At 46.1% G+C, this 57671-nt stretch carries 52 protein-coding genes and 1 pseudogene (1 of these 53 only partly in view); 24 read left to right on the forward strand and 29 right to left on the reverse strand.

Features of this window, described 5'->3' with window-relative positions; all coding sequences use genetic code 11:
• The 5 genes from QUA02_RS01060 to nadD all read right to left on the reverse strand — a co-directional run.
• Positions 1-1214 (reverse strand): sulfotransferase (locus tag QUA02_RS01060; RefSeq protein WP_333024591.1); only part of this gene is annotated, 1214 nt, incomplete at its 3' end.
• A gap of 117 nt (positions 1215-1331) precedes the next feature.
• Positions 1332-1601: a DUF5678 domain-containing protein gene (locus QUA02_RS01065; protein ID WP_333024593.1), complete on the reverse strand. Its 270-nt coding sequence runs from the start codon at positions 1599-1601 to the stop codon at positions 1332-1334.
• Between the two features lie 22 nt (positions 1602-1623).
• Entirely contained in the window at positions 1624-2577 is a 954-nt protein-coding gene (locus QUA02_RS01070; RefSeq protein WP_333024595.1) for a GDP-mannose 4,6-dehydratase, read from the reverse strand.
• A gap of 450 nt (positions 2578-3027) precedes the next feature.
• The gene (locus QUA02_RS01075) at positions 3028-4047 is read right to left on the reverse strand and encodes a type I glyceraldehyde-3-phosphate dehydrogenase (RefSeq protein WP_333024596.1); all 1020 of its coding nucleotides are present in this window, start codon (positions 4045-4047) and stop codon (positions 3028-3030) included.
• A gap of 191 nt (positions 4048-4238) precedes the next feature.
• A complete protein-coding gene (gene nadD, locus QUA02_RS01080; RefSeq protein WP_333024597.1) occupies positions 4239-4955 on the reverse strand; it encodes a nicotinate (nicotinamide) nucleotide adenylyltransferase in 717 nt (238 codons plus the stop codon).
• A gap of 851 nt (positions 4956-5806) precedes the next feature.
• Between nadD and murC the strand changes: the two genes are divergently transcribed.
• The 4 genes from murC (at position 5807) to QUA02_RS01100 (ending at position 9662) form a co-directional block, all read left to right on the forward strand.
• Positions 5807-7360, forward strand: a complete 1554-nt coding sequence (gene murC, locus QUA02_RS01085; protein ID WP_333024599.1) for a UDP-N-acetylmuramate--L-alanine ligase — start codon at positions 5807-5809, stop codon at positions 7358-7360.
• Between the two features lie 156 nt (positions 7361-7516).
• Positions 7517-8473 (forward strand): UDP-N-acetylmuramate dehydrogenase, encoded by a 957-nt coding sequence (gene murB / locus QUA02_RS01090; protein ID WP_333024601.1) that lies wholly within the window; start codon positions 7517-7519, stop codon positions 8471-8473.
• A 62-nt stretch (positions 8474-8535) separates the two neighbouring features.
• Entirely contained in the window at positions 8536-8886 is a 351-nt protein-coding gene (locus tag QUA02_RS01095; RefSeq protein ID WP_006634273.1) for a YbaB/EbfC family nucleoid-associated protein, read from the forward strand.
• Positions 8887-9173: 287 nt separating this feature from the next.
• The gene (locus tag QUA02_RS01100) at positions 9174-9662 is read left to right on the forward strand and encodes a low molecular weight protein-tyrosine-phosphatase (RefSeq protein WP_333024602.1); all 489 of its coding nucleotides are present in this window, start codon (positions 9174-9176) and stop codon (positions 9660-9662) included.
• Between the two features lie 10 nt (positions 9663-9672).
• On the opposite strand, the gene QUA02_RS01105 is transcribed toward QUA02_RS01100, so the two are convergent.
• On the reverse strand, positions 9673-10389 hold the full coding sequence (locus tag QUA02_RS01105; RefSeq protein ID WP_333024603.1) for a response regulator transcription factor: 717 nt from the start codon (positions 10387-10389) through the stop codon (positions 9673-9675).
• 456 nt (positions 10390-10845) lie between these two features.
• Complete coding sequence (locus QUA02_RS01110; protein WP_333024605.1) at positions 10846-12438, reverse strand: glucose-6-phosphate isomerase; 1593 nt, start codon at positions 12436-12438, stop codon at positions 10846-10848.
• A 222-nt stretch (positions 12439-12660) separates the two neighbouring features.
• Between QUA02_RS01110 and dusB the strand changes: the two genes are divergently transcribed.
• The 3 genes from dusB to QUA02_RS01125 all read left to right on the forward strand — a co-directional run bounded on the left by dusB (position 12661) and on the right by QUA02_RS01125 (position 15486).
• Positions 12661-13674 carry a tRNA dihydrouridine synthase DusB gene (dusB, locus tag QUA02_RS01115; protein WP_333024606.1) on the forward strand — a complete coding sequence of 338 codons (1014 nt, stop codon included), beginning with the start codon at positions 12661-12663 and terminating at the stop codon, positions 13672-13674.
• Positions 13675-13755: 81 nt separating this feature from the next.
• Positions 13756-14676: an ornithine carbamoyltransferase gene (argF, locus tag QUA02_RS01120; protein WP_333024607.1), complete on the forward strand. Its 921-nt coding sequence runs from the start codon at positions 13756-13758 to the stop codon at positions 14674-14676.
• A 159-nt stretch (positions 14677-14835) separates the two neighbouring features.
• The gene (locus QUA02_RS01125; RefSeq protein WP_333024608.1) at positions 14836-15486 is read left to right on the forward strand and encodes an NAD(P)H-dependent oxidoreductase; all 651 of its coding nucleotides are present in this window, start codon (positions 14836-14838) and stop codon (positions 15484-15486) included.
• A 332-nt stretch (positions 15487-15818) separates the two neighbouring features.
• On the opposite strand, the gene QUA02_RS01130 is transcribed toward QUA02_RS01125, so the two are convergent.
• Entirely contained in the window at positions 15819-17432 is a 1614-nt protein-coding gene (locus tag QUA02_RS01130) for a family 10 glycosylhydrolase (protein ID WP_333024609.1), read from the reverse strand.
• A 124-nt stretch (positions 17433-17556) separates the two neighbouring features.
• Here QUA02_RS01130 and QUA02_RS01135 point away from each other — a divergent pair, with 124 nt between their 5' ends.
• The gene (locus QUA02_RS01135) at positions 17557-18738 is read left to right on the forward strand and encodes a hypothetical protein (RefSeq protein ID WP_333024610.1); all 1182 of its coding nucleotides are present in this window, start codon (positions 17557-17559) and stop codon (positions 18736-18738) included.
• On the opposite strand, the gene QUA02_RS01140 is transcribed toward QUA02_RS01135, so the two are convergent.
• Entirely contained in the window at positions 18735-19919 is a 1185-nt protein-coding gene (locus QUA02_RS01140; RefSeq protein WP_333024612.1) for a DNA cytosine methyltransferase, read from the reverse strand. The genes QUA02_RS01135 and QUA02_RS01140 overlap by 4 nt on opposite strands.
• Before the next feature lie 125 nt (positions 19920-20044).
• Here QUA02_RS01140 and QUA02_RS01145 point away from each other — a divergent pair, with 125 nt between their 5' ends.
• The 3 genes from QUA02_RS01145 to QUA02_RS01155 all read left to right on the forward strand — a co-directional run bounded on the left by QUA02_RS01145 (position 20045) and on the right by QUA02_RS01155 (position 24102).
• Positions 20045-22051 (forward strand): Eco57I restriction-modification methylase domain-containing protein, encoded by a 2007-nt coding sequence (locus QUA02_RS01145; protein WP_333024613.1) that lies wholly within the window; start codon positions 20045-20047, stop codon positions 22049-22051.
• A 33-nt stretch (positions 22052-22084) separates the two neighbouring features.
• The gene (locus tag QUA02_RS01150; RefSeq protein ID WP_333024615.1) at positions 22085-22609 is read left to right on the forward strand and encodes a BsuBI/PstI family type II restriction endonuclease; all 525 of its coding nucleotides are present in this window, start codon (positions 22085-22087) and stop codon (positions 22607-22609) included.
• Between the two features lie 128 nt (positions 22610-22737).
• A complete protein-coding gene (locus tag QUA02_RS01155) occupies positions 22738-24102 on the forward strand; it encodes an MFS transporter (protein WP_333024616.1) in 1365 nt (454 codons plus the stop codon).
• Positions 24103-24192: 90 nt separating this feature from the next.
• Here QUA02_RS01155 and QUA02_RS01160 read toward each other — a convergent pair whose 3' ends face one another.
• Together QUA02_RS01160 and QUA02_RS01165 are read right to left on the reverse strand one after the other, a co-directional pair.
• Complete coding sequence (locus QUA02_RS01160; RefSeq protein WP_333024618.1) at positions 24193-25551, reverse strand: Tle-like phospholipase domain-containing protein; 1359 nt, start codon at positions 25549-25551, stop codon at positions 24193-24195.
• Positions 25552-25766: 215 nt separating this feature from the next.
• The gene (locus QUA02_RS01165) at positions 25767-27128 is read right to left on the reverse strand and encodes an alpha/beta hydrolase family protein (protein ID WP_333024620.1); all 1362 of its coding nucleotides are present in this window, start codon (positions 27126-27128) and stop codon (positions 25767-25769) included.
• Between the two features lie 135 nt (positions 27129-27263).
• On the opposite strand from QUA02_RS01165, the gene QUA02_RS01170 reads away from it, so the two are divergent.
• From QUA02_RS01170 to QUA02_RS01190, 5 genes are all read left to right on the forward strand, one after another.
• Positions 27264-27467 (forward strand): DUF8624 family small hydrophobic protein, encoded by a 204-nt coding sequence (locus QUA02_RS01170; RefSeq protein ID WP_333024622.1) that lies wholly within the window; start codon positions 27264-27266, stop codon positions 27465-27467.
• A gap of 4 nt (positions 27468-27471) precedes the next feature.
• Positions 27472-28008, forward strand: a complete 537-nt coding sequence (locus tag QUA02_RS01175; protein WP_333024623.1) for a GNAT family N-acetyltransferase — start codon at positions 27472-27474, stop codon at positions 28006-28008.
• Between the two features lie 148 nt (positions 28009-28156).
• On the forward strand, positions 28157-28300 hold the full coding sequence (locus QUA02_RS01180; protein ID WP_333024625.1) for a hypothetical protein: 144 nt from the start codon (positions 28157-28159) through the stop codon (positions 28298-28300).
• Positions 28301-28329: 29 nt separating this feature from the next.
• On the forward strand, positions 28330-29076 hold the full coding sequence (locus tag QUA02_RS01185) for a HEAT repeat domain-containing protein (protein WP_333024627.1): 747 nt from the start codon (positions 28330-28332) through the stop codon (positions 29074-29076).
• 40 nt (positions 29077-29116) lie between these two features.
• Positions 29117-30049 carry an Rpn family recombination-promoting nuclease/putative transposase gene (locus QUA02_RS01190; protein WP_333024631.1) on the forward strand — a complete coding sequence of 311 codons (933 nt, stop codon included), beginning with the start codon at positions 29117-29119 and terminating at the stop codon, positions 30047-30049.
• Positions 30050-30084: 35 nt separating this feature from the next.
• Here QUA02_RS01190 and QUA02_RS01195 read toward each other — a convergent pair whose 3' ends face one another.
• The 7 genes from QUA02_RS01195 to QUA02_RS01225 all read right to left on the reverse strand — a co-directional run bounded on the left by QUA02_RS01195 (position 30085) and on the right by QUA02_RS01225 (position 35055).
• Positions 30085-30858, reverse strand: coding sequence for a class II aldolase/adducin family protein (locus QUA02_RS01195; protein WP_333024633.1), 774 nt, complete (start codon positions 30856-30858; stop codon positions 30085-30087).
• Between the two features lie 62 nt (positions 30859-30920).
• Positions 30921-31613, reverse strand: a complete 693-nt coding sequence (locus QUA02_RS01200; RefSeq protein WP_333024634.1) for a hypothetical protein — start codon at positions 31611-31613, stop codon at positions 30921-30923.
• Between the two features lie 171 nt (positions 31614-31784).
• The gene (locus QUA02_RS01205; RefSeq protein ID WP_333024637.1) at positions 31785-33044 is read right to left on the reverse strand and encodes a BaiN/RdsA family NAD(P)/FAD-dependent oxidoreductase; all 1260 of its coding nucleotides are present in this window, start codon (positions 33042-33044) and stop codon (positions 31785-31787) included.
• Positions 33045-33056: 12 nt separating this feature from the next.
• The gene (gene rd / locus QUA02_RS01210; protein ID WP_333024639.1) at positions 33057-33215 is read right to left on the reverse strand and encodes a rubredoxin; all 159 of its coding nucleotides are present in this window, start codon (positions 33213-33215) and stop codon (positions 33057-33059) included.
• Between the two features lie 238 nt (positions 33216-33453).
• Entirely contained in the window at positions 33454-34221 is a 768-nt protein-coding gene (locus QUA02_RS01215) for a ChaB family protein (RefSeq protein ID WP_333024641.1), read from the reverse strand.
• A 172-nt stretch (positions 34222-34393) separates the two neighbouring features.
• The gene (locus tag QUA02_RS01220; protein WP_333024644.1) at positions 34394-34765 is read right to left on the reverse strand and encodes a DUF5615 family PIN-like protein; all 372 of its coding nucleotides are present in this window, start codon (positions 34763-34765) and stop codon (positions 34394-34396) included.
• On the reverse strand, positions 34765-35055 hold the full coding sequence (locus tag QUA02_RS01225) for a DUF433 domain-containing protein (RefSeq protein ID WP_333024646.1): 291 nt from the start codon (positions 35053-35055) through the stop codon (positions 34765-34767). Before QUA02_RS01225 ends, QUA02_RS01220 begins: the two co-directional genes overlap by 1 nt.
• Positions 35056-35134: 79 nt before the next feature.
• On the opposite strand from QUA02_RS01225, the gene QUA02_RS01230 reads away from it, so the two are divergent.
• From QUA02_RS01230 to QUA02_RS01240, 3 genes are all read left to right on the forward strand, one after another.
• Positions 35135-35824 (forward strand): polysaccharide deacetylase family protein, encoded by a 690-nt coding sequence (locus tag QUA02_RS01230; RefSeq protein WP_333024648.1) that lies wholly within the window; start codon positions 35135-35137, stop codon positions 35822-35824.
• A gap of 4 nt (positions 35825-35828) precedes the next feature.
• Positions 35829-36818 carry a DUF6263 family protein gene (locus tag QUA02_RS01235; protein WP_333024650.1) on the forward strand — a complete coding sequence of 330 codons (990 nt, stop codon included), beginning with the start codon at positions 35829-35831 and terminating at the stop codon, positions 36816-36818.
• An 85-nt stretch (positions 36819-36903) separates the two neighbouring features.
• A complete protein-coding gene (locus QUA02_RS01240) occupies positions 36904-38385 on the forward strand; it encodes an S-layer homology domain-containing protein (RefSeq protein ID WP_333024652.1) in 1482 nt (493 codons plus the stop codon).
• Positions 38386-38464: 79 nt separating this feature from the next.
• On the opposite strand, the gene QUA02_RS01245 is transcribed toward QUA02_RS01240, so the two are convergent.
• The 3 genes from QUA02_RS01245 to QUA02_RS01255 form a co-directional block, all read right to left on the reverse strand.
• The gene (locus QUA02_RS01245) at positions 38465-39715 is read right to left on the reverse strand and encodes a sulfotransferase family protein (RefSeq protein WP_333024654.1); all 1251 of its coding nucleotides are present in this window, start codon (positions 39713-39715) and stop codon (positions 38465-38467) included.
• Positions 39712-40563, reverse strand: a complete 852-nt coding sequence (locus QUA02_RS01250; protein ID WP_333024656.1) for a hypothetical protein — start codon at positions 40561-40563, stop codon at positions 39712-39714. Before QUA02_RS01250 ends, QUA02_RS01245 begins: the two co-directional genes overlap by 4 nt.
• A 257-nt stretch (positions 40564-40820) precedes the next feature.
• Positions 40821-41483 (reverse strand): glycerol-3-phosphate ABC transporter substrate-binding protein, encoded by a 663-nt coding sequence (locus QUA02_RS01255; protein WP_333024657.1) that lies wholly within the window; start codon positions 41481-41483, stop codon positions 40821-40823.
• A 217-nt stretch (positions 41484-41700) separates the two neighbouring features.
• Here QUA02_RS01255 and QUA02_RS01260 point away from each other — a divergent pair, with 217 nt between their 5' ends.
• Positions 41701-42375: an acetoacetate decarboxylase family protein gene (locus tag QUA02_RS01260; protein WP_333024660.1), complete on the forward strand. Its 675-nt coding sequence runs from the start codon at positions 41701-41703 to the stop codon at positions 42373-42375.
• 225 nt (positions 42376-42600) lie between these two features.
• Here the strand turns inward: QUA02_RS01260 and QUA02_RS01265 are convergent, their stop codons facing one another.
• Positions 42601-43080, reverse strand: coding sequence for an orange carotenoid protein N-terminal domain-containing protein (locus QUA02_RS01265; RefSeq protein ID WP_333024661.1), 480 nt, complete (start codon positions 43078-43080; stop codon positions 42601-42603).
• 284 nt (positions 43081-43364) lie between these two features.
• Between QUA02_RS01265 and QUA02_RS01270 the strand changes: the two genes are divergently transcribed.
• Positions 43365-43958 (forward strand): Uma2 family endonuclease, encoded by a 594-nt coding sequence (locus QUA02_RS01270; RefSeq protein WP_333024663.1) that lies wholly within the window; start codon positions 43365-43367, stop codon positions 43956-43958.
• 215 nt (positions 43959-44173) lie between these two features.
• On the opposite strand, the gene QUA02_RS01275 is transcribed toward QUA02_RS01270, so the two are convergent.
• Complete coding sequence (locus tag QUA02_RS01275) at positions 44174-47305, reverse strand: MFS transporter (protein WP_333024665.1); 3132 nt, start codon at positions 47303-47305, stop codon at positions 44174-44176.
• A 506-nt stretch (positions 47306-47811) separates the two neighbouring features.
• Positions 47812-48117, reverse strand: coding sequence for a hypothetical protein (locus tag QUA02_RS01280; protein WP_333024667.1), 306 nt, complete (start codon positions 48115-48117; stop codon positions 47812-47814).
• Between the two features lie 86 nt (positions 48118-48203).
• Here QUA02_RS01280 and proS point away from each other — a divergent pair, with 86 nt between their 5' ends.
• Complete coding sequence (gene proS / locus QUA02_RS01285; protein WP_333024669.1) at positions 48204-50009, forward strand: proline--tRNA ligase; 1806 nt, start codon at positions 48204-48206, stop codon at positions 50007-50009.
• 93 nt (positions 50010-50102) lie between these two features.
• Positions 50103-50717: pseudogene (locus QUA02_RS01290) on the forward strand (PAS domain-containing protein); the annotation flags it as partial.
• A 539-nt stretch (positions 50718-51256) separates the two neighbouring features.
• On the opposite strand, the gene rpmB reads toward QUA02_RS01290, so the two are convergent.
• The 5 genes from rpmB to rppA all read right to left on the reverse strand — a co-directional run bounded on the left by rpmB (position 51257) and on the right by rppA (position 56503).
• Positions 51257-51493: a 50S ribosomal protein L28 gene (gene rpmB / locus QUA02_RS01300; protein ID WP_332978372.1), complete on the reverse strand. Its 237-nt coding sequence runs from the start codon at positions 51491-51493 to the stop codon at positions 51257-51259.
• A 202-nt stretch (positions 51494-51695) separates the two neighbouring features.
• The gene (gene htpG, locus QUA02_RS01305; protein ID WP_333024670.1) at positions 51696-53684 is read right to left on the reverse strand and encodes a molecular chaperone HtpG; all 1989 of its coding nucleotides are present in this window, start codon (positions 53682-53684) and stop codon (positions 51696-51698) included.
• A 251-nt stretch (positions 53685-53935) separates the two neighbouring features.
• Complete coding sequence (rppB, locus tag QUA02_RS01310; RefSeq protein ID WP_333024671.1) at positions 53936-55267, reverse strand: two-component system sensor histidine kinase RppB; 1332 nt, start codon at positions 55265-55267, stop codon at positions 53936-53938.
• A 285-nt stretch (positions 55268-55552) separates the two neighbouring features.
• Complete coding sequence (locus QUA02_RS01315) at positions 55553-55732, reverse strand: hypothetical protein (protein ID WP_333024673.1); 180 nt, start codon at positions 55730-55732, stop codon at positions 55553-55555.
• A gap of 81 nt (positions 55733-55813) precedes the next feature.
• A complete protein-coding gene (gene rppA / locus QUA02_RS01320) occupies positions 55814-56503 on the reverse strand; it encodes a two-component system response regulator RppA (protein ID WP_333024675.1) in 690 nt (229 codons plus the stop codon).
• 208 nt (positions 56504-56711) lie between these two features.
• On the opposite strand from rppA, the gene QUA02_RS01325 reads away from it, so the two are divergent.
• Positions 56712-57671 carry the 5' portion of a multicopper oxidase domain-containing protein gene (locus tag QUA02_RS01325; protein WP_333024676.1) on the forward strand. It continues 45 nt past the right edge of the window, so the window shows 960 of its 1005 coding nt (coding positions 1-960); it begins with the start codon at positions 56712-56714; the stop codon falls past the right edge of the window.

Genomic DNA, 57671 nt, shown 5'->3' on the forward strand with positions numbered 1-57671 from the left:
TGTTCCAATTCCCCCTGAGTTTGATGCAGTTGAGACTGAGACTGTTCCAATTCCCCCTGAGTTTGATGCAGTTGAGACTGGGACTGTTCTAATTCTGTCTGCAACTTTTGCGACTCCTTATGTACTCTTGTCAAAGACTCTTGATACTGCGCTTCTTGTTGTTTTGGCAAACCATATAAAGCGTCTCCTGCCTCTTTTTTCGCCCCTATCCATCCCCCTAAACTTTTTTGAGTCAATTGTATAAAATGGCTAACTTCACTCCTTGATGATAATGCCTCTTCACAATAAAATTCCAGTGGCAAAGTATCTTTTAATTGTTCTATCGTGGGAACTTCTTGATTTAATGTTGACCATAATTCTTGATAAGAATAACCCAATTTTTCTATGGTTTCCTCTCCCAATATTTGCAAATAATCACTTGCCAGCCGCCATATCTGCGGCTGCTTTATATCTTCTAACCATTTATTTAAGTTGCTTGAATCTGGTTTAGTATTTTGATATAACTTCACTTGATCTCCATAGAGCCACGCCGGAGAAGTGTTACTTACACCATACTCAGCCACTTCTGGTCTAAACGAAATCCCTAAAAAGTCACAGACTCTAGCAATTTCTTCATCTGAACTCATCAATAACCACTCATAATGAATTACTAAGCACTGTTTTCCTAAATTAGTCACGCCTTCCAGTAATTTTTGAGGAGCCATGAACAAGTCATTTTTAAATTCTTTGAGCCTAGACAAGTTATCTTTAGCCCAACTTGTGACAATAGAACACAAAACTGACAAAGGATTCCTGAACAAAAATACAAATCGTGCTTCGGGAAAAGTTCTGTATAGTTCATTAATTATATAGAAATATCTAGGAGTTTTGTCTAAAAAGTAACGCTTCCCAGATTCTTCTCTCGCTTTTTCATATAAATAGGAATACATTCGACGCAAGCCTTGAACGTAATCTTCTTCTCCTTGAGAAAGACTACCTATAAAACTGGAAACTGCTACTTGAGCCAAAGCTTGATCGTAATCAGCATTATAACCAATAGTTGAATGCCAAGCTGTTAATGGAGGCAACATCAACCAAGGTTCAGACACAGTATGAATATCAGGATGACCCCCCAAAATCCGTTGTGTTAGTGTAGAACCAGCGCGTGGCTGAGATATTAAAAATATTAAGTTACTACCCTTGAGCGAACCGTCTTGACTTTCTGTTGGTTTCATGATCGTACCTAATTGAACTAACATAACTTAATATTACGATAACACAAAAGTGATCGCACCCCTGTGCCATTGACTCACAGCCCAACTTGTGAATTAGAGTTCACTGCGCTCACCACTTCATCTGGGCTGCCAATCGTGAGCTTTTAAGACCCTCATTCTAACAGGATAAAACCTAACTGGTTCAACAAATTCGCTTTCATATATACGACCGATGACATAACTTAAGTTGGGTATATCAGCCGGAATCCCGTCCTTCATTTTTCGATAATCCCGATCGCCACTAATAACACCTTCGTTAGTATAAGCTATCCACTGACCCCGATATTTCTTCAACTCCCGGCGATTGGCCTTATACCACTCATTAACTGTCGCATATTCTGCTGCCATATTTTCACCCAATAATTTTACCTCAAATCTGCCTCGCTTCCACCATCATCCGCACCACATCGGGCATTTTGTATTTTGCCTCCCAGCCCAATTTTTCTTTTGCCTTACCCGGATTTCCCCTCCCAACTGCAATCTCCGTCGGTCTGTAAAGACTCGCATCGGTTACTAAATGTTCCTGCCAATCCAAACCCGCAGCAACAAACGCTGTCTGCACAAACTCCTCCAAAGGATAGCTTACACCCGTTGCAATTACATAATCATCCGGTTCTTCCTGCTGCAAAATCAAATACATCGCTTCCACATATTCCGGCGCCCAACCCCAGTCCCGCTGCACTGAAATATTACCTAAAAGCAGTTTTTCCGAACTACCCGCAGCAATCCGACACACAACAGATACAATTTTTTGGGTGACGAACCTCTCCGGCCGCAGCGGCGACTCGTGATTGAACAGAATACCAGAACACGCAAACAAATTGTAAGCTTCCCGATAATTCGCTACTTCCCAAAATGCCGTTGCTTTCGCTACCGCGTAAGGACTTCTGGGGCGAAAAGGCGTATTTTCATCCGCTGCACTGCCTCCGGTATCCCCAAAACATTCGCTGGAACTGGCATTGTAAAGTTTGATTTTTCCGCCTGTAAACCGAATTGCTTCTAACAGATTCAATGTGCCTGTGGCAATGCTTTCGAGGGTTTCTACGGGCTGTTCAAAAGACAGGCCGACGGAACTTTGGCCTGCTAGATTGTACACTTCGTCGGGATCAATTTTCGCTAGTACCTGCAAGACGCTGCGAAAATCGTTGAGAGACATGGATTCTAGTTTTACTCTGTCTCGGATGCCCAAACGTGCCAGGTTTCCGAAACTAGACATTTGGGCGTCCCTGGAGGTGCCGCAGACTTCATAACCTCGATCGAGCAAAAGTTTAGCTAAATAAGCTCCATCCTGACCTGATATACCACAAATTAACGCTTTTTTCATATAAATTATTTAACTTGATGATTCGGCGGTTGAAACCGCTCCTAAACAAACGAAGTCTGCGGAGGCAGACTAAGAGTTCAAGACAGTTAAGTCATTTCCAGGCAGAGTTCATTGGTGACAACTTAAGCAGACTGTCCGCCACTCCGTAGTCCGCCAGGGAATGAATTCCCTGTCTAGTCTAATAGCTAAAGTCCTCGCTATGAGGACTAATGAGTTTAAAAGTCTTCTTCTGAGTCCTTTTAAGAAGACTAATACAGCAGATTGCAGGTTTATGAGGCACGTTCAATATCCCCGTAGGGACACGGCATTGCCGTGTCCCTACCTCTGCTATGTACCTCACATACCGGAAAAGTAAGTTTAAAAGTCTTCTTCTGAGTCCTCATAGCGAGGACTTTAGCTTTGAGGCAGGGGTTTCAACCCCTGCCCGACTGCCGGAAAGAAGTCAGGATTCTAACCTTCCCACCTTTGGGCGACCAATTCAGCCAAGTCTACCACCCGCTGACTGTAGCCCCACTCATTGTCGTACCAAGCCAACAGCTTCACCATATCGCCGTCCATAACTAGCGTCAAGCTAGAATCCAAGATTGAAGAAGAATCGTTTCCGCGATAGTCGCAAGAAACCAAAGGCAAATCGTTGTACTCCAAAATTCCCTTCAGTGGGCCTTCGGCCGCTTCTTTGAAGACTTGATTTACTTGCTCGGCAAAAGTCTTTTTCTCTACCTGAGCCACAAAATCAACTACCGACACATTAGGAGTCGGTACGCGCATGGCGATGCCATTTAACTTACCCTTCAATTCTGGAATCACCAAAGCCACAGCTTGGGCCGCTCCGGTAGAAGTCGGCACAATATTCATCGCAGCAGCCCGCGCGCGCCGCAAATCCCGGTGGCTGGCATCCAGCAAGCGCTGGTCGCCCGTATAGCTGTGGGTAGTGGTCATCATGCCTTTGACGATGCCAAAATTTTCGTGCAGCACTTTCAGTACGGGAGCCAGACAGTTAGTAGTACAGCTAGCATTGCTGATGACAGTGTAGTCACTGTGCTTGTAGTTGTGGTGGTTGACTCCCATCACATAAGTGCCGACTTCAGGCCCCTTGCCGGGAGCGGTAATTAGCACTTTTTTAGCGCCGGCAGTGATATGCTTCGATGCACCAGCTTGGTCAACGAAGACGCCGGTCGCTTCAATAATCAGATCAATACCCCAATCTTTCCAAGGCAGGTTGAGCGGATTACGATCGCTCACGCATTTAACTGTCTTGCCATTTAGAGTAATGGAATTTTCATCCGTACTGATGTCCACACCCTTCAACGTTCCCATCATGGAATCGTATCTCAGCAAGTGAGCATTAGTTTTCGGATCGGAAGTGTCATTAATAGCCACCAGCTCAAGCTGGCTGTTTTCTCTGCCCAGCCAGCAGCGCGCAAAACTGCGGCCGATACGTCCAAAACCATTGATCGCGACTCGAATCACTTTAGTACCTCCTAACGATGGCAGCCCTTAGCTTAGGCTTAAATTTTGGAAAAATTTAAGAATTGAGTTATGAGACAAGATCATATCGCAAAGGTCGATCCTTTCTAACTTTTTGTCTTTATCAAAAAAGCTTGAACTTTTCTAGAAGGCTGAAATCGCAAGGCAGAAGGCATTAGGCTTTCTGCCGCTGGTTACTGGTAAAGCTGATGGGCTGCAATATAAGTTCGGACAACTTCGGGGACTAAGTAGCGGAGGTCGATCCTTTCGGCGCAGCAGCGGCGGATGTGACTCGACGAAATCTCGATCGCAGGCATGGACAGCACCTCCCAGCGAATTTCCACGTCCAAAAGAGCCATTTGTTCGGCAACTCGCCGGCCAACAGCATTTGTCTGAACCTGCATCCTGTCCCCGCCGGAATCGATGGGCTTTCCACCCGGACAATCTCCCCACTCGGACACTCCCCCAATCTCCCCGCTTTCTCCTGTTTCCCCATCTCCCTGACTCGGACGCGGGCCCACCAACCAGTCGCACAACCCGCCAATTTCGCCGCACCGGTGCCATTTGGGGAGAGTAAGGAATGCGTCGCTACCTATAATCCAGTACCAGCGATCGTCGCCTGGATACAATTTTTTCAAATACAGCAGGGTGTCGATCGCAAAAGAACTGCCTCTGGGATTTGCCTCCGGCGGCGAAATTACGAAGTCCTTGCGATCGGCGATCGCCAGAGCGAGCATTTCCCGCCGCCGCTCAAAACTTGCCAAATCCGGGCGCCACTTGTGAGGAGGAGCGCGATCGGGTACCCAAATGATTCGATCGAGATTAAATTGACTCGCCGCCGTCTCGGCCACCAACAGATGGCCCCAGTGAACCGGGTCAAAAGTCCCCCCAAAAATCGCTATTTTCGCCATATTTCCCAAAAATCAGGATTATTAATCGAGATATCGCCCAAATTTTATGTTTGTACGCTTTTAGCCATCAGCTCGATCGCTTTTCGCCTATTTCGACTAACTGCCTAACACATTGTATATATACAACTAAGTGAGAATAGATAGTATATTTGCGATCGTGTCATATCGTTTCCGGTGGCATCGGTATTGTTCAAATGTCCAAACAGTCAACAGTCAACAGTCAACAATCATGTCGCTCGTGCAACCGGAATTGATATCAATCTCTGACAAGCGAATTTCTTGATGGTACCCGCCACGTGATTTATCCGTGGAATCAATCCAAAATCTAAAATCTAAAATCCTCAAGCCCCCGACTCGATCCGTGGGGTCAATCCAAAATCCAAAATCTAAAATCTAAAATCGAATGACCTTCGGGAAAAAATGACCGTACAAGTAGAGAAATGACTAGAAAATGAGCGAAGTTTGACCATACGTGGTAGTGTTTGTAAATCCTTATGGGTTTTACCCTCAATCTTGGTAAAAAGGTTGTGGGGCTTTTGCTGCCGTATCCCAGCACCGCAGACGGATAGAAACAGAAGAATGCAGGAGATATGCAACCGCCCAAAATTCGTCTGTTGGCCCAGACCCAGACCCCATTCTCTCTGACCTGCAATTTTCGAGCTGTGACTGTTCCGGAAAACTACTCGGTACTAAGTCATATAGGATACAAGACAAACATCTCTACAAGTCCCGCAAATCAAGGGACGCGCAGAGAATTTTGTACAAAATCTCTAGCGAACTGTATCCTGAAAAAACAATTCTTGATATGATATCGCGTGTTATTGGCGTGGTGTGGTGTGTGAGGAGCGAAGATGCCGAGTTCTGTTGATTTCAGCGGTAGACCATTCCATTTCATCGGCATTGGTGGGATTGGGATGTCAGCCCTTGCCTATATTCTAGCTAAACGCAAGTTGCCTGTGTACGGCTCCGACATTAAATCGAGTCACATAACCGAGCGCTTGCAAGGAATGGGAGCTCACATTTTTTGGCGTCAAGAAGCCAGCAATTTTGAAGTATTTCAAACGGCCCTCAACGGTAGCAGTCCCGACCGCGGGCCGCAAGGGGCCGTATCCTCGGCAGTCGCTGGCACGGTAGGGACTTCCGTCGCGACAGCCGAAGCTCTCAAATTGAACGGTAACGCTTGTGCCGCCGAAGCAATTGGGGGATTGCCTCAAGTAGTATGTTCTACGGCAATTCACCCGGCAAATGCCGAATATCGAGCTGCTTTAGATTTGGGCTGTCCGATTTTTCATCGATCGGATGTGTTGGCAGCCTTAATTCAAGATTATCAAAGTATCGCCGTAGCCGGGACTCACGGCAAAACTACTACTAGCAGCTTAATCGGCTTCATGCTGATGGCTGCGGGTCTAGACCCGACAATTGTGGTAGGAGGCGAGGTAAATGCTTGGGAAGGCAATGCCCGTTTGGGGGAAGGCCCTTACTTAGTTGCCGAGGCTGATGAATCCGACGGTTCTCTCGTGAAGCTGGTAGCCAAAATTGGCATAGTGACGAATGTGGAACTGGATCATCCAGACCATTACGATACCCTCGACCAGGTAATAGACACATTTAAGGTGTTTGCCCAAAACTGTCAAACCTTGGTGGGCTGCATTGACGACCAAATCGTCAAAGACTGCCTTGGGCCTCATGTCAGTTATAGCTTGCAGCCCGACAGCGGTGCTGACTACACGGCTTCGGACGTGGAGTACGGAGCCGAAAGCACCAAGGCTGGCATTTGGGAGCGAGGAGCTTTCCTGGGGGAAATGGAGTTGAAGTTGCTAGGCAAACACAATCTCAGCAATGCACTAGCTGCGGTAGCGGTGGGTCGATTGTTGGGGTTAGAGTTTTCGGCGATTGCGAAAGCGATTGCTGGCTTTGAAGGAGCTCGCCGCCGTTTTGAGGTGCGGGGTTTTCACAATGACATCCTGTTTGTGGACGACTACGCCCACCATCCTAGCGAAATTCGCGTTACCTTGGCGGCGGCTCGCTTGCGCATCGAAGGTAGCGAAAAAAATCCCAAATCCCGAAGAGTGGTTGCCATTTTTCAACCCCACCGTTACAGCCGGACTCTGACATTTTTGCCAGAATTTGCTCAATCTTTTGGGGATGCTGATTTGGTTGTGGCTTGCGATATTTATAGTGCTGGGGAACGGAATTTAGGAGAGATTAGCGGGCAGCAGGTTGCTGATTTGATTGCTAAAGAAGGTCGAGAGGTTGAGTTTCGGGCTTCCCTGGAGTCGGTAAGTAAGTTTTTAACCGAAAATCTGCAACCGGGGGATTTGGCTCTGTTTTTGGGAGCTGGCAATCTGAATCAGATTATTCCAGAGGTTATGGCTTTTTATCAACAAGCCGATCGCCCTGATTAGCTCGCTCGCCCAGAAGAGTCGATCGACAGCCCCCGGCGGTGCAGGTTGTACCGACACTGCTGAAAGAGCGGCTCGCAGGGAGGGGCGGCATAACCACCCGTAAATAGAAATTTCAACCACGTCTTCTCTTCGCAGGTATTTTTAAGGATTTTCAAGATGGTGACTATCTCGAATGACTCCTCTGTTAAGGAAAATCGGCGAGTGTATTCTCCTATTTCTTTGCGGGGAACTGATTGCAAGATTAACTCCCAAGTTTCGCTGGCGGGCCTGACTTCCTTCCGAGTCGGCGGCCCTGCCGAGTGGTACATTGCTCCTCGCAGCATGGAGGCTTTGCAAGCGAGTTTTGCCTGGGCACACGATGAAGGGGTGCCGGTGACTCTGCTGGGTGCGGGTTCTAATTTGTTGGTGAGCGATCGGGGTTTGTCCGGTTTGGTCGTCGGCACTCGCTACCTGAAACAGGTGAACTTTAATCCAGAAACAGGTCAAGTTACAGCGGGGGCGGGGGAGTCAATTCCGCGCCTCGCTTGGTTAGCGGCTAAACGGGGCTGGAAAGGCCTCGAATGGGCAGTTGGCATACCGGGCACCGTGGGAGGGGCTGTGGTGATGAATGCAGGCGCTCACAGGGGCTGTACTGCTGATATTCTGGTAAATGCTCGCGTCCTATCCCCAGGTGGCAAGGTGGAAATTCTGACTCCCCAAAAGTTGGAGTACCGCTACCGGACTTCGGGGCTGCAAGGGGGCGATCGGCTGGTGACTGAAGCGACTTTCCAGTTGCAGCCGGGATTCGACCGATCGCAAGTAATGGCAGAAACTAATGCCCATTTCAGCCAGCGGCGGACAACTCAACCTTACCACTTACCGAGCTGTGGCTCAGTCTTCCGCAACCCCGGCCCGAAGACTGCCGGTTGGTTCATCGAACAAGCGGGACTCAAGGGATACCAGATCGGCGGGGCACAAGTAGCTCAGCGCCATGCTAATTTTATTCTTAACTGCGGGTCGGCAACGGCCAATGATATTTTTCAAGTGATCCGCCACGTTCAACAGCAAGTCGAGCAGCGGTGGTCGCTGTTGTTGGAGCCAGAAGTTAGAATACTGGGAGAGTTTCCCTTCTAGGGCATTATTAAAGTAATAAGGAAACGGCAGACTGCCAGCCCACACACAATCGCAAAGTAGCTATGACAAAATCAGGACAGGGATTTGGCTTCGGCCTGGGCAAAATGAAAGAACTGACTGAAGCTTTCAAAAAAGCTCAGCAGGTTCAAGAAGGAGCTAAAAAGCTCCAAGAAGAGTTGGATGTAATGGAAATTGAGGGAACTGCCGGCGGCGGCTTGGTCAAGGTTTTTCTCAGCGGCAACCAAGAACCCCGTCGCGTGGAAATCTCCCCTGATGCCCTTGGTGAAGGTGCTGATGTGGTTTCTGAACTCGTCACGGTGGCGATGCAGGATGCCTACGCTAAGTCTACGATGACGATGCGGGAGAAAATGGAAGAACTCACCGGCGGACTGAATCTCCCCGGTTTCGGTTAGTCATTAGTCATCAGTCATCAGTCAATTGTTGACTGTTGACTGTTGACTGTTGACTGTTGACTGATTAAACTTTCTGGAAAACCGCAGTCAATTGTTGACTGTTGACTGATTAAACTTTCTGGAAAACCGCTATAGTAAGGTGCGTCGCTGCTCCATGTTCGATGGAAGTTGCAGATTGACTCTGAAAGCGACGAACCCTACAAATTAGCACTGTTGACTGTTGACTGACTAATAACTAATAACTAATAACTAATAACTAATAACTAATAACTAATAACTAATGACTAATGACTAAATTATTGTTTGTCTGCCTCGGAAACATCTGCCGATCGCCCTCAGCAGAAAATATTATGAATCACTTAATAGAAAAAGCCGGTTTGAGCGATCGCATCACCTGCGATTCTGCCGGAACTGGTGGCTATCACATTGGCAGCCCTCCTGACAGGCGGATGGCATTGGCGGCGAGGAAGCGAGAAATTGAATTGTTAGGAGAAGCGCGCCAATTTACCAGGAAAGATTTTGAGAATTTTGATTTGATTCTGGCGATGGATCGGGAGAATTATCGGAATATTCTTGCCCTCGATAATTTGGGAAAATATAAAGATAAAGTGCGGTTGATGTGCGATTTTTGCCAGATATACGACCTTAAAGAAGTGCCCGACCCTTACTACGGCGGCCCGGAGGGTTTCGATCGAGTAATTGATTTGCTGCTGGACGCTTCCGAGGGTTTGTTGCAGTATGTTATCAGTCAGGAACAATTAACAATTAACAATTAACAGTTACCAATTACCAATTACCGACTAAATGGTGTTCCATCGCAAAGCGAACCAGTTCTGCTCGGTTGTTGCTTTCGGTTTTTCTGAACAAGCTGCTGACGTGCTTTTCGACAGTTCGAGGACTGAGGTGGAGCCTGGAGCCTATTTGAATATTAGAAAGACCTTCTGTCAGCAAATCTAGCACTTCTTGCTCTCGCTGGGTCAAACTCGGAGCATTAAGGCTTGGAGAGGCGCGATCGCCCGTTTCTGATTTTTGGTTTAAAAAATCTAATTCTCCCTTGCTCTTGACTCTGTTGCGCCCCTCTGTTGGCATCGGTTCAGGTTCGGGGGAGCGAGAGGGCGCCTGGGCGATCAGAGCGTAGCGATCGAGCAAAGAGCGAATTACTACCCCCAATTCCTGGAGTTCAAAAGGCTTAGCAAGATAATTGTCGCAGCCCATCTGATAGCCCCGAATCCGTTCCTCCGTGCTCGTCCGTTCCGTCAAAAAAATCACCGGCAGCAAGCGGAAAGCCGGACGAGTCCGAACTCGCCGCACGAATTCGTAGCCATCCATTTCGGGCATTGTAATGTCGGTAACAATCAAGTGGGGCTGAAATTCCTCTACCAAGCCCAAAGCTTCTTTGCCGTTCTCAGCAGCGATTACAGAGTATCCGGTAATTTCCAGATAATCGGTAATCGACAAGCGAGTCGCAAAATCGTCGTCAGCAACCAGAATTGTCAAGGGCATGGGGGGAATTAATTATTAATTCTACTGGTGAAGTACCCCACCGCATGGCGGATGGGGCTTCCTGTCTCATTGGCAGATGCCACGTTAGGAACTTACATTAGTTGCAAGTCCGACACTCAAGTCGGTGATGGTCTTACTCTCCCTCTCTACTGTTTCCAGCTTTATCTTCTAATGAGGAACCCAGGCAGCCGCCCTGCTTCCCAAGGCAGTTTGATTGTTTTCCGTACATCGCAGTTTGGTGTCTTTCTTACCGCCTATGGGCGTGCCAGTGACTGCAATCTTTCCCCCTTTCTCACGCTAGTTACCCGTGGTAAGCATATTACTGCTAGTGTGACCTTTGTTGACAGCCGTGTGGGTGGGTCGCAACCATTTATATACTAACTCGGAGGAGCTTTCGTTGTCGTCCGGCTATCCATCCCCACCCTGTAAGAGGGATGGGGAATTGGGCCGAATTAGTTAACCTTCTTGATAACTTGTAGTCAAAGTAGCCGGCTGTCCCAAATTTCCCTCCAAAGCTACGCCGCGCCCGTTGGCTGCCAAATGCCGCAGAGTTTTGTAAATTGTCTCGATTTGCTCTGGTCTTCCTGCTTTTTTGGCTATTTCTGCTACAGACAAAGGTGTTTCAGCGTCTTTGATCACTTGCAGTACCTGTTTTTGCAAATCCAACACAGCAGCGGCCGCTTTTTTGCCTGCTTCCACGCCCGGTTGGTGATAGGCATTGACATTCACTAAGGAACCGTAAAAACCTACTGCTCTTTCGTAGAGGGCGATTAATGCTCCTACCGTCCCAGGGTTTACTTGCGGTATTGTCAGAGTAATTGAATCTCGGTGATTTTCGTACAAAGCTTGTCGTGTTCCCTGCAACAAACCAGACAAATAATCTCCTGAAGTAACGCCAATTTCTACTTCTGGGGAAATGCCTTGCCTGTCTTCTAAAACTTCGATAAATGTTAGGAAGAAATTCGGCACGCCGTCTCGCAGTTGCTGGACGTAGGCGTGTTGGTCGGTGGTGCCTTTGTTGCCGTAAACTGCAATTCCTTGATGAACTGTGTTGCCATCTAAATCTTGCTCTTTGCCGATCGATTCCATGACTAATTGCTGCAAGTAGCGGCTGAACAATAGCAGTGAATCTTTATAAGGCAAAACTACCATATCTTTTTCTCCGCGTCCGTTGCAGGCAAAGTACCAACTCATGGCTAACAGGGCGGCAGGATTGTTTTTAATTTCGGGAATTCTGGTCGCTTCGTCCATGACTTTAGCGCCGTCGAGCATGGCCTGGATGTCGATGCCTTGCAAAGCTGCTGGCAAAAGTCCGACTGCTGACAATTCGGAAGTGCGTCCTCCCACCCAATCGGCCATTGGAACAGTGGTAATCCAGCCTTCAGATTTGGCTAATTTGTCTAGTTGGCTGTCAACTCCGGTGATGGCAATTGCTTGTTTGGCAAAATCCAGTTTTTCGGCGGCGAAGGCTTTTTGAACTTCGATCATACCGTTGCGGGGTTCGGGGGTGCCGCCGGATTTGGAGATAGTAATTACTAGGGTGCTGGCTAGTTTGTCTTTGATTTTGTTGAGGATGCGATCGATCCCAGCCGGATCTGTGTTGTCAATAAAATGAATTGCTAGGGGCGGAATGTCTGGGGATAAAGCTTCGGAGACAAATTGGGGGCCGAGGGCGGAACCGCCGATGCCGATCGAGATTATATCGGTAAATTGCGGAGCGAATGGCGGTTTGATGTCGCGGCTTTGAACTTTCTTGACAAATGTTTCGATTTGTTGTATTGTCTCGACTATTTCTTGTTTGAGTTCTGAGGTAGGGGCGATATCGGGGTTTCGCAGCCAGTAGTGGCCTACCATGCGGTGTTCGTCTGGATTGGCGATCGCACCTGCTTCCAATGCTGCCATGTCTTTGAAAGCTTTGTCAAATTTGGGTTTCATTGCGGCGACAAAAGCGTCGTCGAACCCCATGCGGCTGATATCGAGGTAAAGTCCCAATCCAGAGTGATAGTAAAGCCAGTCTTGGTAGCGTTGCCAGAGTGCTGCGGCGTCCATAGGAATTCTCTACAATTTTTTTAATGTTCGATCGGCGTCATCGGGAATCCACCAATTGTAGTTGAAAACTCACATTTTGCACCATTCTTGCTTAGCAGGCTTTCCGGCCTGTTCCACAAAGAATGAATTTTTTGTGGGGCTTGTATTCAGTTTTTACTTTTTCAAGCATAAATACTTAATGTTGTATAATATACAGATATTAGAATTAAAGTGCGATCGACTATGCTTGCTCTCTCTCCCGAATTAAAAGAAAGATTAGCAACTCCGCTGAAAATCGGCGATTTTGAAGTGAACAGCCGCGTGCTGCAATCGCCCTTATCCGGCGTTACAGATTTGGTATTTCGCCGCCTGGTGCGCCGCTACGCGCCGGATTCGATGATGTACACCGAAATGGTAAATGCTACGGGTTTACACTACGTGAAGCAACTGCCGAGAATTATGGAAGTTGACCCGAACGAGCGCCCGATTAGCATTCAATTGTTTGACTGCCGGCCGGATTTCTTGGCAGAAGCGGCGCAGAAGGCAGTGGCAGAAGGAGCGGATACTGTTGATATTAATATGGGCTGTCCGGTTAACAAAATTACTAAAAATGGTGGCGGTTCTTCCTTGCTGCGAGCTCCCGAAACTGCCGAGGCAATTGTGCGGAGTGTTGTGCAAGCTGTAGATGTTCCTGTCACTGTCAAAACTCGCATCGGTTGGACGGATGGTGAAATTAATATTTTGGATTTTGCTAAGCGGATGCAGGATGCGGGTGCACAAATGATTACCGTACACGGCCGGACTCGATCGCAAGGTTACAACGGTCCGGCAAAATGGGAGTGGATTCGCCGCGTTAAGGAAGTTTTATCGATTCCTGTAATTGCCAATGGAGACATTTTTTCAGTGGAAGCAGCGGTGCGGTGTCTCGAAGAAACCGGCGCCGATGGAGTGATGTGCTCGCGGGGAACTTTGGGCTATCCTTTCTTGGTGGGAGAAGTCGATTATTTCCTAAAAACAGGTTTAGAAAAGATAACTCCGACACCAATTGAACGTCTCGAATGTGCTAAAGAACATTTGCGGGCTTTGTGGGAATATAAAGGTGAAAGCGGTGTTTGCCAAGCGCGCAAGCACTTAACCTGGTATGCTAAGGGTTTCCCCGGCGCTGGGGAATTGCGGGGTTTGTTGGCTGTGGTAGAAACGGTTGAACAAGGTTGCGATTCGATCGATCGCGCGATCGAGCAATTGCCCGCAAGTTAAAACAAGCGAGCACGCAAACAAAACCCGCCTCTGCGGGCTAAGATTTAAGACAAAGTTAAAAATTTGTGTGTGGGGGAAAGCATGGATTCCTTAAAAGGGCGAGATTTATTAAGTCTGGCAGATTTAAGCATTGACGAATTAAATTATTTGCTAGATCTAGCAGCCAGTTTAAAATCGGGAATGGTAAAGCTGAAACGCAATAAAGTTCTCGGCTTGTTATTTTCCAAAGCTTCAACGCGAACGCGGGTAAGTTTTACAGTGGCAATGTACAAATTGGGAGGGCAAGTAATCGACCTCAATCCCAACGTTACTCAAGTCAGCCGCGGCGAACCTTTGGTAGATACAGCCAGGGTTTTAGACAGATATTTGGACATTTTGGCGATTCGGACTTTCGAGCAAAAAGATTTAGCAACTTTTGCCAATTATGCTACAATTCCTGTGATTAATGCCCTAACAGATGACGAACACCCCTGTCAAGTGCTGGCGGATTTGCTGACAGTTAAAGAGTGTTTTGGCAAGCTGGAAGGAGTAACCTTAGCTTATTTTGGCGACGGCAACAATATGGCAAATTCGCTGATGTTGGGCTGTGCAATGACGGGGATGAACGTAAGAATTGCTTGCCCTCAATATTTTATGCCCAATCCTGAGATTGTGGAAAAAGCGAAGGCAATTGCTAGCGGAAACACCGAAGTTACTGTGACTGCTGATGCGGCAGCCGCTGTGAAAAACGCTCAAGTGATTTATACCGATGTTTGGGCGAGTATGGGACAGGAAGAGGAAGCGAAAAGCAGGATTCCTTTGTTTGAGCCTTTTCAAGTCAACGAACAACTGGTAGAATTGGCAGATAAGAATGCAATTGTACTGCACTGTTTGCCGGCACACCGCGATGAAGAGATTACGGATGCGGTAATTGAAGGAAGTCGATCGCGCGTTTGGGATCAGGCCGAAAATCGGATGCACGTTCAGCAAGCTTTGCTGGCGGGTATTCTCGAAAGCGATTAGGAATTAGCTAAAAATTAGTCTGTCGGGGATCAAATCGACCTGCTCGCTACTTTTTGCAGACCGCTTCCGTTATCATTTCATTTGAACCAGGATTATTTGCAACCAGCCTGTAATTATCCGTTTCAACCATGATTAATTGCAATCTCTTAAGTAAAAGAAATGAATCACATCACTACGACAGACTTACTCGAAAATCTCAAATGGCGATATGCCACCAAACAGTTCGATCCAGCCAAAACAATTGCTCCAGAAATCTGGACAGCTTTAGAAGATGCGTTAGTGTTAACACCATCTTCTTATGGGCTTCAACCTTGGAAATTTCTGATTATTACCAGCTCGGAACTTAGAGAACAGCTCAAGCCCCTCTCCTGGAATCAGTCACAGGTTACTGATTGCTCTCATTATGTCGTGTTCGCGATTAAAAAGAATCTCACTGCCGAGGATGTCGATCGCTTTATGGCTCGCACTGTCGAGCTGCGGGGCGGGACTGTAGAGGCAATGGCAGGATATCGGAGTCTAATCGTCAGTGACTTGGTTGATGGTGGCCGCAGTTTTAATATCAATGACTGGTCAACGCGCCAAACTTATATTGCACTGGGCAACTTTATGACCAGTGCTGCATTACTTGGTGTTGACACCTGTCCAATGGAAGGAATTGAACCTGTCAATTACGATCGCCTGTTGGGTCTTTCTGCAAAAGGCTTTACTACCGTCGTAGCTTGTGCGGCTGGCTATCGTTCTGAAGCAGATAAGTATGCTTCACTCGCAAAAGTAAGATTCCCTAAGTCAGAAATCTTAGAAACTTTATAGAACCCATTTGGTATCTTCTTGAGCGAACTATATGGTTTTGAGGGGATCGTTTTACCAGAGGATTTAATACCAGAGTCAGGACTTTAAGCTAACAGGCATCAAACCAGATACAACCTAGATACCTCAAAGGCTTGTGAGACGACAACAAAAAGATCCTAAATGGGTTCTATAAACCCGGGATACGCTGTAAGTCGATCGCAATATAGCAATCCTAAATGATTTGAAAAATAGTACGCGAGCAAGATGCTCGCACTACAAGGATTCTAATCTCGATCGATTTTGCGACTGATTTAGGACTGCTATAGCGCACCTCGGCGCACCCTAAAAAGATATTAAGAGGCTCCGAAATTCACTTTTGTGACTTCACCTGCGACAACATTAACAGTTTGTTGAATTTGACTTCCGTCAACTTTCAACTGATAAGTTCCCGGAGAAAGCTCGATCGCCCCAAACCATCCTTTACCATCCGCCCGCAGTTGGCGCACTTGGCCAGTAGCATCGATCGGCTGCAATGTCAAGTTCGCGCCGTCGCAAGTTCGCTCGCACTTCTGCAAATTTCCGGCGATCGCACCTGTAGTCGGCCGCGACTTCCAAGGCATATCGGGAACCGCTGCTGCTGTCGCCCACACAGGCTGAGTTTGAACGGTTTTGCCCGTCGCAGCGTCAACGTATTGACTCGGCACAGAAAGCGCGGTGTAAAACAAATCGTTGCTTTGGGGAACGTATTTCCAAGGCTGGCGGGGCAAATCTCCGCTGCCGCCCGATCGCAGTTCGACATTCGTGTACACGTTGCTGCTAGCGTAGGAATACAGCACCGTACCGGCTACGTGATTTCCTTTCGCAGAGGGCTGTTCGGCGCGCCGAATCTGGGCTAGGGTGTCTTCGATGTAGTTGAGGTAATTGCCGGGGCCGATCGCAATTTGGCGGTTGTATTGGTGGTCTTTAGCGTACTCGATCCAGTGGTCAAAACCCAGCTTCTGCTGCGGCTTGTACTCGCGCTGGTACGTCATCGGCATCGCCATATCGATAATGCCTTCTTCCAGCCAAGCGCGCCAATCCTGCAAAACTTCTCTGTAGGGCTGCGTTTGAGTCCAAGCCTCATCGTTTTTCGGGCCGTCGCCCCAGGCAATTGTTGCCGCCGTCACTTTGACTTGCGGTTTAATCGCCAGGGCTTCTACATAAAGCTTCCGCACTAAATTTGTCACCTGATCGCGCCGCCACTGCATCCACGCGGGATCGCTGGGTGCGGGTGTACCCGTGCGGCCTGTTTGCTGATTGAAACGGGCGATCGCAGTTGGATTGTAGCCCCAATTCGGCCCGCCGTAGCGCACGTAATCGAGCTGTACGCCGTCCACATCGTAGCGCTTCAGCAAATCCAAAAACACCGAAACGGTATAATCTAAGGCGTCTGGATGGCCGGGATCGAGATAACCTGGGGCTTCCCCGCTGTAAGTCAGCATCGCCCAATTATCGCGGCCGGGGGCCGAAGGCCCGTGTTGTTGCCAAACGTGATTGGCGGGAAGTTTGTTGCCCGAAACCACTGGCATTGTAACCATCCAAGCGTGCACTTCAATGCCTGCGGCGTGGGCTTTGTCAATCAAATCTTGGAGGGGATCGAAACCGGCGGGAACGTTGGGATCGAGGGTGCGGGGTTCGATCGCACTCGTGTAAAAGGCATCGCCGCGGCGGCGGACTTGGGCGACGATCGCGTTGGCATTTGCCCGCTGCGCGTCTGCGATCAATTTTGTGACTTCTTGAGGGGTTTTGAAGCCGGGGTTGAAGGCGTCCACCCAGAAGGCGCGAAATTCGGCGGTTTGGGTTTGCGGAGGCATAAGTGCGATCGCCCGGGATGGGAAGTTTGAGAACCAACCAGGAGTCAGCAGAAAACTAATTGTTAAGCCAATCAGGAACAAGCTTGACAAAAAGAATGTTTTGGTATTTCGCATCAGAAATGTGTGAGAGAGCGTTTAACAGTCCTTTACGGACTTTTGGTTTGAGCGTCCGCTTGACATTTTCGCACATCTTTGCGTTAAAGCAACTTATGGGGCCAAGCTGTGTTCTGGAATAGCGATGGCTTATACTGAACTCTGGTATTTTGTATACGATCGCTCTATTTTTTCAATGTACGAACGCACTGATAGTGAGATAGAAGCAATTCAAGAACTTCTTTCGCCACACTTTGGGACTGGCTTTGAGCCTGACGAAGTAGCAAATAGCGAACAGATAATAATCCAACAGGTATTGGAATACGTAGGTAGCCGATTTACCCGGATGAAGTATATCCTCGGTCTTGCCCTTGATTTTGCGATCGTCGCACAGCGTCTATCTAATGTTGATGACTCTGCCAAAGAATTAAGAGAGCAGCTTACAATTGAAGAATTATTTAAACGTTACCAAGTTGTCACTGAACGGGGAGAACAACAGGCAAATACACTAACTTTAAAATTTGCTCAATCTACTCAAGTAGGTATCCGACGTATAGAAGAGTCAATTGTTCAATTTTTTCACAGTCTAAATCGTTCTAAATATCCTAGTGCTTATGTTTACAATACAGGTCAATGGCAAAAGTTTCAAGACCTGCTGATTCTCTGTTTTCGTCTGTCCGAGTCTGGACGCTTTCAATTATGCCAAAAACTTATTGATTTTGGTCTTGAACGATTGCAAAAGAACATATTTGTTACTAGAGAATCGTTACGAGTTCGTTTATTTCCAGAGATAATAAACAATTACCCGCGCAGCGATCCAGATGAGAATGGGGGTTTAGTTTTTCAAGCCATTGCTTGCGGTTATTTCAAAGCCGATCGGCCTCATCTCAGCTTTGTCGTTGATAAGGTACGAACAGGGTCGTCCAGACAGCGCCGTTTTGGAGATATTGACTGTTATTACGGTCTGGATCTAGAAATATCAATAGAAGTAAAAGACTGCCACATTTCGCTTAAAAACCTCAAGCAACAATTGGGAAGTTTCCAGAAACAAGTAACAGGCAATCAAATTCTTGGCGTGGCTTTTGTACTTTCCATAAACAGCGAAGCGCGTTCTCTACTTAGCGACGACGGCATCATTCCGTTCGCACAAGACGAGCTAATTAGATCCGTGAGGATCTGGGATTGGCAAAAGCAGGATGCAGCCGTGCATGAAATGCTTCACTATCTTGCTCATGTTGAACAGAATCCTAGTGCTGTTGGCAGGCTGCTGGCATTTATTGGCGATCGAGATCCCCAACACAACTCTCTTACTTATTATCAAAGTTAAACTGTGATTTCAAGAGCAAGCTGAATCGGAAAAATTAACTCTGAATTGAGTGGCTTTATTTTTTGCGATCGGGCTCTAACAATTTCATCTTCTGAATGGCTTTGATAAGCCTTGACAACTTCCTTGCCTACCGCCAATCCTAGTAGTGGCGGTACGGCATTTCCGACTTGAAGGTACTGTGATGTTCTCGAACCAATAACCTCAAAATCATCATCAAAAGATTGCAGCCTCAATCCTTCGCGGACAGTCAATCCTCGATGCTGACTAGGATGAGTAGCTCGTGCAGACGAAGGTTTTCTCATGTTAGATGTTACAGCAATAGCTGGTTTATCACTAGCTAGTCGAGCATAGCTATTGTGAAAACCGCTGGCTGGTTGAAGGCGATCGGGAATAGACTTTCGGTTTCCACCATCTGGGATATACTTCAGAATTTCAATTAACTTTTGTGAATGATTGGCCGCCTCGTGATGTAGCAGTATGTTGGCGGTCTTGCGCCTAGCTATTTGATAGTCAGTTTGTGGCATACTCTTGTAAGATTTACATATTTCTCCAGCATTTAATGGGGGTAGATCTGAAATTGCATCAGCTACAGTCACATAATAGTGAGAAATTGGCACTGGAAACTCAGGCGGCAGCAATCCATCAAGCCAACCTATAAAAAAAGCACGTTTTCGCAGTTGGGGTACGCCGTAGTCAGCCGCCTTTAAAAGGCGACATTTCATGTGATAGCCGATATCAGCAAAGCTAGCGATGACTGAATCGCGCACTTTGCCTCCCTGCATTACCAGCATTCCTTCAACATTCTCGATAATGACATAAGCAGGACGAATTTCAGCCACCAAGTCGCGAAAATTGCGCCATAAAGAATTTCGAGGATCTGTTATTTCTCGCTTGCCAACAGTGCTGAATCCTTGGCACGGTGCTCCCCCCGTAATAATGTCGATTTCTGCTGCCGAAATTTTAAAAAATTCCTCTATTTCGGAAACGGTTGTCTGGGTTAAGTCAGATACCAGACACGGAAGTGGAGATAGGTTGCGTTCAAAAGTTTGTTTGGCGTTTTCACAGTAATCTATGCCGCCGATCGCTTGGATGCCAGCACGTTTAAAACCCAGAGTTAACCCTCCCATGCCGCAAAATAAGTCAAGGCTGCGCGGAAAACGCTTGGTTTGAGTGTTTGTCATCGTCAGCTACCTCCTGATAGTTTCCACCGGGAAAGTTGTAGATTTTCGCGTCCGCTTGACATTTTCGCACATCGGTGCAATTTTGGGCGAAAATACACTGAACTGGCGATCGCACTTTTTGAACAATGATAGTACCGCACATTCAAACCCTAGCCCTTCCGGGTAACAGCTACTCAACTGCAAGCAATTTACTCGATCGAGTAGATTGCTGGCGCCAAGAAGCAACCCGAAAGTTGCAGCAAAGCCAGAGAGGAGAAAAAGGACAATTTTTAACACCTTCTTCAGTCGCAAGTTTGATGGCCCGAATGTTTGAATTTAACTGTCCCGATATATCGCTTTTAGATGCCGGTGCAGGAATTGGTTCGCTGTTAGCAGCAGTTGTTTGCGATCTTTGTCAGCGCCCAAACAGACCGCGTAGCCTGCACGTTACAGCTTATGAAATTGACCTTATTTTGATAGAATACCTCAAGCAAACTTTAGAATTATGCAGTATAGAATGTCAGCGTTTTGGGATATATTTTACCTTTGAAATTCGCGAAATAGATTTTATTCAAGACAGCGCCGATATGTTGCAGCCCAATCTATTTACACAACCAGTAAAACGGGAATTTACCCATGCAATTATCAATCCTCCCTATGCCAAGATAGACGCTAAATCCCAAGCCCGAACCTTGCTGCGTTCTATAGGGCTAGAAACCAGCAATCTCTACACTGGCTTCACAGTTGCTGCCGCTCACCTGCTCAAACCAAACGGTGAATTAGTATCGATTACTCCCCGCAGCTTTTGCAACGGTTTATACTTTCGAGATTTCCGCAAAGTCTTCCTTCAAATGATGGCTTTACGCCAAGTACACATCTTTGAATCCCGACAGTTGCCATTTCGCGATGATGCGGTGCTGCAAGAAACTATTATTGTGCGCGCCACCAAACAAATAGAACAGCCAGATACTGTACTAATTACCTCAAGCAGCAGCGCGGGCGACGACCTGGTTTTATCTCACCAACTGCCCTATACCGCCCTAATTAATCCCAAAGATTCCGAGCAATTTATTCGGATTTTACCGGATGCTGTCAGCCAGAAAGTAGTCGAGCAAATGGCTCAATTTACTTGCACCCTAGAGGAATTAGGCTTAACAGTTTCTACCGGAAAAGTTGTAGATTTTCGCGTTCGCTCTGACTTGCGGCTAAAACCTGAAAGCGGTACAGTTCCGCTGATTTATCCCGCACACTTCTGGGCTGGCGGTGTTGAATATCCCACAGCAACCAGAAAGCATCAAGCTTTAGCTGTCACGGAAAAAACTGCTGCACTCCTCGTACCTAACGAACATTATGTTTTGAGCAAGCGCTTCTCCTCAAAGGAAGAGAAAAAGCGAATTGTTGCAGTTGTCTGGGATGCCAATAAAATTAATAGTTCTCGCGTTGGTTTTGAGAACCATTTGAATTACTTTCACCAACAGGGACGCGGATTAGACCTCACCCTGGCGCGGGGATTGGCCGTTTATCTAAATTCGAGTTTGGTAGATGCGTTTTTCCGACTGTTCAACGGACACACTCAAGTTAATGCTACGGATTTACGCAGTTTGAAGTATCCTAATTTAGAGCAATTACTTTTACTTGGCGCTCAAATTGGAGAAATATTTCCTACACAGCGGGAGCTCGATCGACTTGTCGAAAGACAACTGCTTAACGCGACAAATCAGTTAGAAAATAGCCCGATGACAATCAAGAACCGTATTGATGAATCTCTAGAAATACTTGCAGCGCTGGGTTTTCCAAAAGGTCAGCTTAACGAACGTTCCGCCTTAACCCTTCTGGCTTTGCTTGACCTCAAGCCAAAGGATGCTTGGGCATCGGCAAAATCTCCACTTCTGGACATCACACCAATTATGAAATTTATGGCTCAGCAATACGGTAAAAATTATGAGCCAAATACGCGGGAATCTGTGCGCAAGCAAACGGTGCATCAGTTTCTAGAGGCAAGTTTAATTGTTGTTAATCCTGACAGTCCCGAACGTCCGGTGAATAGTCCAAAAACTGCATATCAGATAGAAGAAAGTGCTTGGGAATTGCTGCGAACTTATGACACTTCTGACTGGGACAAGAATCTTCGCGCTTACCTCGCCTCCGTCTAAACGCTGAAGCAACGATATGCACAAGAGCGAGAAATGGCGCAGATTCCAATTACAATCGAAGGTGATGTCAAAACTCTTTCGCCCGGAGATCATAACATCTTAATCGCAAAAATTGTCAGTGAGTTTGCTTCTCGCTTTACTCCTGCTGGCTGGCTGCTTTATGTCGGAGATACGGATGAGAAATTTGCTTATTTCAATGAAGCATCGCTAACTGCATTAGGCGTTACAGTCGATGCTCACGGTAAGATGCCAGATGTAATTGTTCACTTCACTGAAAAAAACTGGTTGGTGTTGATTGAAGCGGTTACTTCTCACGGCCCGATTAATCCAAAACGCAAAACTGAGCTCGAGAATCTTTTTAGAAGTTCGACAGTATCTCTGGTGATGGTGACAGCTTTCCTCAGCCGCAAGGCAATGGCGGAATATTTATCTGATATTTCCTGGGAAACTGATGTCTGGGTAGCAGAAGACGCTACTCACCTGGTTCATTTTAACGGAGAAAATCTTTTGCAGGCTTATTCCAAAAATGCAAATATTTGTGAGTCCGAAGGATGCTAAAATACACTGTTTATATCGCTGCCGCTGGCATCGGAATGACATATACTGTGATGCAAGCGGTTTAATTGACCGGAATTGTCGATCGCACTCAGTAAATCAAATAAGTAACTAGGTAAAATATCTCTGCAATGGAAAAAAAGCATAACGCTGGATTGTGGGTATCAGTATTATACTTCGCTCAAGGTCTCCCTTACACCGTCGTTAATTTAATGTCGGTGATTTTTTTGAAAGGTTTGGGAACCAGCAACGAATTGATCGGATTGACAAGTCTTTTGTCTTTTCCCTGGGTTTTAAAAGGTTTGTGGGGCCCGGTAGTTGATTTGTATTCAACTAAACGCAAGTGGATTTTAACAACCGAAATCATTTGTGCTTTTCTGTTTGCTTTCCTAGCTTTTGGTGTATTGACGCCGGCACCGATTATTATATCGCTTGTTATCTTTACAGCGATCGCCTTTGTGTCAGCTACTCACGACATCGCCATTGACGGATTTTATTTAAACACTCTCAATAAAGACCAGCAAGCCTTGTTTGTCGGCGTTCGCAACACGGCTTATAGAGGTGCTGTCATTGCCGGTAGCGGTGTATTGGTTTTCTTAGCCGGGAAACTGGCCGAACAGCATTTAATCACCGGAAATACAGGCGACACCAAAATATATCAAGACATTCCGCTGTCACTTTTCGGTTCCTCTTTTAGCGTGTCTGCGCTTAACTACGGATGGGCGACCGCCTTTGGCATTTGTGCGATTATGTTTGTGCTGATATATCTCTTTCAGCGGTGGTATCTTCCCTATCCTCGAAATTACGATCTGGAATCCGACACCCCCCAACAAACAACCAGCTTTATCGAAGCATTCAAAACTTATTTCCAGCAACATAAAATTGGTTGGATTGTCACTTATGTCTTGATTTTCCGGTTGGGCGATGCCTTGACGTTTAAAATGGCTCCGCCATTTTTAATGGATAAAGTGGAGAAAGGAGGATTAGCAGTTTCTACATCGGACATGGGTCTGTTATCGGGTACGATCGGGGTGATTTTTCTGTTAATTGGAGGGTTGCTGGGCGGCTATTTGATTGCTAAACAAGGATTGAAAAAATGGATGTGGCCGACGGCTATTCTCCAAAATTCGACTAACGTGCTGTATTGGCTGTTGGCAATCAATCAACCGGGGATTGAATGGGCTTATGCCGTAAACTCGATCGAGCAATTTACCTATGGACTTGGCGTAGCAGCCTATACAGTGTTCTTAATGCGGACTGTCCGCCCGGAATACGAAGCATCCCACTATGCGATTACAACAGCGTTCATGGCCGCAGGAGTGCTGATTCCGGGGGTTTTTAGTGGCTACTTGCAGGCGAATCTCGGCTATCAGAATTATTTCTTGATGAGTGCACTCGCTGTGATTCCGGGTATGCTGACAATTTTCTTTTTGCCGCTAGAAGATGAGCAAAAATTAGCATCTATGCCGAGACCGGGACTGGACGATTTCGATTAATTAAATTGTATCTGTTGACGTTCCTACTTGGCGCCCACAAAATAAAGGACACAACAATGTTGTGTCCCTACCCAATATCTGTATTGCTAACTAAATCAAACTGAAATCGCTAGCTGTAAGCGGACTATTTAGTGTGCCGAAGAAACTGGCAAGAACTTCACCTGTGCTGATAACCTCGATCCCAGTTGAAACCGAGGTTTCAGTAAATCTCAGTTGGTTAAAGCTCAAACCTTTGGTCAAACCGATTAAATCTTCACCCTGTTGAAAGTCAATAATTGTGTCTGTACCAGCCCCAATTCCCAACACAAATAAGTCGCGTCCAGCACCGCCAATTAAGAAGTCTGCACCTGCTGCGCCAACTAGGGTATCGTCTCCATCTCCCCCGTTCAAATTATCATCTCCTTTGCCGCCGAATAGCTGGTCGTTGCCGGCGCCACCGCTGATAATATCGTTACCTCGATTGCCGCTGAGAGTGTCGTTGCCCCCATTGCCAACGATAATATCGTCCCCTGCAAAACCAGAGGCTGTATTGTTGGCATCGTCACCTACTAAATTATTAATTTGGGATGGATCGAGAGCAGTTTGCATTGCCACAACGTTTGCTAAAAAGGAGCTTCCCGGAGCGGTTCTTAATTGTTCTAAACTGCTGCGCGATTCCAGCGATGTTGCCAAGGCGGGCAGTGCAAAGTCTAAGCCAGCTAACAGTTCTAAATAATCTGAATCTGTGAAAGTGAAATTAGGGCGGTTCAACTGATCTACAGAGATTTCTGTCTGAGTAAAGCCGGGAGGAGGAGAAGTTAACAAACCGCTTTGGGTGTGCTTTTCCAAGACAAGTAGCGGGTTAATAATCGGGTTAGTAAATGTTTGAAGAACTACTTTTCCCGGTAGGAAAGCTTCTCCTCCCAAACTCACAAAATCGCCGCTAACTATGTAGTGAGTTACATTTTTGCTGGCGCCTGCTTTCTGCTTAAATGTATTGACTGTGCTCTGATCGACTCCGGGAGAATTGAAGGTGACAACATCTCCGATCGCAGATGTAAATTCGGTGGCGGCTAGCTGCGTTAAAGCACCGCCCAAGCTGTGTCCGAGAAGGTCTGGTGGCAAGCGGCTGGGGTTTTTGGCTGTATCTTGACCGATTTGTGTCAGCCAATTTCCTAATGCCTGTTTGTTGGCTTCAAATTGGTTGAAACCGGTGCCGCGCGGGTCTGCGTTTGCAACATCGTCTACGAGCGAGTCGGTGCCGCGAAATACCAAAACCGGCGGTTTGTCTGGGGTGGTGGAAATTAAGCCGATCGCGTGAAATCCAGTCCCCGGATCGTCAAACGTGCGATCGATTTGGTAGCCAGCAGCGATCAAACCAGTTTGAACTAAGGTTTGAAACTGGGGGTTGTTATCTATGTAAACAAGTTGCTTGGCTATAGTTTCGTAAGCTGCGGGGGAAGAGGGCATATTTTTTTATTTCCTGTCGTTTGATTGGGAATTAGTTTTTAAGCTACTTCACTAAGTTTACAGTATACGGCGTTTATTAACAATATTAATTTGTCATATTGCATTGCTTTGTAGGGGCAGGTTTAGCAGAGATTTTTTGTGAGGAAAAACAACCTCGCTACAAAACCAGTCACGCTTTCGCGCCACCCAAACTACCAACTTTTATCGCACTAAATCTATACAAAATCCGCCCGCGTAATATCGCTGGCCACTACGCCTCTGAGAGTAGCAAGAATTTCCCCAGTAATTGGGATAGTAATTAAAGCTCCGTCAACACCTTGACTTACTCTAATTTGAGGAAAAGTTAGACCCCGCGACAGTGCAATTAAATCTTCACTATCTTGAAAATCTACAATCACATCTGCTCCGCCGCCGGATTCCAATACAAAGCGATCGCGCCCCGCGCCGCCAATTAAAACATCGTTGCCAAACTCGCCGGAAATCAAATCGTTTCCGTCGCCACCGTCCAAATAATCGTTATCTCTGCCACCGTACAAGAAGTCGTCGCCATCACCACCGGTGATGCTGTCATTACCTCGATTGCCTCTGAGAGTATCGTTACCGCGGTTGCCGATAATTGTATCCTCTCCAGCGCCGCCAGTAGCAGTATTGTTGCGATCGTCCCCTGATAAATAATTCGGTTGCAAGGGAGCTAAACCGTATTGCATTTGTCTGATTAACTGCACAAAAGAAAATTCTGGTGCTGTTCTCAAACTCTCTGCACCCGCTCTGGTTCTGATTGCGATTGACACATTGGGCAAGGCAAAATTCATCGCAGCGATATACTCGTTAAAATCTGAGTCGTTGTTATAAGCAAACTCGGGACTGTTTAATTGTTCTACAGAAATTTGCCTCTGGAAAAAACCCGCTGGCGGAGCAGTTAACAAATTTTCGGTTCGATGTTTTGCTAAAACAGTTAAGGGATTAATACTCGGGTCTGTAAAACTTTGAATAAATACTTTTCCCGGCAGAAATGCTTCGCCAAACAAGCTGACGAAATCTCCGCTGACAATGTAGTGATTGACATTTTTGTTGCCGACCCTGCTGAGATTTCTCCGAAAATTGTTGAATGTACTCGCTGACACTCCCGGAGAGTTGAAAGTAAAGATATCGCCGGTAATAGATGTGTATTCGCTCGCTACAATTTGAGCGACTGCTCCGCCCCAACTGTGCCCGATGACATCGGGCAATAACTTGCTGGGGTTTTTACCAGTATTTTGACCGATTTCTGTGAGCCAGTTTTTGATATTATCTTTGTTGTTTTCAAATTCGGGTAAGCCTATATCCCTGGAGTCTGAAAACAGAGCTTCGCCGTCGATGAAATCTGTACCTCGAAATACGAGGACGGGCGGTTTTTGGGGATCGGATGAAGCGAAGCCGATCGCATAAAAGCCGGTTTCTAGATCGTCGAATATGCGATCGATATAGTAGCCGTTAGTATTCAGGAAACGCGAAACTTCATTTTGCGCGTTGGGCTTTTGATTTAAAAAAACAATTGATTTAGCCAGAGCTTCATAAACAGCAGGCGAGGCACTCATAATATTATATTTTGTGTTTGTTGGTATTTGCGATCGCTCAAGCTTGAGCTAAGTGTCCAATGGCAGCCATTATAGCTGACAAGATTTTTATGGTAGACTTGATAATATCAACTCAAGAATCAAGTTTTTGCGGTTATGGCTATCATTCGTCAATACATTGCTCCATTTATAGCGATATTAGTATTTTTCGCGGCTCTGGTAGCAGTCAGCGCTCGCATCTTTTTGCCGGCTGACATGGCTGCCCCGGCGCCGATTGAGGAAGCGATCCCCCAAAAGCAAGCGGCAGCAGTCAATCCAATTTTCTTGGGGCTAAATTATGCCGATATCCGTGTCCGCTGAGCTGATGTCTGCTCAACTGATACCGGGCTACTGGCTGCGATCGGGATCGGGACTCGATCGGGCAAAACTGCTAAAGTTCCTGCACCGGACTTACCGAGAGCTTTATCCCGATCGGGAATTGGAACATTTAGCTCAAACTGTCGAGCAGTATTTTTCTAACCAGACGCCGGTTTGGTGGGTAGAGTGCCAGAAAAACAGCCAGGAAGAGGCAGAAATTTTGCCCGTGCTTCCCTCGGGGTATCTCAATCCCCAATCTCAAGTCCAAAATCTCAAATCGGTTGTGGGATGTTTGTGGTTGGGAAATGCGATCGACCAAGCTACCGGAGCGCGCCACGCTCACATTTTTCTGCTCTACGTAGCACCGGAACACCGCCGTCTGGGGATCGGTGCAGCTTTAGTTATTCATGCTGAAAATTGGGCGCGGGAAAGGGGCGATGGGCAAATTGGTTTGCAAGTTTTTCTGAACAATCAGCCGGCGATGAATCTCTATCAAAAATTAGGCTATCAGAGCCATTCTGTCTGGATGATCAAATCCCTTTGAAAAATAAATTCTACTGGTTTGGAATCAGGACTTTAGTCATTATTCATCCAAATTATGAAGACTGAAGTCCTCAACTACAAACTTAAGTAACAGCAGAGATATTCCTTTGTAGTAACTCATATGTTGCACCATTCTCAATTAGCCTTTTATGAACAGGCAAGATGCCTGTTCCACAAAAGATAAATTTTCTCGCTTCACAGGCATCTTGCTGACAATGGTGCAATATCTCAGTAGTAAGGTACTGCGCGCGCACCCTACAATTATTGACTGCCAACTGACGCTTGTTGCTTAGGAGCATCCTCAGTGCGGTAAAGTTTTTTTATGAACAATAACGACTACCCCAACGCCCTTGATACTGACACGGAACTGGAAAGCCCTTTGGATCAATTTGACGAATCCGAACCCCCGCTGCCAGATCCAGAGGAAATGCTGCCTTTGCTGGAATCCCCGGAACCTGGGCACCGGATGATTGCGGCGCGGGCTTTTTGCGAACTGCAAGACGATCGAGCAATTTCGCATTTAATTAATTTGTTGAGAGACGGTTGCCCCTTGGTGCGGGTGAGCGCGGCCTATGCTTTGGGACGAAATCCGAGTCCCGATGCTGTGCAACCGCTGATTCTTCAGCTCAACCGCGATTGGAACGGTTACGTTCGCAAAGGGGTAGTTTGGGCCCTGGGAAATTGCAGAGATCACCGCGCTTTGCCATCTTTAATTGATGCTCTAAAAACTGATATTTCGGCGGTGCGTTTGTGGGCGGCGAGTTCTCTGGGTCAAATGGCAAAAGTTGGTTACTATGTCGTAATTGCTGCGATTCCGCCGTTGATTGAAGCGCTGCGGGGAGATGCTGTACCTGCTGTGCGGAGCAACTGCGCTTGGGCGATCGGGCAACTGGCCCGCGAATTGCCGAATAATGTAGTGTACGCTGGGGCGATCGATGGTCTGATTGAAGCTTTAGAAGAAGATGAAGATATGGGGGTGCGGGAAGATGCTAAATCTTCACTTTTGCGAGTCGGAGATCCCCGAGGTTTGCACATAATTGAAGACTTAGAAATGGAAGGACTTTTGTGATATAATTACCATCATTAAACACCTTTACTAATTACCCTTTATGGAGTTCATCAACCCTAAGACCGATTTTGGCTTCAAAAAAATCTTTGCCTCGCCCCAGAGCAAAGAAGTTTTAATGAGCTTTCTCAATGCTATGCTCTACAACGGAGAGCCAACAATTAAAGACTTAGAAATCATCGATCCATACACCGCACCGAGCATTACTGGGTTAAAAGACACTTACCTAGATGTCAAAGCGAAAATTACAGGCAACAAAACTGTAATTATCGAAATGCAGGTCATCAATGTAGAAGCTTTTACTAAGCGCATCATATACAATGCAGCCAAAACTTACGCAACTCAACTCAAACCGAGAGAAGGCTACTCAAAATTAAATCCTCTCATCGCTCTCACGATTACAGATTTTATCCTGTTTGAGAACACCGAGAAATTTCTGTCACACTTTGTCTTCAAAGAAGTGGAAGAAAATTTTGAGTATTATAGAGAAATCGAATTAGTGTTTCTTGAACTTCCCAAGTTTAACCAAAAATTAGAAGAAGTTCAAAGTCTGATTCAAAGCTGGGTTTATTTTATAAAAAATGCTCCTAACCTAGACGAAATACCGGATATATTGGCATCAGTACCAGAAATTCAAACAGCTTTTAACATCGCTAACAGGTCTACCTTAAACCTGGAGGAGTTAGCATCATTAGAAAAGCGGGAAATGTTCTTTGAAGACCAACGCGGTGCTGTTATTAAGGGGATGCAAGAAGGTCGCCAAGAAGGTCGCCAAGAAGGTCTAATTGAGGGGCAAACAGCTTTAATATTGCGTCAAATCGCGCGGCGCACTGGCGAAATCCCGCCTGAAATTCAAACTCGCATCCAGCAGTTATCTCCAGAACAATTAAATGATTTAGGAGAAATCTTGCTAGATTTTACCAGTCAAGAGGATTTGATAGCTTGGTTGGAATCGGTGTCAGCGCTGCAGCAGTAAGGACACGGCACTGCCGTGTCCCTACAGATAATGTGCTAATCTAATAAGTCAGGTTCCCGGCGTATTATCATGTCGTAAAGCGGTTGAAAGCTAAACCATCCCATGCGGTGAGACCCTACTTGCTGCTGTGTTAAACGCGCACATTCTGGCTTGATGAGAATTGGTTTTCCTGCTGCTTCGGCCATTAACTGCGCTTGACAAGAACGTTCCATTGAAATAAACCACCAAGCTGCTTCATCTACTGTTTGACCTACTGTTAAAAGTCCGTGATTTTGTAAAATAATAGCTTTTTTCTCACCTAAAGTTTTGGCGATGCGTTTAGCTTCTTCGATTTCCAAAACAACTCCGGTGTAATCGTCAAATAAAGCTTGGTCTTCATAAAAAGAACAAGCATCTTGCGTCAGCGGGTCAAGCAGGCGGCCGAGTGTTGACCAACTTTTGCCGTAGGGAGAATGAGCGTGCGCTGCTGCGATTACCTCGGGGCGGGCGCTGTGCACTTGGGAATGAATGGCAAATGCTGCTTCGTTGACGGGTTTATTTCCTTCAACAACTTCGCCTTTGTGGTTGACTAAAATTAGGTCGCTGACTCGAATTAAACTAAAGTGCATCCCAAAAGAATTGACCCAGAAATGGTCTAGGTGTTCGGGGTCGCGGACTGTGATGTGTCCGGCAATTCCTTCGCTGAATCCGAAGCGGGCAAATAATCGGAATGCCGCGGCTAAACGTTGTTTGCGGTGGCGGCGTTCTTCTTCAACTGAGTTGAATGTTGGGGGTTGAATGGTGACTTTTGGGATTTTTAATGCGACCATAGATTTGGAATTGGGAATTGGGCATGGGGCATGGGGCATGGGGCATTGTTGACTGTTGACTGTTAACTGTTAACTAATGACTGCTGACTACTGACTTTTTCGCTGAGGCGCAAACCTGCTATGTTTTTGCAGTCGAAAGTGGCGTTGTTTCCGGGGCGGCGCTCGATTAATTCGATGATTTGTCCGGCGGGGTTTTGCAGAAACCACTGGGTTAATGAGCCGTAATCTAAGGGTCGATCGGACAGGGGTTTGAAGTTTTTATTTTGCCATATTGTAGCAGCATTCTGCACGTTTTCGACTCGAATCGCAACGTGGTGAACTGCTGCTAATCCTCTTTCTTGCTGGAAGCGGTTTTTTTGGTCGCCGGCTGCGTGGGGCGCATCTAATACTACTAAGCCGCCCGCTGGCATTAATAAGGTCATTAAATGCAGCCACAAATCGGAGGGAACGTTAATGTTTCCCGAACAAAAGTTGATCGGGAACAAGTCGGGGCCTTCAACTGTTTTGGCACCGAAGGGGTGAAAAGATTGGGCGTATTTTTCGAGTGCGCTGCGGCTGGGAAATGTGATGACAAAGTGGTCGATCGCAACTTGTTCGCCGTACAGGTGCGTTTCAAACGTCCAGGCTGTTAAAAATTCGGGAGTGATAAATTTGGGGTTGAATTCCAGCAAGCCATTTTTTTCGATGAAAGGTGAGTCAAGATGGCCCTCAAGGTTGCGATCGAACTTTAGGGTTTTTAGATTCAAGTTTTTCATGTATCTCACCCGATGTTAACTCCGCAAAACTGCGAATTTTGTCTGCAAGCCGAAGTGGAAACACATTTGTGCGCCTTAATTCAAAAATAACACAAAATTTAATACAGGCAAGCCGATCGCGCGATCGCAACTCCTAAACCTTGATTGACCAATCTAAAATCTAAAATAGTATCATTTGCCGATCGCCAGCCCGGCCAACCAGGCTGTAGTCCAGGCACTTTGGAAGTTGAAACCGCCCGTCACGCCGTCGATATCCAAGATTTCGCCAGCAAAGAAAAGTCCCGGACAGCGGCGGCTTTCCATTGTCTTGAAATCGACTTCTTTGAGGTTGACACCGCCGCAGGTGACGAATTCTTCCTTAAATGCGCCTTTTCCTGCAATCTGATATTCGCCTTGAACGAGCTCTTGCAGGAGGCGATCGAGGGTTTTGTTAGATAAGTCGGCCCAGCGTTTTTGGTCGTCAATGCCGATCGAACTTGTCAAACGTTCCCAGAGGCGGCGCGGCATCGGAAACGGACAGCTAGAGACGATTAATCGGTGCGACAACTGCGATTTAACCGCTATTAGTTGCTGCCGCAAAACCTCCGCATTGTACTGGGGAAGCCAATTAATCAGGACATTCGTCTTATAATGGCGATCGTGCAAAAATCTCGCACCCCAAGCCGAAAGTTTGAGTACAGCAGGCCCGCTTAAACCCCAGTGAGTAATTAGCAAAGGCCCACTTTGTTCTAATTTAGCTCCCGGCAATTTTACCTTAGCATTAGGAACAGAAATTCCGGCTAAATCTTTGATTCTGCTGTCGGAAATATTAAAAGTAAATAGAGAAGGAACGGGCAGTTCTACAGTATTACCTAACTCTTTTGCCCACTTAAAACCCGAGGGATTGCTACCTGTAGCGAGAAGAATGCGATCGCACTTAAATCTCTCCCCCGATTTCAACTCAATTTCAAACCTAGGGGCGGTGTCCCCCTGTTCGTCCTCTGCGGTGTTCCCCGTTAATTTCTTTACTGAAACTACTGCATCGCCGGTGCGAATTTTTACGCCTGCATCCTCAGCAGCCCGGATCAAACAGTTAACAATTGTCCCCGAATCGTCTGTAATCGGAAACATTCGCCCGTCTTCTTCTGTTTTCAACTTCACACCGTGACCTGCAAACCATTCAACAGTATCGCGGGGCTGAAATCGAGTAAAAGCACCGCGCAGAGCTTTCCCTCCTCTGGGGTAATTCTGCACTAAAACACCGGGGTCAAAACAAGCGTGAGTGACATTGCAGCGCCCGCCGCCAGAGATGCGAACTTTTGCCAGGAGTTGCCGGCCAGCTTCTAGTAAAGTGACGCGGGCTTGCGGGTAGGTCTTGGCACAGGTAATTGCACTAAAAAAACCCGCAGCACCGCCGCCAATGACTGTAATTTTGAGGATTCGATCGGACAAATTTTTTCTCGCTTATTCTGGTTCAAAATCGGATTTTACCGCCCCGCAAGTGGGACAAACCCAATCGTCGGGGATATCTTCAAAAGGAGTACCCGCCGGTATTCCCCCGTCGGGGTCGCCTACTTCTGGATCGTAGACGTAATTGCAAACTGTACAAACGTATTTTTGCATTTGCTTAACTCAACTTTATATTGTAAGCCTATAGATTGTACTTGACAACGCAACCTAATGCAATACCACTTTCAAACAGTAATGAGACTTTCGGTAATTCCCAAGTCTTTACGAATTAAGTTTTGCACAATCTTCAAATCTAAAATCTAAAATCTAAAATCTAAAATCGTCAAAGCCTCCAGAACCGCATTTCTAGAGGCTTGATTGTATTTTTTATTAGTTTGCTGCGATTGGAAGACTAGACTTTTGCTAAAGGCTTAGTCCAAACGCCGTTTTCATCTTCTTCGTACTGCTGGTGAATGGCGTTCCAAGCGGTGTGTTCCGCTTGTATCGAGTCGTTGCTTTCGTCAAATGCGGCGTTGTAGGATTCCATAAAGGTTTTTTGAGCAGCTTCCGACAGGTGCGATCGCACTTCGGGAGACAAATCTGCCGGACTATTGCAGCGACCTTTGACGGCGCGCGGCAAGGTCATCTCGCTAACTGAAACTTCTTCGCCGCCTGCACTTTCTAGCAATAGTTGAAATTCGCCCGATTTATCGGCGGGAACTTCTGCCATCACGAGAAATTCGCCTGCTTCAACGCGGGTTTGATAGATAGTTGCTTTCTCTTCCGGCATTCCCAAAGCGACCAAAGCGGAAACTAGACCCGCGCCGGCCGAACCTGCGATCGCGCCGCTAGCTGCACCCAACAGTACCGCACCCAGCGGGCCCGCCGAGACTACTGCACCGACAAAGGGAATAAATAGCACGCCGACGCCTGTTAGCAAGCCCAAAAAAGAACCGAATAAGGAACCAAAAATCGCCCCGCTTCGCAGACCGCCTAATATCACATCTTTTTTAGTAATAAAGCCGGCAATTTTAGTTTTAGATTGAAAGTTTTTTCCCATTACTGAGATGTGGTCGCGGGAAACTCCGCGATCGAGCAAGCGCCGAATTACGCCGTCTAATTGTTCTTCTTCCTTAAATACGGCTGAAACTGTTCGTTCGGCTAAATATTCCTCGGTCATTTTTCCTCCTCGATCGTTTCTCGATTAGTTATGCTGGTTTTCAGTATAGGAGGACACCGCAGGGCGATCGCATCGACCGCGAGATAGAGGTCGATGCGATCGGATATAGTTTGAGGCTCTATCCAAAGAGTTAAGGAATTTTGTAAGGGCGATGCTCATCTATTACAGATAGTTATTTAGCTCTAATATAAGCCCCCAAATATTCGAGTTGATTTATCATTTCCTCTGCTGACTTAGCCGCCATAAAATTCAATATTCCCCGCCACTGAGCGCCTACTGAGTAACTTTGTTTAGGTACAACAATAATTCCTGAATGAGTTCTTTTTTGTTCAGCAAAAGTTCTGTGCAAACGGCAGAAATCTCCCATGTTAGAACTGTAAATGACGCGCCCTTGCTCAGTTGCCCAGATTAGCTGCTCCTCATCTGAAGAGCTAAGTTTGTTCGCGTCTGAGGTAGTCATCACCTCTACAGCAGAATTACGCAAAGATTCTACCAACGAAAGGTTACCAGAATCTTCATCAATATAGAGACGAATTTGACTCACTATAACTTACCTGCCATGTATTCAGCTTCCCAATACTTGCAATCTTCGTAGTACGCTGCTATCTCCGCCTCAACTTCATCTTTATTAGCGTGATAATAAGCCAAGCCTGCATAAATTTGTGCTAACGTCAAATGCGGAAATTCTTCAGCAATTTTTTCAGGAGTCATTCCTGCTTTGTAGTCAATTGCTATGCTCCGAACGGACATTCTTGTACCTGCGATGCGAGGGAGGCCACCGCAAGTTCCCGGCGTGCGGACAATTAGCGTTCCAATATCAACGGCAGTTGTCATATTTACCTCGATTGAGTTAACTTTATTCTATTGTAACGCAGCTTCATTTCTACCCGATCGCATTTATCAAGGTTAATCAATGCCACTAGCACCCCTGTTTCCTGTCGTTCATCCCATCCTCAAATCTGCTTTTCCCAGATGTCTGTGGACGGGAGATAGCAGCAGCCGAGAAATAGCCCTCACATTTGACGACGGGCCGCACCGGCAGCACACACCTCAACTGTTAAAAGTTTTAGATAAATATGACATAAAAGCTAGTTTTTTCTGGCTGGGATTTTGCGTTGACAGGCATCCAGACACGGCTAAAGAAGTTTGCGATTGCGGACACTGGATCGGCCTCCACGGCTATCAGCATATATCGTTTGCCAAACTCAAAACCCACGAACTAAAACAAAGTTTAGAAGACACGCAAAAAGCAATTGCCAAAGCTTGCGATTTAGACCCAAAATTAATTCGGGACGTGCGGCCGCCCAACGGCATTTTTACGCCGCGAACATTAGAGTTATTGCAACAGTGGGAATATCGCCCTATAATGTGGAGTGTCGTCCCGGAAGATTGGGTGCGACCGGGGGTTAAGAAAGTTATTAGTCGCGTCGTGCAGCAAACTGAAAATGGATCTATTATTGTACTGCACGACGGCTATTGCGGTGGCGAAGATGTTGCAGCGTCTGCTGATAAAATAATTCCATTGCTTTTGTATAAAGGTTACAAATTCGTGACAGTCGATCGACTGTGGCAACACGCAAACATTCAAATAACAGGAAATTAAGTTAATGAAAAGAACACTGTTTATTGCATCTCTTTGTTTGGCGAGCGCCGGATGGGCGATCGAGCTTTCTCCTGCTTCCCTCAGTGCTGAAACTCCACTTGTAGTTCAGCAGCCAGCCCGTGACGCAGCCGCGCCTGCTGCCAACTCGAAACCCCCTCAAGAAGTCGAATTGCTAAATCCGGGAGTAGAACCCCGACAACAGTTGCGTTTAAAGCCAACTTTAGGTATCAAAAAAACGACAACTATGGTCGTTAAAATGGAGATGGTAGTGTCCACAGCAGACAGAAGTATGAATGTGAATAAAGTTCCGACAATGGTCTTAACTATAGACACACAAGCCACTAAAATTGATGCCAATGGAGATATTCACTACGAGTTTTCATACGCTAACGCGGATATTGCTGGCGACGATCCAAATTTGCCAACTGCCGCCCTGGATAGTATGCGATCCGCAGTCAAAAAGTTAGCTGGATTGAAAGGTTCTTTCATCATGGATAGTCGAGGCGCTAATAAAGGAGGTAGCTTTACTTTGCCACAAGAAGCTGACAACAACGTCAAAAAAATGGTTCAAAATATGTCTAAATCTTTACAACAGCTTGCCTCACCTCTGCCGACAGAAGCAGTTGGCAAAGGAGCCAAATGGCGCATCTCTTTTCCATCTAATGTCAGTGGCATGAATGTGAATCAAACTGCTACCTATGAATTGATTGGCTTGCAAGATGGAGTTGCCACTCTCAAAACTCGTGTAGAACAACAAGCAAATCCCCAAAATTTGACTTTACCCCAATTACCTGCTGGCTCTACTATGACCCTAAAATATTTTGCGTCTCAGGGTGAGGGAGAAGTTATAATGCGACTGGAGCAATTAATGCCTGTTCGTTCGGTCGTCTCTATCAATTCTAATTCTGAAATTACTCTTAAAGTTGCAGGTAATCCAGAAGAATTAACAATGAAAACAAAGTTGCTGATGGAGATGACTTTGGATTCTAAATAAGCGCTCGATCGGGTTAGAATAGCTGATACTATGTAAAGTTTGCGTGAGTTTCGCTCGCAGATTTGGTGACAAAGGAGGATGCTTTATGGTTCGATCGCACAGATGGCAAGCTATCATCGCTTTAGTGGTAGCCCTGGGGATAATCATCGGGAATTTAGTATTTCCGGGTCTGAATGTAGCGCCGGCATTTGCTCAAGCCAAATTTAAGGATGTTAACGACCATTGGGCGCAAGCTTGCATTGAGGAGTTAGCAGAGAAAAAAATTATCAGCGGCTACTACGAAGACGGCACTTTTCGCCCGAATCGCCCAGTCAGCCGCGCTGAGTTTGCGGCAATGATTCGCATGGCTTTTCCCGATGCCAAAACCGTCCGCAATCCGATCGACTTTGCAGATATTCCCACGAATTACTGGGGTTTTAAAGCAATTCGAGAAGCTTATCAGACGGGTTTTATGTCTGGATACAGTGGCAGTATCTTTAACCCCACTTTGAATGTTACCCGCTGGCAGGTTTTGGTAGCTTTAAGCAGCGGCTTGAAATATACGCCTGCGGGGCCGGCGGCTGAGCTTTTGGATGCGACTTTTGAGGATGCACCGGAAATTCCCGAACTCGCAAGAAATGCGATCGCCGCCGCCGCAGAAAAACAACTTGTGGTCAATTATCCCGCCGTCAAACAGCTAGAACCTACGCGCAATGCTACTCGCGCCGAAGTAGCAGCTTTTCTCTGTCAGGCGATCGCCAAACCCGGTCAAACTGCCTTAGTTCCTGCCCAATATATCGCCCAAGTTCCGCCGGATGCCGGCCCGCAGAGAACTACAGAAATCTCGGAATCGGGGAAAGTTCGGGCAGAAGTTTCTTTCGTGAAGGAAGGAGAAAATGGTAAAAATCTCCGCATCAAAATTATCCGCAACGGTAAAACTTTATTGGAAGAACCAGTGCTGATTCCGACTCGTTCTCTAGTAGATAATCCCGACCAAAGAGCCAGCGAAGAAATATCAGAAGGACGTTTGTTATCGCTGCTAATTCGCGATTTGGACGGCGACAAGGAACCGGAAGTGCTAGCAGATTTAGTGTCAATCAAAAGCGGTGTCCGCTGCTGCAATTATTCGTTTATTTACCGCTACGATTCTGGAGCTAACAAATACACTCATATCAAGCATTTCTGGGGCAATGTGAGTTACGAAATTGTCGATTTTGGCAAAAATGATATCCCAGAGTTCAAGAGTCAGGACGGGCGATTTGCGGAAGCTTTTACTAATTACGCTGATTCTCGCTTCCCGCTGCAAGTTTGGCAGTATCGCGCCGGAAAAATGCAAGATGTTAGCAAACAGTATCCGGTGGAAGTATACACAAATTCTGCTGAGCTTTGGCTGGAATCTAACAAGCGTCTGAGTGAAAATGGGGAGGTGAAAGGGGTTTTGGCGGCCTTCATGGCGAACAAGTATGTCATGGGCCAGGAGGCGGAAGGTTGGCAGTTGTTGGAGAGGGTTTATCAAGGGCGCGATCGCACTCAATTCTTTGGGAAGTTGCTGGAGTTTTTGGTAAGTACGGGTTATGCTAGTAAGTAGATTTGCAGGTCTTTAACCGCAGATTTAAGCGGATTAAGGCTGATAATATCTGTGGGGGCGGGTTTATTTAAATCTTTAGTTACAGCCACGTATGGTGGGTGAAACCAGCCCCTACAGAATTCAAATATTCATCTAATTTGCGATTGTGCGGCTGAAAATACTCGCGCAATCGCTGGCTGACAACATCATCCGCAGGCTGATAATCACCACCGTTGTACTTTTGATAATTCCCCAGTTGAAAATCTGGCAAATGTAAAAACTCAAAAACTTGTTTGAGTGTCGCAGCCGGATTGGCATAAAATTTTTCACTCTGCAAAATCAAAAACTGTTCCCTGGGAAAAAGTTTCATCCACTCTTTGAGACTGCAAGCATAAAGACTCTTATAAATATAATGACAATCTTTCCAATGATTTTTATCTTCTAAGCTGGTTTCTGTTGCGCCATCAAGCAATTGCAACTCGGAACCGATCGCCTTTTCAAAACTTCTGCCTTCCGTACCGCGTCTCACTAGCATTTGATAGTGCGAAAAAGCCCGATTGACCGGATTTCTCAAAATTACAATCAGCTTAACTTTGGGCAAACAACCCTGCAATCTTTCCGCAGCCAGCGGGTGAGTCAGATAAGTCGGAGTTGCTTCTCCTGTCAAAAAATGATGCGCGTCTATGGGCGGCGGGAAATGCGATCGATACCAAGCTATTCCCTTGTTGAAATGTTCTGAAAAAAAACAGATTTCTTTATTGGCAGCAGGTAAAATCTGAGGGTGCGAAGTGATATATTTGTAGAGAGAAGTTGTGCCGCAGCGGGGAGAACCGATGATAATGAACTCTGCCGATCGCGATGAGGCCCAATTCCATTCTACTTGCGACAATTCCGGGCGAGATGCGACTGTTTGCAAGCGGACTGCTGTTTGAAAAAGCGCGATCGACTCCTGGATTTTTCCCTGCTTGCTCAGCGCTACAGCCAAGTTAATGTAAGCTAATGGAAAATTTGGCAAAATCTCGATAACTTCGCGGTAAAGAGCAACCAGGCTGTCAATCAAAGGAGAATCTTTAGGCAGCGGCGCGTACAGCAAGGGGAAGTAAGCAGCAGTAAAGTTTGGTTGTAGGAGAATGGCTTTTTGGTGACAGGCGACAGCTTCTGCAATTTGCCCGTTTTGTTGCAGCGCTTTTCCCAAATTGTGGTAAGCTGAGGGCGAATTGGGATTTTGGGCGATCGACTGTTCGTAAAGGGCGATCGACTCTTGCAATTTTCCCTCATCCTTCAAACTATCTCTAACAGTATCTGTAAAAGTGCGATCCTCTTCGAGGGCTTCGCTAACGGCAAAACTCATGCTGGAATCCTGTAATAACCGCGCATCATCACCTTAACATCTAAATGCTTCATTTCGGCAGTAGAAGCATCGTGAATCATATTCTCAGTCGGTGCAATATAAGCCTCGCCCGGTGCAATTCTCAGCTTCACCACCGGATATTCTGGATAGCGCTGCATAAACTCATTGGTTAACTGTCGCGTCCAAGGTTTTCCAACATCAGAATCAGGGCACCCCAGCCTTTCAAAAATGTCCATCTCAGTCAAATTCACAAACAACAAATAACGGCTGTCCCGCCCTAAATTCACGCAAATCCGATTAGTAGCCTCCTGCTTTTTAGCCAGCGGCAACCCGTCCCAATTATCAGTATGCAAACCGTTGCGGCAGCCCCGTTTATTATCAATTGTTGCCGTACTCAATCCCGGTTGCCTGCCTCCCATACCGTTAATAATCGGCGGCGCATCCGACAGACAAAAAGGCTGAAAATACTCAATTAATTTATCCAGCGCCTGCCGACATTTTTCATGCGATTTAAACTCAGCAACCTGTAGGGGAGTTGTTAGCGAAGCGATACCAGAAGCAGCAAACAAAGCTAAAACATCCGCAGGTAAACGCACAATTCCTACACCCGAATATTGCGGCGGCGGTTCATGAACCCAAAGCAGTGCAGACTCTGCTGGTGTTGGTTCCCTCCAAGGTTCTTTTGGCATAAAAGCCCCTTCGCAATACGGAATGCGATCGGGTACGCTGTCAAAAGCTAGCTGCGTGCCCGAACTCAGCCACACTCGAATTGGGAACTCTTTCTCTGTAGTTTCTGAGTCCAGATTTTGGCAGCGATAAATTACTATACTTTGACGGAGACTGGACATTATTTAATATTGATTAATCGCAATTATCAAAAAAAACAGTTGGTAGTCTCGACTTTAGTTTTTTCTTCTGAGTTTTAGGAGGTATGTAAAAAGTGGTTTGAGGTGCTACTTATAGCGGTAAGGTGCGAAGTGCAAACCTGCAATACAGAAAATTCCACGTTTATTAAGTACACCCGCCTATCGCTCCCCGTAGGGACACGGCACTGCCGTGTCCCTACCTCTGCTATGTACTTTTTATCATCCTTTAGCAATCTTGCCTAATGAGTGCAGTGAGTGCAGTGAGTACAGTGAGAGCACATCGCTCCTATCTCAAACCCTTCAGCATTGGGAAACTGCCATAGAGTTTGCGTTAAAGTCGCGCGGTCAACATCCTGTCGGGGAACTGAGGAAAGAGTCAAAACGCGGGCTTCATCGTCTGTGCTTTCTACCAAAATTTCGCCCTCAGCAACTTTAATTGCATCTCGGTGCAAAATGCTGATGCCGAACATATCAGTCATCCCCAATTCTGACAGTTTACCTGCAATTTCATTGAGAAATTCTGAGTTGTTGACAACTGCTTCTGACCGTTTAATTGCTGCCGACACAGCTTCACTAACGCGGACAAATTCTAATGGAAACCAAACCCAGTTGCCTGATGCTCGATCTTTTTCAACCTTCCACATATACGGAATAGCGTCGCCGTATTCTGCGGTCGGCTTGACATAAGCATTGTTGCCGTCAAACTCTTCAACCAACCTTTCGTTATCCGCCAGGTCAAAGTGTTTGTGAAGCAAGCAAATACCTACCTGCTTTTGCAAACCGTGACTGCGGATGATAGCACCCAGTTGTGTCATGTTGTCCTGGGCTTGCTGTAGGAGGTCTCTAGCCGTGAAAAAATGCTCTAAACTATCGAAAACATCTGGTTTGTAAGATGTCAGCATACAGGCTTAGGTTTCCTTCTAAATATTCACTAGATAGACCATATTTAACTTTCTCTCGAATGTCAACTGTTTGCCTGCCATCAACACATTAATCTTTTTTATATGTAAATTTTATAAGTAAAATTACTAAAAGTTCATGAAGAAATACAAAAAATTGTTGCTCTTTGAGGCGCTAAGCTAAAATAAATATAAAATATCCCACATTAAATCACTGAAAATGGTATATCCACCTGCACCTTGGAATCTGCAAGGTTATGCTGTTCAGACTTTGCAATTGGTAGATGTGGCACGAGTGCGCCCCTTGGTTCCCTCTGAGTTAAAAATTGTCTCTTTATTGCCGGGGAAAACCCTAGGCGGCATTTATATATCCTCCTACGGGTTGGGTTCAGTGATGGAGTACAATGAGTTAATTGTAGTTAGCGCGATCGCCAATTATGCAGGAAAATGGGGCGCTTGGATTTCCCATATTTACGTAGACAATCCTAACTCTGTAGCAGGCGGGCGCGAGATTTGGGGACTTCCTAAAGAATTAGCTCAATTTAGTTGGGAAGGCAGCGATTCGATCGAAGCAGCACCGCTAGGCTACAGCGTCACAGTTCGCCAAGAAAACCGTCAACTGTGCCGTCTCAATTACAGCCAGCAAAGTTTAGCTTTACCGCTGCCTTTTAGCGGGAATGTTTTCAGCGCTGACCGCAGCAATTTGCTGTTGTTTAAAGGAGGATTACAGTCTCGCATCGGTTTGATTAAAGGCGAATTAGAAGTGGCAGAAGAAAGTCCTTTTGCCACTTTAAACTTAGGTCAGCCCTTGCTAACAGTTGCCTGCGAAGATATGCGTTTAACAGTCGGTGCGCCGGAAGTTGTGGGAAACAGATCCGCTGAATTCAGTTATTAGCTGTAAAGTCTGGATCTTCGCCGTAAACCTACAAAAACAGAACAGCCAGAAACCCGGTTTCTTGAAGAAGCCGGGTTTCGCGCGCGGCGTATTAGTTTGAGCTACTTACTAATCTTTTTAGGGACTTACGCATCAAACGGCTAAAAACCCGGTTTCTTCCTAGATGCCTCGTTGCCGCACCCAATATTCTCCTAGAAACCGGGTTTTTTTTCGTAAGTCCTATTTTTAAATGCCAGCCCCCGGAGCGGCTTCAGCACCCATTTCTAAAACTGTACCGCGAAGGAAATCAATTTGCTGCTGAAAGTCCATGCCCTGAACCTTTCCTAATAAAGCTTTTCCTGCTTCGGGAAGTTCATAGTCTGGAGGCACGGGAATAATAGTTCCTTCGTCCATTCCGACTGCTAGAAAATACCAAAAAGCCAGCTTTGTTTCCGGGCTCATGGAGCCGTACATCCGGCTGATTTCGGTATTGGCTTTTGAGGCAATGTCCCGCATTACTTGTAGTTGTTCTTGGTGGGGCAGAGGCTTGACTTGCTCGAACAAACCCTGAGCGATTTCGGAACCGGAAGCACCGGGAGCCGCTGGCGTTATTGACTTGCCCATTTCGGTGTAAACAAACCACAGCACACCTAATTGGTCGTCTACACTCAAGCTCTGAATATCTGCTTTTCCTTGGTCGTAAGCACCGGCAGTAGTAAATGTCATTCAAGCCTCCAAAATAATATCTATTGCTCAGTTTTCTTATTTAGAAAACTTCTTTTTGCTACTTAGTTAAAGTACCTAATAAATAGTGATGCTAGAATCTTGCTTAAGGCAGATATGATCCCCAACATAAGTTCGTGGAGTAAATTCACCAAAATTGGGAAAATTTGCAACCAAAGGATGAGGCAAATTTGACAAGATTGTTGTGAGCTGTGCTCCACATTAGCATTGTTTAGCCGATCGACGATCGCGTATAATCGCAACAGACCTGTATTGAGGTGGCTGGTATGCCGATCGCAACTGCAAAACGCTTCACCATAGCGGAATATCACCGCCTGACAGAACAGGGGTTCTTTGGTGAGGACGATCGAGTTGAGTTGATCGAGGGAGAACTTGTCAACATCGCGGCTAAAAGTACGGCTCATTCTGTTTGCGAGACACGCTTGGAACGCGAGTTATTTAAGCTGCTGGGAGAAAGGGCGACACTGCGAGGGCAACAACCAATTATTCTGCCGGATGACAGCGAACCAGAACCCGATCGCGCGATCGTGCAAAATCGCCCTGATGACTATCTATCCTCTCACCCCACTCCAGCCGATATATTGTTACTGATTGAGATTGCGGATTCTTCTTTGAGTTACGACAAACAGGTCAAGTTGCCCCTTTATGCTGAAGCGGGTATTTCTGATTATTGGATATTTAACTTATTAGAAATTTGTTTGGAATGTTACAGCGAACCTTATCAGAATTCGCAAGGCAAATTTGGTTATCGCGTCAAGATAATTTTTATGCCTAACGAGACAGTTGCCCTCCCTAATTTTGGGGATTTGTCCCTAGATTTATCTAAAGTATTTCCTCCTAATTTTATCGGCGATAAATAATATCGTTTTCGGTGGCATCGGAATCATATATTTGGATAATGTCAGCGCTCACGTCGTCCTCGCTCGCGATCCAAACCGCGAGCGAGGACGACGTGAGCGCTGCATAATAATTCCAATGCCACCAAATCAACCGGACATGATATCAGTCAAAAAAAATAGGCTAGCTTTTGGCCAGCCTAGAATCAGGAGAACTTTATTTCAAACTCGTTGAAAATCTAGCTAAACAAACCCGAAATCCCGTTGACTGCTATTGCTCCAGCCAAAGCCGAAACAACCACAGAAGTTAGAGCCGTACCGAACAGCCACCAAGCAGCAGTTGCTGCCGCTTCGCGCGCGTCTTCTGCTTGCTGCTTGGTCTTGTTCTTGAGCTGTTTAATGCGTTTTTTGGCTTCATTTTGCAGGCGTTCCGATCGCAATAAAACGCTGTCCCGGGCTCCTTCCATTTGGTCAACAATTCGGTGAGCGTCAGTCTCGGAAATATCGGAACGAGAACTCAGCAGCGCAACTAAAGTACCGCGATCGAACTCACCTAAACGCTCCTTAATCGCGTCAAATCCGGCCTGCGGGTCGTCAAACACTTTGCGGAAGTCCCGCTTGATGCCTTCGTAGTTGAGCTCCGGTCGATCGAGCGAATTGAGGTAATCCCGAATTTTCGTGAAAATACCGTCGATTGCTGACTGAAACTTGTCCTGAACCATTTGAACTTGTTCGACAATTTGGTTGCGGACAGATTCAATTTGGTCGGCAATTTTGTTAGCTTCCTCTTCCGAGATGTCTTCCCGCTGCGACAGCAATGCTACCAAAGTCGATCGATCGAAGTGCTTCACGCGATCGCCCAAACTTTGCATCCCCGCTCCCGGTTCGTTAAACAGCAACTGCAAATCGCGTTTGATGCTTTCAGGATTGAGTTCTTCCTTGTCCGTATTCCGCAAGTAATTTTCCAAACTGCCTTGGAAATCTCGGACTGTTTTTTGAGCGCGAGAGGCCAAACGGCGGGGCGATTTCACGATGCTGCGAATCGAATCTTGCACGCGATCGATCGTCCGATTTATCTGTTCTTCGCTCAAATCTTCCCGCTGCGAGAGCAGCTTGACTAAAGTTTCGCGATCGACCTGAGAAAGTCTGTCCCGAAGTGCCAAAGCACCCTCTTTCGGATTTTCAAACAATTTAGTCAAATCCCGATTGATGCCTTCTGGATCGAGTTCTTCCAGGTTGGTATTCCGCAGGTACTCGCCAATTTTTGCAGTAACTTCCTCGTACTGCTCCTTAGCTTTATCTGCAACTATTTGCGGCGCGTGGATAATGTTGTCGCGCACGGATTCGATCCGGTCGATCGCCTGATTTATCTGTTCTTCGCTGAGGTCTTGGCGCTGTGACAGCAACTGCACCAGAGTATCGCGATCGAATTGAGACAAGCGTTCTCTCAGCGCTTTAAATCCGGCTTCCGGGTCGTTTAACAGCGTTTGAAACTCGCGCTCGATAGCTTCGGGGTTGAGTTCTTCCTTATTAGTATTGCGGAGATAGTCTTCCACCTTTTGCCGCACTTCCTGCGCTTTCGATTTCGCTTGCTCTTGCAATTCTTGAGCTTTAGAAATCACGCGATCGCGCGAACTTTCGAGCCGCCCGATTAACTGATCGGCTTCCTCTGGACTGAAATCTTCCCGCTGGCCGAGCAACTGTACCAAAGTATCGCGATCGAATTGAGACAGGCGATCGCGCAAAGCCTCAAAACCGGCATCCCGGTCTTCCAAAAGCGCTTGGAAATCCTTCTCGATACCTTCAGGATTCAATTCTTCCTTACCGGTCGATCGCAAATAATTCTCAATCCGGCTCCGCAAATCTTGAGACTGTTCCTCACCAGCAGCAGCTTGCACAATTTCCAACACTTCTTGGCGGACACCTTCAAGCTGTTGAGCAATTTCCTGTGCTTGTTCTGGAGCCAAGCCCTCGCGCCGGCCCAGAATCCCAACAAAATAATCGGGATTAAACAGCTCTAACTGGCGCAAAACTGCCCCAGGAGAAGCTTCCGGGTCGTAAATAACATCCCTAAATTCCTGCTTGATTGTCTCCCGGTTGAGATGCCAAGGTTGGGCATTCAGCAAGTAGTTTTCCACATCAGCCTTAGCTGTATTGAAAGGCAGCGCAGGCACTTTGTCGCCCACCTTAGAAGCCAAAGATTTAGCTTTTTGAGTCCCTTTTTCTGTCAGTTGCTGCAACTGGCCAGAGATTTTTTCAACATCCAAATCAGACAAATCCGTCCGCGACAAAACAGTTCCGACAAGAGCTTCCACACCCAACTGCATCGCTCGCTTCATGCCGCTGCTGGATTCCGATTTGTTTTCCCTACTTTCCAGAATTTGAGACAGCTTAGCGTTGAGTTCGTCAGACTTGAGCAAATCGGGAGCCGCAAATTTAAGAAAATCAACCAACTCTAAATTCGGGTCTTTCTGCTCTTGCTGCTTGCCGAAAGTTTGCTTCCAAACGCCTTCGAGTTGGTCGGAAACTTGATTTATTTCTTCCTTAGAAAAGTCAGTGCGGCTGCTAATTAAATCCACAAAAGTCTGGCGGTTAACATTCTTGAGAACGTCGCTTCCCGCAAGAGATTTGATATCTGCATCGCCCAGCAACTTTTCAAATTGACCGCGAATTTCCTTAACATCTAGCTTCGGCAACTGCAAAGAACCCACATAATCTTGCAGTGTTTCGCGAATGCTATCCGGGTCTACAGCCGAACTCAATTCGCGGCGGACAGCGGCAACAGATGCCTCTACAGTATTGACCATTTGGTCGCTGGCCATCTTGCCGCCGATCGCTGCACCGGCAGTACCCATGACGCCTTGAATGCCTGAAAAAGCAGTTTTTATCAAGGAACCGATCGTGGAACCGACGGCGCTAGAACCGAGCCACACAAGGGTTAAAAAGTACGCGGCCCAGATGACCACACCAATAATTGCCGCTCCATCTACGCTGGCAATTGAAGTTAGTTTGACTGCCAGAAAACAAGCCAAAAATAAAGCTAGGTTAACTGTGACTAAAATCCAACCTCCGACTAAACCTTCGATCTTGCGAACTTTAGTGCCTAAACTTTCGGACTCGCCATCATCGTCATCGTCGGGTAAAGCCTCGTCCCAATTTGAGATTTTGGCGGCGATAGAGAAATTTGTTAACAGGAATTGGAAGCCGAAAGCCATGATGACTCCGGCGATTAATGACACGAAAAACTGAGGGCTTAAAAACATCAGCCCTCCGATATCGGGGTGGTCAAATGGCACATCTATTTCTACTGGCATTTGGGCAATATTGAATTTGGGACTGTACAGCGACATTAATAACTCGCTTTCAAACATAAATTACCTCCTACAGTTTTATGCCTAACTCGGCATAGCGAAAAGTGTCCCCAACTTTTATTTAGGGGATTTTGTAATCTTTAGATGGTGGTTTGTTTGGGTCAGGCTTAATCTTACGGAAGCCCTTATTAGTGAAATTGGAATGAGTAGTAAATCAGTTCTCTAGTGATCTCATCCTTACTGCTTATTATGCCTGTGGAAGCTAAAAAATAAATCCGTCTAAAGTCAGAAATCAGTCTTTCTGGTACTGATAGCAGCCGAGTTCGCATAAAAGTGGCAAGTTTGAGGCGGGGGCGCCACCCATTATCAATAGTAGTAAAACGATCTTCGGCGCACCCTACATATCGTAGAGTGCGCTAGCGAGTTAGGATTCCGTTGGATTTTCAGGCTCAAAACGTGGTAGTAATTGCGATCGAGCTGCATAATCATTCGCGTGCGATCGAGGGTTTCTAAATCTAATTGCGGGCAATTCAACAAACATGATATCAGGTGCGCCGCAGCGTACCCTACGAATTTTTGCCGCAGCATTTACCCTCACAATTGCGAATGCTGCGAATGCAGCCATACTCCTCGAAACGTTGGCTGTGTTTGCGAACAGTAGAATATGCCAGCAAATATAAAGGAATTCCGATTAGTTTGTAAAGCAATCGACCACCAGCATGAACAACATCCCAAATTTCGCTCCAATTAGGTTGTTGAAAAAATTCTCCTATTTCATCTTTTAAGGCAACCCACTGAGATTGCACAGTAGGAGAGTGACAATTATCAAATGCTGCCATACCTTTTTGGTAGTTTTGTAAAATCTTATTCATAATATCTAATCAAATCTGGCTCAGTTCTGATAATATCAGAAGTTAATCTGAGATTACAATCATCCGGTATTTTAAGGAAACCAGCCATGCGACTCTCTCAAATGCTTTTCGTCACCCTGCGGGAAGACCCAGCAGAAGCAGAAATCCCCAGCCACAAACTATTACTCCGTGCGGGATACATCCGGCGCATCGGCAGCGGTATTTACGCTTATCTACCCTTAATGTGGCGTGTCCTCAAAAAAGTCTCCCAAATAGTGCGCGAAGAAATGGATGCTACCGGCGCTCAAGAATGCCTCTTGCCGCAACTGCAACCGGCCGATTTGTGGCGGGAATCGGGCCGCTGGGACACCTACACTCAAGCTGAAGGTATCATGTTTGCTCTCACAGACCGTCGCGACACAGAATTGGGATTGGGCCCAACTCACGAAGAAGTAATTACTACAATTGCTAAAGATATGATTCGTTCTTATCGGCAATTGCCTACACATTTGTATCAAATTCAAACTAAGTTTCGCGATGAAATTCGCCCCCGTTTTGGCTTGATGCGCGGTCGTGAATTCATTATGAAAGATGGCTATTCTTTCCACACAAATGAAGAAAGCCTGAAAAAAACTTATCAGGATATGGCTCAAGCTTACAGCAATATGCTGCGCCGCTCTGGCTTGCAATTCCGAGCAGTAGATGCTGATTCTGGCGCAATTGGTGGTTCTGGTTCTCAAGAGTTTATGGTGTTGGCTGAAGCGGGGGAAGATGAAGTTCTCTACACTGAAGATGGTCAGTATGCCGCTAATTTGGAAAAGGCTGTTTCAATACCTGCTGATACTGAAACCTCAACCTTTACAACTTTTGAAAAACGGGAAACGCCCGGAACGGAAACAATTGATAAACTCTGCAAATTTTTCAAATGTTCTCCTAATCAAGTTGTCAAAAATGTACTTTATCAAGCTGTTTATGACAGCGGAATTACAGTGCTGGCACTGGTCAGCATTCGCGGCGACCAAGATGTCAATCAGGTAAAATTGCTGAATGAATTAACCAAATTAGCTGGAAATTATCAAGCAAAAACAATCCTATTTCTGACAGTCCCCGATGCAGAAGCTCAGCAAAAATGGGCTGCCAAATCTTTACCTCTAGGTTATATGGCTCCCGATGTTGCTGATGATTACATTGCTGGGAGCAAGGAAGTAAATTCTAAGTTTTTGCGTTTAGTCGATCGCACCGCAGTTGAGCTCACAAACTTTGTAACTGGTTCCAATGAATCGGGATATCACGTTGTCGGGGCTAATTGGGGGAAAGAATTTCAACTACCAGAAACAGCAGTAGATGTCAGGAAAGCAAAAAAGGGCGATCGGGCTGTTCACAATCCCGAACAAACACTGCAAACCGCCAGAGGGATTGAAGTCGGTCACATCTTCCAACTAGGCACAAAATACTCCCAAGCAATGGGCGCCACCTACACCAGCGAACAAGGCGAAGAAATGCCGTTAATTATGGGTTGCTACGGCGTCGGCGTATCGCGGTTAGCCCAATCGGCCGTAGAACAATCCTACGACAAAGACGGGATTATTTGGCCGGTGGCGATCGCCCCCTATCACGCCATCATCAGCATCCCCAATATTTCCGACGCCCAACAAGTAGAAGTCGCCGAAAAACTCTACGCAGAACTCAATCAATCTGGCATTGAAACCCTGCTGGACGATCGCGATGAACGTGCAGGAGTTAAATTCAAAGATGCCGATTTAATTGGCATTCCCTATCGTATTGTTCCCGGCCGTTCCCTGAAAGTAGGCAAAGTCGAAGTCGTGGAAAGAGCCACTCGCAAATCACAAGAAATTCCCATTGATGAAGTCAATTCTACCTTAAAACTGTGGATTGAGGCCGCCATCCAATGAGATATTTTCATCTGGGTTAAGGTTCGCAGTAAGGACTTCAGTTTTTTCGTGTTAGAATTGAGAAAACTAAAGTTCTTACTACAAACGGTTATGATTACTTTTTTTAACGAGTTTGCCGAAAAATTCTTTGGCTACAATCTGGAAGAAATCCTCGGCCAAAATGCAGTAGAAACAATTATTCCCTTCAGTGACATCGAAGGAAATAACTTAGAATTGATGTATAAGAAGATTGTGCAAAACCCCGATAGATTTACCAGCTATGAAAATCAAAATATCCGGCCCAGCGGGGAACGGGTTTGGGTAGCTTGGGCAAATAAACCGCTGGTTGATGAGGCCGGAGAATTCACGGGAATACTCTGCATCGGCACAGACATTACAGAACGCAGACAAGCTACAATAGCGCTGCAAAAGCTGAATGAAGAGTTGGAAATTAGAGTCGAAGAACGGACAAATGCTTTGCAGCAAAGGGAAACACATCTACAGAAACAGAAGTCGGCATTAATTGAATTAGCTAAAAACAAAGCCCTGAATCAGGGAGATTTGAAAACAGCTTTGCGAGAAATCACTGAAACTGCTAGCCGTACTCTGGAAGTTGCCCGATCGAGCGTATGGCTGTACGATGAAACTCGATGGAAGGTTCAGTGCCTCGATTTGTTCGATCGCACTCTCAACCAGCATTCAGACGGGTTAGAATTAGCAGCAGCAGACTAAGCTGTCGCGCATTTAAATTGTATATTCAGGGCGGGCGGGACGCCCACCCCACAAGAGTTTGATTGTTTTTTAACATACAATTTAAATGCAGAACAGCTTACCCAGCTTATTTCCAAGCACGTTTTGCCAGAACAAATAGCCAACCGCCTCAAACGGGGAGACAGTACGATCGCAGATACTTTTGCTGATGTAACTGTTTTGTTTGCCGACATATGCAACTTATCAATCAAATATTGCAGAACAAGTATTTATTTGAAAGCCGCGGTTCGATCGAAGTTAAAGGCAAAGGCAAGATGAATACTTATTTATTACAATGTAGAAAGTGGATATAGAGCAAAGACTAAAGTCCTGACTGCGAACCTAAAAAACTGGTTTGCAGTCAGGACTTTAGTTTTTTCTTAGTTAATCGTAAGGTGCGTCAGAAATAAACTGTTCGATTCGCGTAAATATCTGGACTGACGCACCCTACACCTACTACGAACCTAAAAAACAGGTTTGTAGTAAGGACTTTAGTCCTTTCTTAGCCTATAAGTTTCTTACATCTTGTAAAGGTTAATTCCAGCTTCCTTAGCCATAATTTCCAAACCCTTGTGTTGCAAGGTTTTAATTGCCTTTGTAGAAAGGTGCAATTTTACCCAGCGTTTCTCCTGCGGCCACCAAATCCGCTTCCACTGCAAATTTGCTTCTTGCAACTTGTGAGTGCGGTGGTGCGAGTGAGAAACTGCAAAACCGTTATTCGCCTTCTTCCCCGTTAGCTGACATTTCCGTGACATATTGCCCTCCAGATTACCGTTTTTTGCGTGCAGCCTTTCATTATAGCTGAAGGAAGAAGGAAGAAGGAAGAAGGAAGAAGGAAGAGGGCTTGAGTTATTAGTCCAGGACGCAGAAACCGGGTTTTTTGGAAAAACCCGGTTTCTAAAACCCGGAAATCAACTCTGACTCCCCCCTTAGCAAGGGGGGGTTGGGGGGGGGTAATTACATTGCACGTTCAGTCAATTTTGTCAACACTTGATTCGATCGCTCGACAAACTCTTTCATCCCCTCAGCATCGAAACCCTTCTGAGCCATCAAAGCCAAATCGTAGACGTGGTGACAAATCATGCTCGCCAACTGAGCCGACGGAGACTCCCCGCCGCCTTGAATAATCGCACCCTGACTCAAACTAGCCAGATTTTGAATCAGCGGGTGAGACGTATTCACCAGCAAAACGTGTTCTTCGGGGAATTCGGCCGCTTGCTGCTGCAAAAGCGCCGTCATGTCGCGCATCCGGCGCAAAGCTTCCGGCAAAAGTACGATCGCAGGTGGCGTCGCCTCCGCAGAGTCAGACTTCAAAGCTTCTGTGCGAATGTTCACTTTCGGCTTATTGAGAGCTTTTTGGAACATTTCTTTAACTTGTTCGCTGCGAGTTTTATTCGTCGCCGGATCGACAATTTCCGCTTCTTTCTCTTTGTCAATTAGCGTGTCGTCGATGTCGGAATCTACCCGCGAGAATTTGACATCTGAGTATTCTCGTTCCAAGAAGCTGATAAAGTGCGTGTCGATGAAAGAATCCATAAACAGCACTTCTAAACCTTGGCTTTTGTGCATGGCGACGTAAGTTGCTTGAGACGCAGGTTCCGTACAGTAAAACACGCGATTTTCGTGACGTTTTTGATTGCGTTCCAAATACTCTTTCAGCGTCGTGTAAGGTTGCACTGAAGTAGAAGTTTCCGACTTCGGAGTGACATCTTGCCACAAATCTCCTTCCTCTGTTTGCACCTGAACTTCGGGCGTTACAGTTTCTGGCTTGTCGGCTGTTGGTTCGTAGGTGCTGCGGTAGATTAAAATATCTTCGACTTGCTTTTTGAACTTGTCATCGTTGAGAGTTCCAAACTTGACAAAAGTGCCGATATCTTGCCAGCAGCGGATGTATTCGTTGCGGTCGTCGCGGTAGAGTTCTTTCAGCCGATCGCCCACTTTTTTCGCAATATAATCAGCTATTCTCCGCACTGTGCGATTGCTTTGCAAAGAACTGCGAGAAACGTTCAGCGGAATGTCGGTACTGTCAATGACTCCCCGCAGCGGCATCAAGAATTTCGGGATAATTTCTTCGCAGTGGTCGCTGACAAAAACCTGATTGCAGAATAGCTTAATATTGCCTTGGGTAACATCGACATCCGGCCGCAGTTTGGGAAAGAAAAGAATCCCGTTGACAATAAAAGGATAATCTGTATTCAGGTGGACCCACAGCAGCGGCTCGTCTTGGAACGGGTAAAGGTAGCGGTACAGTTCTAAGTAATCTTCTTTTTGCAAATTGCTGGCTGATTCCCGCCAAATTGCCTTATGCTTGTTGAGTTCCTCTCCCTCAAATTTGATGGGAACCGGCATGAAATCGCAGTAAGTTTTAATTAACTGCTTAATCCGGCTGGGTTCTACATATTCTTGTTCTTCGTCTTGGAGAGTGAGAGTAATCGTAGTCCCGCGTTCGGTGCGGGTAGATTCTGATAGTTCAAAAGCGGGAGAACCGTCGCAAGACCAGTGTACTGCTTGGGAGCCTTCTTGGTAAGAAAGGGTGTCTATATCTACTTTCTGAGCGACCATGAAAGAAGAGTAGAAACCGAGACCGAAGTGACCGATAATTGCGTCGTCGCCGCTGCCTTGATATTTTTGAATAAATTCTTCGGCGCTGGAGAAAGCGACTTGATTGATGTATTTTTTTACTTCGTCGGCGGTCATGCCGATGCCGTTGTCGGTAATGGAGAGGGTTTTGTTTTCTTTGTCGATCGCAATGTTGATTTGCGGTTCGCCAATATCGCCGCTGTATTCGCCCGATCGGGAAACCATTTTGAGTTTGGCAATGGCATCGACAGCGTTGGAAATTAGTTCCCGCAAGAAGACTTCGTGGTCGGTGTATAGCGACTTCTTGATAATCGGGAAAATATTTTCGGTATGGATTGAGATTGTTCCCTGTTCTAAAACTGTCATAATTTTTCGCTAGGTATTTTTCAGGAGTCAGTAGTCAGCAGTCAGTAGTCAGCAGTCAGTTGTTATTAGTTATTAGTTATTAGTTATTAATTGTTAGTTGCTAAGTCCAACAAATAACAAATAACAACTGTCAACTGTCAACTGTCAACTGTCAACTGTCAACTGACTATTTAATGATTTTGGGCGATCGCGCTACTTTTTGCCAAAGGGATTACCCGAAATAACTGATTCGGTTTCCCTCACATGGTAACTCACAAAGGCAATCGCAGGAAGAATGTGCTGCCACAGCCCAATTCGCTGCGGGCGCTGAGGCTGCCGCGATGCGCGCGGGCTATGGTTTGGGCGATCGCCAATCCCAATCCCGATCCGCCGGTATTGCGCGATCGATCGCTGTTGACTCGGTAGAATCGATCGAATATTCGCGTTAAATCTGCCGCCGCTATCCCAATACCCGTATCTTGAACCTGAATTACCGCCTCCTGGTGACTGCAATCTAAAATAACTGTTACTTTTCCCCCAGCCGGAGTGTATTGAATGGCATTAACAATTAAATTAGCAACCAAACGGTAAAGTCGATCGGCATCCCCGACAACATTCAATTGCTGCTGTACGCGCATTTCGGATGTTAGCGCTACCTCTGAGGCGATCGCCACAACTGCCAATTCCTCGACTAAATCGCTAACCAGGTCATTCAAACAACAAAGCTGAGGGCGATCGGATCTCGCTTGAGAGTCCATCCGCGCCAACAGCAACAAATCAACCACTAACTGAGTCAATCGGCGGTTTTGGCGCTCTACAGTTCGCAAAATTTCCCGCGCCTCTTTTTCATTCAATTCAGGCATCAACAGCGCCGATTCTACTGTTGCTTGAGATGCCGCTAAAGGAGTCCGCAATTCGTGGGCAGCATCCGCTGTAAACTGTTGGATTTGTCGGTAAGAAGAATAAATCGGTTTCATTGCCAATCCAGCCAATAACCAACTAGCAAAACCTATCAAAATCAATGCTGTAGGCAATCCTAATTTTAAAACCAATTTCACTGTATTGAGATAATTATTGAAGTCTTGCAGGCTCCGGCCAACTTGAAAATATCCCCAATCTTGCTGTGTTTGGGTGTGTAGGGCTACAGAAATTTGGTGATAAACATTGCCTTTGGTGTCAGTTATTGTTTGCCAGTAATAGGAGTTAAATTCTGGTGGTAATTCTTCTGGATAAGCGCCTGCGGTCGCAATTAATTTCCCCGAATAATCAAATAAACGGATATAGTAATAGCTTTGGTTGATAGCGCTTAAAATATGGCGGTTTGGCAACTGTTCTTTAATGCCGTTAGCTCCAATTATGCGGAGGTTGGGCAAAAGTTCATTGACTATTGGTTCTAGGTGTCCGGGCTGCTGCAATTTGATTTCTAGGCTGTCGTGCAGCGTCCCCGCTACCGATTGTAATTCCCTGTCTATGGCTACCCAGTGAGCGTGGGCGATCGCCTTGTATACACCAAATCCCAACAAGCTTAAAATTAAACCCATTACAGCCGCGTAGGAAATCGCTAATTGCGATCGAGTCCGGTTAAATAGTTTATTTTGATTCATTTTTCATAACTTGGTTATGGGTAATTGGTAATTGGTAATTTTAACTGTGTCATTGTCAAGGAAAGTGGAGTGAAGAAATCGAATAATTTGGGTGTGAATGAGAGTTTTTTTAAACGAACCACATAAATTCACAGGCGGGACGCCTGTTCCACAAAGGACGCCTCTAAAATCTAAAATCTAAAATCTAAAATCTAAAATCTAAAATCTAAAATCGATTGACTGTCATGCCAAATCCTCATGTTTTAGGAATTCTGCATATTCGCTCATTCCGAGTTCCGCAAGTTGTCAGTCTTCTTCGGCAAATTCGCTGTATAATAGTGCAGCTAAGTTAGTTTCATCGATTGCTGGAAGAGTAGCTAATCTGGCACGGAATTTTAGGAAGGCAATAAATTCAAATACTTGTTTGAGTTGTTCTAGATCGAGCTTTTCTAACTTTTGTTGGATTAAATCTTTCATATCAGTCATTTTTCCGATCGAGTTTTCTATATTATAACCAGATACTGGAAACGAGATATAATTCCCCCGCCGTTCGTTGCCCCTACAGCTTTAATTTCTCATCCGGTATCCGACGCCGTGTACAGTTTCAATTAAGTTTGCGCCGCCAACTGATTCCAATTTGCGCCGCAGCAAGCGCACTTGAGCTGCTACCACATTGCTGAAGGTATCTGCACCTGCTTCCCATATCTGATTCCGAATTTGGTCGGTCGTGACAATTTGGTTGGGATGTTTCATGAAATATTCTAACAGTTGAAATTCTTTTTTTGTCAGCGAAATTATCTGGTTTTTGCCGTTTCGATCGAGATGGCAAACGGTTCGATTTCCGCAGTCAAGAACGAGATTTCCAACCTGTAGCTGCTGGGGCTGAATTTGGGGCGATCGCCTCTGCAACGCCCGCAACCTTGCTAACAGTTCCGCCATCCCGAACGGCTTGACTAAATAATCGTCAGCCCCGGCATCCAATCCCGCTACTTTATCTTCCATCCTGTCTTTTGCTGTCAGCATCAAAACTGGCAAAAAACTATTTTTTCCGCGCAACTTGTGCAGCAGTTCTACTCCAGACAATCCCGGCAGCAACCAGTCAAAAATAGCGAGGGTGTATTGCGTCCACTGGCTGTCTAAATATTCCCAAGCTTCATTGCCATCCTGCGCCCAATCAACTATATATTTTTCCTGTTTTAAGGTTCGCTCGATCGCTTTTCCTAAATCTGGCTCGTCTTCAACTAGCAAAACTCTCATAACACTAATTTACAGCGGTAAATCTCTATACATTGTTAGCCGCTGACAGCGCCAACCCCCCAACATATAAGCTGACACACTTAGATGAAATCAGCATGAAATTTTCTGAATTCCCAGAAAAAGATAGCAGTTGACAATAATTGACAACAAGCTGGTAATGTCTTATAATAAAATGCGACCAAATTTTTGAGAATAATTTTCAATAAGTATGACAGACCTATCCGATCGCCCCGCCATGAAAAAGGCGGGACACTGGACTCGCCGCCAACTCCTACAGTTAGGAATAGCTGGTGCTGGGGTAGCGGGCGGGGCGATCGCACTTCAAAACTTGACTCGCAAACCGACATCAGTCGCGAGAATACCGCCAATGCCCGCAGATGCACTCACCGTCAGCAATATCAACCCGATGCAAATTGCGCGGGATTTTGATTACGGCACGGTGACGCGCGAAAACGGGCGCACGGTTCGGGAATTTCGCCTGGAAGCTAATACTTCGATCGTCCAACTTAATAGCGCCGTCACTTTCAACACCTGGAACGTGAATAATCGCGTGCCGGGGCCGACATTAAGGGCAACAGAGGGCGATCGCATCCGCGTCATTTTTTATAACAAAGCCGGACATTCTCATTCGCTGCACTTTCACGGCGTTCATACCAGCGAAATGGATGGCGTTAAACCAGTGAAAAACGGTTCGGTATTTATTTATGAATTCGATGCCAATCCCTACGGAGTGCATCTATATCACTGCCATATTGCTCCTGTAACTCGCCATATCGGTAAAGGACTCTATGGTATGTTCATCATCGATCCGCCAAAACCCCGTCCTCCCGCCGATGAAATGGTGTTAATCATGGGGGGATATGACGTAAACGACGACGAAAAAAACGAACTTTACGCTTTTAACGGGTTGCCACATTATTACATGAACAACCCTATTTCTATTTATAAAAATCAGCTAATTCGGCTGTACGTTCTCAACATGATTGAGTACGAAGCAGCAGTAACTTTTCACCTGCACGCCAACTTTTTTGACGTATATCGCACGGGAATGACTTTGACTCCCAGTGAAAGAACCGATGTCATCACAATGGGAGTAGCTGAAAGACATATCTTAGAATTTACCTACGGCTACGCCGGAAAATATATGTTTCATCCCCATCAAGATGCG

The organism is Microcoleus pseudofavosus SVA1_A4 (assembly GCF_036700565.1).
GTDB lineage: Bacteria > Cyanobacteriota > Cyanobacteriia > Cyanobacteriales > Microcoleaceae > Microcoleus.

Coding starts and splice junctions, on each gene's coding strand:
- QUA02_RS01265 (WP_333024661.1), bottom strand. CDS start 43,080: ATGACATTTACTACTGCCGGTGCTTACGACCAAGGAAAAGCAGATATT.
- QUA02_RS01165 (WP_333024620.1), bottom strand. CDS start 27,128: ATGAGTGCCTCGCCTGCTGTTTATGAAGCTCTGGCTAAATCAATTGTT.
- rpmB (WP_332978372.1), bottom strand. CDS start 51,493: ATGTCACGGAAATGTCAGCTAACGGGGAAGAAGGCGAATAACGGTTTT.
- QUA02_RS01110 (WP_333024605.1), bottom strand. CDS start 12,438: ATGGACGCCGCAGCACTCTGGCAACGCTACCAAGACTGGCTTTACTAT.
- QUA02_RS01255 (WP_333024657.1), bottom strand. CDS start 41,483: ATGCTGACATCTTACAAACCAGATGTTTTCGATAGTTTAGAGCATTTT.
- QUA02_RS01175 (WP_333024623.1), top strand. CDS start 27,472: ATGTCTGCTCAACTGATACCGGGCTACTGGCTGCGATCGGGATCGGGA.
- QUA02_RS01245 (WP_333024654.1), bottom strand. CDS start 39,715: ATGAGTTTTGCCGTTAGCGAAGCCCTCGAAGAGGATCGCACTTTTACA.
- QUA02_RS01135 (WP_333024610.1), top strand. CDS start 17,557: ATGGCTTATACTGAACTCTGGTATTTTGTATACGATCGCTCTATTTTT.
- QUA02_RS01260 (WP_333024660.1), top strand. CDS start 41,701: ATGGTATATCCACCTGCACCTTGGAATCTGCAAGGTTATGCTGTTCAG.
- QUA02_RS01070 (WP_333024595.1), bottom strand. CDS start 2,577: ATGAAAAAAGCGTTAATTTGTGGTATATCAGGTCAGGATGGAGCTTAT.
- QUA02_RS01315 (WP_333024673.1), bottom strand. CDS start 55,732: ATGACTGATATGAAAGATTTAATCCAACAAAAGTTAGAAAAGCTCGAT.
- QUA02_RS01240 (WP_333024652.1), top strand. CDS start 36,904: ATGGTTCGATCGCACAGATGGCAAGCTATCATCGCTTTAGTGGTAGCC.
- QUA02_RS01150 (WP_333024615.1), top strand. CDS start 22,085: ATGGCGCAGATTCCAATTACAATCGAAGGTGATGTCAAAACTCTTTCG.
- QUA02_RS01170 (WP_333024622.1), top strand. CDS start 27,264: ATGGCTATCATTCGTCAATACATTGCTCCATTTATAGCGATATTAGTA.
- QUA02_RS01125 (WP_333024608.1), top strand. CDS start 14,836: ATGAATCACATCACTACGACAGACTTACTCGAAAATCTCAAATGGCGA.
- QUA02_RS01235 (WP_333024650.1), top strand. CDS start 35,829: ATGAAAAGAACACTGTTTATTGCATCTCTTTGTTTGGCGAGCGCCGGA.
- QUA02_RS01160 (WP_333024618.1), bottom strand. CDS start 25,551: ATGCCCTCTTCCCCCGCAGCTTACGAAACTATAGCCAAGCAACTTGTT.
- QUA02_RS01225 (WP_333024646.1), bottom strand. CDS start 35,055: ATGACAACTGCCGTTGATATTGGAACGCTAATTGTCCGCACGCCGGGA.
- QUA02_RS01130 (WP_333024609.1), bottom strand. CDS start 17,432: ATGCGAAATACCAAAACATTCTTTTTGTCAAGCTTGTTCCTGATTGGC.
- QUA02_RS01095 (WP_006634273.1), top strand. CDS start 8,536: ATGACAAAATCAGGACAGGGATTTGGCTTCGGCCTGGGCAAAATGAAA.
- QUA02_RS01195 (WP_333024633.1), bottom strand. CDS start 30,858: ATGGTCGCATTAAAAATCCCAAAAGTCACCATTCAACCCCCAACATTC.
- htpG (WP_333024670.1), bottom strand. CDS start 53,684: ATGACAGTTTTAGAACAGGGAACAATCTCAATCCATACCGAAAATATT.
- QUA02_RS01185 (WP_333024627.1), top strand. CDS start 28,330: ATGAACAATAACGACTACCCCAACGCCCTTGATACTGACACGGAACTG.
- argF (WP_333024607.1), top strand. CDS start 13,756: ATGGATTCCTTAAAAGGGCGAGATTTATTAAGTCTGGCAGATTTAAGC.
- QUA02_RS01140 (WP_333024612.1), bottom strand. CDS start 19,919: ATGACAAACACTCAAACCAAGCGTTTTCCGCGCAGCCTTGACTTATTT.
- QUA02_RS01100 (WP_333024602.1), top strand. CDS start 9,174: ATGACTAAATTATTGTTTGTCTGCCTCGGAAACATCTGCCGATCGCCC.
- nadD (WP_333024597.1), bottom strand. CDS start 4,955: ATGGCGAAAATAGCGATTTTTGGGGGGACTTTTGACCCGGTTCACTGG.
- proS (WP_333024669.1), top strand. CDS start 48,204: ATGCGACTCTCTCAAATGCTTTTCGTCACCCTGCGGGAAGACCCAGCA.
- rppA (WP_333024675.1), bottom strand. CDS start 56,503: ATGAGAGTTTTGCTAGTTGAAGACGAGCCAGATTTAGGAAAAGCGATC.
- QUA02_RS01105 (WP_333024603.1), bottom strand. CDS start 10,389: ATGCCCTTGACAATTCTGGTTGCTGACGACGATTTTGCGACTCGCTTG.
- QUA02_RS01270 (WP_333024663.1), top strand. CDS start 43,365: ATGCCGATCGCAACTGCAAAACGCTTCACCATAGCGGAATATCACCGC.
- murC (WP_333024599.1), top strand. CDS start 5,807: ATGCCGAGTTCTGTTGATTTCAGCGGTAGACCATTCCATTTCATCGGC.
- QUA02_RS01145 (WP_333024613.1), top strand. CDS start 20,045: ATGATAGTACCGCACATTCAAACCCTAGCCCTTCCGGGTAACAGCTAC.
- QUA02_RS01215 (WP_333024641.1), bottom strand. CDS start 34,221: ATGACCGAGGAATATTTAGCCGAACGAACAGTTTCAGCCGTATTTAAG.
- QUA02_RS01180 (WP_333024625.1), top strand. CDS start 28,157: ATGAACAGGCAAGATGCCTGTTCCACAAAAGATAAATTTTCTCGCTTC.
- QUA02_RS01230 (WP_333024648.1), top strand. CDS start 35,135: ATGCCACTAGCACCCCTGTTTCCTGTCGTTCATCCCATCCTCAAATCT.
- QUA02_RS01280 (WP_333024667.1), bottom strand. CDS start 48,117: ATGAATAAGATTTTACAAAACTACCAAAAAGGTATGGCAGCATTTGAT.
- QUA02_RS01155 (WP_333024616.1), top strand. CDS start 22,738: ATGGAAAAAAAGCATAACGCTGGATTGTGGGTATCAGTATTATACTTC.
- QUA02_RS01250 (WP_333024656.1), bottom strand. CDS start 40,563: ATGTCCAGTCTCCGTCAAAGTATAGTAATTTATCGCTGCCAAAATCTG.
- QUA02_RS01275 (WP_333024665.1), bottom strand. CDS start 47,305: ATGTTTGAAAGCGAGTTATTAATGTCGCTGTACAGTCCCAAATTCAAT.
- dusB (WP_333024606.1), top strand. CDS start 12,661: ATGCTTGCTCTCTCTCCCGAATTAAAAGAAAGATTAGCAACTCCGCTG.
- murB (WP_333024601.1), top strand. CDS start 7,517: ATGGTGACTATCTCGAATGACTCCTCTGTTAAGGAAAATCGGCGAGTG.
- QUA02_RS01200 (WP_333024634.1), bottom strand. CDS start 31,613: ATGAAAAACTTGAATCTAAAAACCCTAAAGTTCGATCGCAACCTTGAG.
- QUA02_RS01065 (WP_333024593.1), bottom strand. CDS start 1,601: ATGGCAGCAGAATATGCGACAGTTAATGAGTGGTATAAGGCCAATCGC.
- rd (WP_333024639.1), bottom strand. CDS start 33,215: ATGCAAAAATACGTTTGTACAGTTTGCAATTACGTCTACGATCCAGAA.
- rppB (WP_333024671.1), bottom strand. CDS start 55,267: ATGAATCAAAATAAACTATTTAACCGGACTCGATCGCAATTAGCGATT.
- QUA02_RS01190 (WP_333024631.1), top strand. CDS start 29,117: ATGGAGTTCATCAACCCTAAGACCGATTTTGGCTTCAAAAAAATCTTT.